The 56,912-nt window shown below is 63.5% G+C and carries 51 protein-coding genes; 18 read left to right on the top strand and 33 right to left on the bottom strand.

The window, feature by feature from the left end:
• Positions 1 to 29: 29 nt before the first annotated feature.
• The gene (locus QCE73_RS11225) at positions 30 to 482 is read right to left on the bottom strand and encodes a GDP-mannose mannosyl hydrolase (RefSeq protein WP_309881230.1); all 453 of its coding nucleotides are present in this window, start codon (positions 480 to 482) and stop codon (positions 30 to 32) included.
• 1,104 nt (positions 483 to 1,586) lie between these two features.
• Here QCE73_RS11225 and QCE73_RS11220 point away from each other — a divergent pair.
• The 5 genes from QCE73_RS11220 to QCE73_RS11200 all read left to right on the top strand — a co-directional run bounded on the left by QCE73_RS11220 (position 1,587) and on the right by QCE73_RS11200 (position 9,303).
• Positions 1,587 to 2,585, top strand: coding sequence for a GlxA family transcriptional regulator (locus QCE73_RS11220; protein ID WP_035500959.1), 999 nt, complete (start codon positions 1,587 to 1,589; stop codon positions 2,583 to 2,585).
• A 143-nt stretch (positions 2,586 to 2,728) separates the two neighbouring features.
• Positions 2,729 to 4,258, top strand: a complete 1,530-nt coding sequence (locus QCE73_RS11215; RefSeq protein WP_222946537.1) for a mannose-1-phosphate guanylyltransferase/mannose-6-phosphate isomerase — start codon at positions 2,729 to 2,731, stop codon at positions 4,256 to 4,258.
• A 137-nt stretch (positions 4,259 to 4,395) separates the two neighbouring features.
• Positions 4,396 to 5,775: an undecaprenyl-phosphate glucose phosphotransferase gene (locus QCE73_RS11210; RefSeq protein ID WP_035500924.1), complete on the top strand. Its 1,380-nt coding sequence runs from the start codon at positions 4,396 to 4,398 to the stop codon at positions 5,773 to 5,775.
• A 50-nt stretch (positions 5,776 to 5,825) separates the two neighbouring features.
• The gene (locus QCE73_RS11205; protein ID WP_035500925.1) at positions 5,826 to 6,980 is read left to right on the top strand and encodes a polysaccharide biosynthesis/export family protein; all 1,155 of its coding nucleotides are present in this window, start codon (positions 5,826 to 5,828) and stop codon (positions 6,978 to 6,980) included.
• 88 nt (positions 6,981 to 7,068) lie between these two features.
• Positions 7,069 to 9,303: a polysaccharide biosynthesis tyrosine autokinase gene (locus QCE73_RS11200; protein ID WP_309881226.1), complete on the top strand. Its 2,235-nt coding sequence runs from the start codon at positions 7,069 to 7,071 to the stop codon at positions 9,301 to 9,303.
• A gap of 15 nt (positions 9,304 to 9,318) precedes the next feature.
• Here QCE73_RS11200 and QCE73_RS11195 read toward each other — a convergent pair whose 3' ends face one another.
• Positions 9,319 to 9,612 (bottom strand): hypothetical protein, encoded by a 294-nt coding sequence (locus QCE73_RS11195; RefSeq protein WP_309881225.1) that lies wholly within the window; start codon positions 9,610 to 9,612, stop codon positions 9,319 to 9,321.
• A 196-nt stretch (positions 9,613 to 9,808) separates the two neighbouring features.
• On the opposite strand from QCE73_RS11195, the gene QCE73_RS11190 reads away from it, so the two are divergent.
• A complete protein-coding gene (locus QCE73_RS11190; RefSeq protein ID WP_309881223.1) occupies positions 9,809 to 10,279 on the top strand; it encodes a hypothetical protein in 471 nt (156 codons plus the stop codon).
• A gap of 10 nt (positions 10,280 to 10,289) precedes the next feature.
• On the opposite strand, the gene QCE73_RS11185 is transcribed toward QCE73_RS11190, so the two are convergent.
• Positions 10,290 to 11,711: a hypothetical protein gene (locus tag QCE73_RS11185; RefSeq protein WP_309881222.1), complete on the bottom strand. Its 1,422-nt coding sequence runs from the start codon at positions 11,709 to 11,711 to the stop codon at positions 10,290 to 10,292.
• 736 nt (positions 11,712 to 12,447) lie between these two features.
• On the opposite strand from QCE73_RS11185, the gene QCE73_RS11180 reads away from it, so the two are divergent.
• Positions 12,448 to 13,143 (top strand): dienelactone hydrolase family protein, encoded by a 696-nt coding sequence (locus QCE73_RS11180; RefSeq protein ID WP_035500928.1) that lies wholly within the window; start codon positions 12,448 to 12,450, stop codon positions 13,141 to 13,143.
• 61 nt (positions 13,144 to 13,204) lie between these two features.
• Here the strand turns inward: QCE73_RS11180 and QCE73_RS11175 are convergent, their stop codons facing one another.
• The 5 genes from QCE73_RS11175 to QCE73_RS11155 all read right to left on the bottom strand — a co-directional run bounded on the left by QCE73_RS11175 (position 13,205) and on the right by QCE73_RS11155 (position 18,703).
• Positions 13,205 to 14,314, bottom strand: coding sequence for a glycosyltransferase (locus tag QCE73_RS11175; protein WP_187605898.1), 1,110 nt, complete (start codon positions 14,312 to 14,314; stop codon positions 13,205 to 13,207).
• Positions 14,315 to 14,383: 69 nt separating this feature from the next.
• Complete coding sequence (galE, locus tag QCE73_RS11170; protein ID WP_035500965.1) at positions 14,384 to 15,430, bottom strand: UDP-glucose 4-epimerase GalE; 1,047 nt, start codon at positions 15,428 to 15,430, stop codon at positions 14,384 to 14,386.
• 24 nt (positions 15,431 to 15,454) lie between these two features.
• Positions 15,455 to 16,594: a glycosyltransferase family 4 protein gene (locus QCE73_RS11165; protein WP_309881219.1), complete on the bottom strand. Its 1,140-nt coding sequence runs from the start codon at positions 16,592 to 16,594 to the stop codon at positions 15,455 to 15,457.
• Positions 16,595 to 16,637: 43 nt separating this feature from the next.
• Positions 16,638 to 17,444, bottom strand: coding sequence for a glycosyltransferase (locus QCE73_RS11160; protein ID WP_309881218.1), 807 nt, complete (start codon positions 17,442 to 17,444; stop codon positions 16,638 to 16,640).
• Positions 17,441 to 18,703 carry an oligosaccharide flippase family protein gene (locus QCE73_RS11155; protein WP_309881217.1) on the bottom strand — a complete coding sequence of 421 codons (1,263 nt, stop codon included), beginning with the start codon at positions 18,701 to 18,703 and terminating at the stop codon, positions 17,441 to 17,443. Before QCE73_RS11155 ends, QCE73_RS11160 begins: the two co-directional genes overlap by 4 nt.
• A gap of 440 nt (positions 18,704 to 19,143) precedes the next feature.
• Between QCE73_RS11155 and QCE73_RS11150 the strand changes: the two genes are divergently transcribed.
• From QCE73_RS11150 to QCE73_RS11130, 5 genes are all read left to right on the top strand, one after another.
• On the top strand, positions 19,144 to 20,544 hold the full coding sequence (locus QCE73_RS11150; protein WP_309881216.1) for a phosphomannomutase/phosphoglucomutase: 1,401 nt from the start codon (positions 19,144 to 19,146) through the stop codon (positions 20,542 to 20,544).
• An 859-nt stretch (positions 20,545 to 21,403) separates the two neighbouring features.
• Complete coding sequence (waaC, locus tag QCE73_RS11145) at positions 21,404 to 22,345, top strand: lipopolysaccharide heptosyltransferase I (RefSeq protein ID WP_309881983.1); 942 nt, start codon at positions 21,404 to 21,406, stop codon at positions 22,343 to 22,345.
• A 51-nt stretch (positions 22,346 to 22,396) separates the two neighbouring features.
• The gene (locus tag QCE73_RS11140; RefSeq protein WP_035503130.1) at positions 22,397 to 23,281 is read left to right on the top strand and encodes a Kdo hydroxylase family protein; all 885 of its coding nucleotides are present in this window, start codon (positions 22,397 to 22,399) and stop codon (positions 23,279 to 23,281) included.
• Positions 23,282 to 23,313: 32 nt separating this feature from the next.
• Positions 23,314 to 24,636 (top strand): lipid IV(A) 3-deoxy-D-manno-octulosonic acid transferase, encoded by a 1,323-nt coding sequence (gene waaA / locus QCE73_RS11135; protein WP_309881981.1) that lies wholly within the window; start codon positions 23,314 to 23,316, stop codon positions 24,634 to 24,636.
• 169 nt (positions 24,637 to 24,805) lie between these two features.
• Positions 24,806 to 25,612 carry an FkbM family methyltransferase gene (locus QCE73_RS11130; protein ID WP_309881215.1) on the top strand — a complete coding sequence of 269 codons (807 nt, stop codon included), beginning with the start codon at positions 24,806 to 24,808 and terminating at the stop codon, positions 25,610 to 25,612.
• Between the two features lie 6 nt (positions 25,613 to 25,618).
• Here QCE73_RS11130 and ureG read toward each other — a convergent pair whose 3' ends face one another.
• The 21 genes from ureG to QCE73_RS11025 form a co-directional block, all read right to left on the bottom strand.
• Positions 25,619 to 26,269: an urease accessory protein UreG gene (gene ureG / locus QCE73_RS11125; protein WP_035503132.1), complete on the bottom strand. Its 651-nt coding sequence runs from the start codon at positions 26,267 to 26,269 to the stop codon at positions 25,619 to 25,621.
• An 11-nt stretch (positions 26,270 to 26,280) separates the two neighbouring features.
• Positions 26,281 to 26,961, bottom strand: coding sequence for an urease accessory UreF family protein (locus QCE73_RS11120; RefSeq protein ID WP_309881979.1), 681 nt, complete (start codon positions 26,959 to 26,961; stop codon positions 26,281 to 26,283).
• A complete protein-coding gene (ureE, locus tag QCE73_RS11115) occupies positions 26,948 to 27,553 on the bottom strand; it encodes an urease accessory protein UreE (protein ID WP_309881212.1) in 606 nt (201 codons plus the stop codon). The genes QCE73_RS11120 and ureE overlap by 14 nt, the downstream gene beginning before the upstream one ends.
• Before the next feature lie 6 nt (positions 27,554 to 27,559).
• On the bottom strand, positions 27,560 to 29,266 hold the full coding sequence (gene ureC, locus QCE73_RS11110) for an urease subunit alpha (protein WP_309881210.1): 1,707 nt from the start codon (positions 29,264 to 29,266) through the stop codon (positions 27,560 to 27,562).
• 16 nt (positions 29,267 to 29,282) lie between these two features.
• Positions 29,283 to 29,588 carry an urease subunit beta gene (locus QCE73_RS11105; protein WP_309881208.1) on the bottom strand — a complete coding sequence of 102 codons (306 nt, stop codon included), beginning with the start codon at positions 29,586 to 29,588 and terminating at the stop codon, positions 29,283 to 29,285.
• Positions 29,589 to 29,592: 4 nt separating this feature from the next.
• A complete protein-coding gene (locus QCE73_RS11100; protein WP_014192076.1) occupies positions 29,593 to 29,895 on the bottom strand; it encodes an urease subunit gamma in 303 nt (100 codons plus the stop codon).
• A gap of 76 nt (positions 29,896 to 29,971) precedes the next feature.
• A complete protein-coding gene (locus tag QCE73_RS11095) occupies positions 29,972 to 30,691 on the bottom strand; it encodes an amino acid ABC transporter ATP-binding protein (protein WP_035503137.1) in 720 nt (239 codons plus the stop codon).
• Positions 30,678 to 31,328: an amino acid ABC transporter permease gene (locus QCE73_RS11090; protein ID WP_035503138.1), complete on the bottom strand. Its 651-nt coding sequence runs from the start codon at positions 31,326 to 31,328 to the stop codon at positions 30,678 to 30,680. Before QCE73_RS11090 ends, QCE73_RS11095 begins: the two co-directional genes overlap by 14 nt.
• Positions 31,325 to 32,002, bottom strand: coding sequence for an amino acid ABC transporter permease (locus QCE73_RS11085; RefSeq protein WP_309881207.1), 678 nt, complete (start codon positions 32,000 to 32,002; stop codon positions 31,325 to 31,327). The genes QCE73_RS11090 and QCE73_RS11085 overlap by 4 nt, the downstream gene beginning before the upstream one ends.
• A 17-nt stretch (positions 32,003 to 32,019) precedes the next feature.
• On the bottom strand, positions 32,020 to 32,808 hold the full coding sequence (locus tag QCE73_RS11080; RefSeq protein WP_309881206.1) for a transporter substrate-binding domain-containing protein: 789 nt from the start codon (positions 32,806 to 32,808) through the stop codon (positions 32,020 to 32,022).
• Between the two features lie 172 nt (positions 32,809 to 32,980).
• Positions 32,981 to 33,841 (bottom strand): urease accessory protein UreD, encoded by an 861-nt coding sequence (locus QCE73_RS11075; RefSeq protein ID WP_309881204.1) that lies wholly within the window; start codon positions 33,839 to 33,841, stop codon positions 32,981 to 32,983.
• 29 nt (positions 33,842 to 33,870) lie between these two features.
• Entirely contained in the window at positions 33,871 to 34,563 is a 693-nt protein-coding gene (gene urtE, locus QCE73_RS11070; protein WP_035503144.1) for an urea ABC transporter ATP-binding subunit UrtE, read from the bottom strand.
• Positions 34,564 to 35,229: 666 nt separating this feature from the next.
• Positions 35,230 to 36,114: an urea ABC transporter ATP-binding protein UrtD gene (urtD, locus tag QCE73_RS11065; RefSeq protein ID WP_035503145.1), complete on the bottom strand. Its 885-nt coding sequence runs from the start codon at positions 36,112 to 36,114 to the stop codon at positions 35,230 to 35,232.
• Positions 36,111 to 37,304, bottom strand: a complete 1,194-nt coding sequence (gene urtC / locus QCE73_RS11060) for an urea ABC transporter permease subunit UrtC (protein WP_238212578.1) — start codon at positions 37,302 to 37,304, stop codon at positions 36,111 to 36,113. The genes urtD and urtC overlap by 4 nt, the downstream gene beginning before the upstream one ends.
• 3 nt (positions 37,305 to 37,307) lie before the next feature.
• Positions 37,308 to 38,912 carry an urea ABC transporter permease subunit UrtB gene (gene urtB / locus QCE73_RS11055; protein ID WP_309881201.1) on the bottom strand — a complete coding sequence of 535 codons (1,605 nt, stop codon included), beginning with the start codon at positions 38,910 to 38,912 and terminating at the stop codon, positions 37,308 to 37,310.
• Between the two features lie 81 nt (positions 38,913 to 38,993).
• Positions 38,994 to 40,301, bottom strand: a complete 1,308-nt coding sequence (gene urtA, locus QCE73_RS11050) for an urea ABC transporter substrate-binding protein (protein ID WP_309881200.1) — start codon at positions 40,299 to 40,301, stop codon at positions 38,994 to 38,996.
• A 317-nt stretch (positions 40,302 to 40,618) separates the two neighbouring features.
• Positions 40,619 to 40,927 (bottom strand): hypothetical protein, encoded by a 309-nt coding sequence (locus QCE73_RS11045; RefSeq protein ID WP_309881199.1) that lies wholly within the window; start codon positions 40,925 to 40,927, stop codon positions 40,619 to 40,621.
• A 1-nt stretch (position 40,928) separates the two neighbouring features.
• Positions 40,929 to 41,645 carry a hypothetical protein gene (locus QCE73_RS11040; RefSeq protein ID WP_309881197.1) on the bottom strand — a complete coding sequence of 239 codons (717 nt, stop codon included), beginning with the start codon at positions 41,643 to 41,645 and terminating at the stop codon, positions 40,929 to 40,931.
• Positions 41,646 to 42,087: 442 nt separating this feature from the next.
• Positions 42,088 to 43,404, bottom strand: coding sequence for an MFS transporter (locus tag QCE73_RS11035; RefSeq protein WP_035503152.1), 1,317 nt, complete (start codon positions 43,402 to 43,404; stop codon positions 42,088 to 42,090).
• A 178-nt stretch (positions 43,405 to 43,582) separates the two neighbouring features.
• Positions 43,583 to 44,359: an SDR family oxidoreductase gene (locus tag QCE73_RS11030; RefSeq protein WP_035503154.1), complete on the bottom strand. Its 777-nt coding sequence runs from the start codon at positions 44,357 to 44,359 to the stop codon at positions 43,583 to 43,585.
• Positions 44,360 to 44,370: 11 nt separating this feature from the next.
• Positions 44,371 to 45,810, bottom strand: coding sequence for an aldehyde dehydrogenase family protein (locus tag QCE73_RS11025; protein ID WP_309881195.1), 1,440 nt, complete (start codon positions 45,808 to 45,810; stop codon positions 44,371 to 44,373).
• Between the two features lie 218 nt (positions 45,811 to 46,028).
• On the opposite strand from QCE73_RS11025, the gene ppa reads away from it, so the two are divergent.
• Positions 46,029 to 46,556 carry an inorganic diphosphatase gene (gene ppa, locus QCE73_RS11020; protein ID WP_035503159.1) on the top strand — a complete coding sequence of 176 codons (528 nt, stop codon included), beginning with the start codon at positions 46,029 to 46,031 and terminating at the stop codon, positions 46,554 to 46,556.
• Positions 46,557 to 46,608: 52 nt separating this feature from the next.
• On the opposite strand, the gene QCE73_RS11015 is transcribed toward ppa, so the two are convergent.
• Positions 46,609 to 46,902 carry a GIY-YIG nuclease family protein gene (locus QCE73_RS11015; protein WP_035503311.1) on the bottom strand — a complete coding sequence of 98 codons (294 nt, stop codon included), beginning with the start codon at positions 46,900 to 46,902 and terminating at the stop codon, positions 46,609 to 46,611.
• 170 nt (positions 46,903 to 47,072) lie between these two features.
• Between QCE73_RS11015 and QCE73_RS11010 the strand changes: the two genes are divergently transcribed.
• The 5 genes from QCE73_RS11010 to QCE73_RS10990 all read left to right on the top strand — a co-directional run bounded on the left by QCE73_RS11010 (position 47,073) and on the right by QCE73_RS10990 (position 54,316).
• Positions 47,073 to 48,215, top strand: a complete 1,143-nt coding sequence (locus tag QCE73_RS11010) for a GNAT family N-acetyltransferase (protein ID WP_309881194.1) — start codon at positions 47,073 to 47,075, stop codon at positions 48,213 to 48,215.
• Positions 48,216 to 48,271: 56 nt separating this feature from the next.
• Positions 48,272 to 50,326 (top strand): NAD(+) synthase, encoded by a 2,055-nt coding sequence (locus tag QCE73_RS11005; protein ID WP_309881192.1) that lies wholly within the window; start codon positions 48,272 to 48,274, stop codon positions 50,324 to 50,326.
• Positions 50,327 to 50,464: 138 nt separating this feature from the next.
• A complete protein-coding gene (glnK, locus tag QCE73_RS11000) occupies positions 50,465 to 50,803 on the top strand; it encodes a P-II family nitrogen regulator (protein WP_008342452.1) in 339 nt (112 codons plus the stop codon).
• A gap of 187 nt (positions 50,804 to 50,990) precedes the next feature.
• Complete coding sequence (locus tag QCE73_RS10995) at positions 50,991 to 52,748, top strand: cation:proton antiporter (RefSeq protein ID WP_035503166.1); 1,758 nt, start codon at positions 50,991 to 50,993, stop codon at positions 52,746 to 52,748.
• A gap of 161 nt (positions 52,749 to 52,909) precedes the next feature.
• Positions 52,910 to 54,316: a type 1 glutamine amidotransferase gene (locus QCE73_RS10990; protein WP_309881191.1), complete on the top strand. Its 1,407-nt coding sequence runs from the start codon at positions 52,910 to 52,912 to the stop codon at positions 54,314 to 54,316.
• 65 nt (positions 54,317 to 54,381) lie between these two features.
• Here QCE73_RS10990 and QCE73_RS10985 read toward each other — a convergent pair whose 3' ends face one another.
• The 3 genes from QCE73_RS10985 to QCE73_RS10975 form a co-directional block, all read right to left on the bottom strand.
• Positions 54,382 to 55,116, bottom strand: coding sequence for a DUF2968 domain-containing protein (locus QCE73_RS10985; protein ID WP_309881190.1), 735 nt, complete (start codon positions 55,114 to 55,116; stop codon positions 54,382 to 54,384).
• Between the two features lie 53 nt (positions 55,117 to 55,169).
• Positions 55,170 to 56,126 carry a hypothetical protein gene (locus tag QCE73_RS10980; protein WP_309881189.1) on the bottom strand — a complete coding sequence of 319 codons (957 nt, stop codon included), beginning with the start codon at positions 56,124 to 56,126 and terminating at the stop codon, positions 55,170 to 55,172.
• Between the two features lie 211 nt (positions 56,127 to 56,337).
• Positions 56,338 to 56,850, bottom strand: a complete 513-nt coding sequence (locus QCE73_RS10975; RefSeq protein WP_309881188.1) for a GNAT family N-acetyltransferase — start codon at positions 56,848 to 56,850, stop codon at positions 56,338 to 56,340.
• Positions 56,851 to 56,912: the final 62 nt, after the last annotated feature.

Raw genomic sequence — 56,912 nt, 5'->3', positions numbered from 1 at the left:
TGTCTTTCAGTGCGCGCTTTCGATGCGGATCAGCGGAAGTAGGCTTTCGTGTACTCGTGCACGTCGTCGAGCGCGAGCAAGTCGTCGGGCAGAAGCCATCGATAGTCGCTGTGCTGATCGAAGCGGCCGATCGGCACCTTGCCGCTCAGCGTCATCGTGTAGGCGAGCACGATGTAATGTGTGCCGATATCGCCGGCGCCCGCGAAGTTGTCTTCATACAGATGCTCGTACACGCCGAACAAACGCGAGGCCGAACGCTGCGCGCTCGCGACGCCGAGCTCGTTATGGACGATGCGCCGAAAAGCGGCGTCGAGCGTCTCGTTCTTGGTGATGCGCCCGCCTGGCACGAACCACGTGCCTTGCGCCGGCCGGTTGCGCCGATGTCCCAGGAGAATGCGCCGGTTGCCGTCGGTGACGATCAGGTCGATCGCCACGAGCGGCGTAAGCCGCACCACCGTCAGGAAGTCCGCGTTGCTCAGCATCGTTTCTCCGTGTTAGCCGTCGTGCGCAACGCAGACGATGCTGCCTGCGTCATCGTATGACCGTGCGTATGCGCACGCGCCGATGTGCTTCGTCCGAAGACGGCGAAGTTCGATTCTCAAGAGTGAAACAAGCAAGGCTGACGAGTTCGGCCATCACATGTATTTCCATAAGCGGCAAACCTGACCGATCCGCAAGCTCGTTCGACGCGTCGAAATCGTCGCCGCGCGAATTGCGAACGTGCGCGCGAATTGGGCGGCATTCGACCGAAGAATGAAAAAGTTTGATTGGACGATTCAACAAATAGTGTCACAGCGTGCGCTGCCGCAAAAAGACTAGTCGATGGCGGACCGGGACAGTCCCCTGGTCCCGCGCGCACGCGGGTTCGGCGCCGCCATTCGCATATTGCGGCACAGCATCCGGCCTCTTTTGAAAACACCGCATTATGCTCTTGAATAAAAATCGAAAGGGTCGATTTAAAATGGCTCGATTACCTGATATCCGATTAATGGAAAATCAGCGCCATTCAAGCGTCAATCCAATCTGACTTTTAAATGGGCGGCTGAAATATCTATTACATCCGGTTCCCAAATGTAACGGCAAACCCAAAATTTTCCGATTCTCACGATACGAACGTCCGCTTTTTCGCTGGCTCGACGTTTCAAATTTGAATCAATTTCTTTGATCCGACATGGCCGCCGAACCGCCCGGCGACCCGCACAGGGCCGTCGCTCGGGGCGCTGCGGCCGCGCGAATGTCCGATCTGGCGGCACCGCAATCGAATTGCGCTAAGCCCGTCCGGCAAAGTTTGTATGACAAATTGATTTGCCGTAATACATGCTTTGAAATCGGCATTCCGGAATCTGGGGAGCGATATCAATGTGCGCTCACCCTCACAGCGGAACAGATTCTGTGGTTTAAGCGCGAAAATCTAGAGCACAAAAAAGATTGTCTGCTTATTATTCAAGCCAGCGGATCGATTCCGCCAACACTTCGTTCCAATCGGTCACGGCAACCCGGCGAAGTTCGGGAAAGTCAATTGGTGCGCCGCAATGGCCGAGAAACTCTTCCGCGCCTTCCAGGAAGCAAAGCTGCAGAGGATGACCATGCCTTACGCCACTCTAGAACCCGCCGTCATGGGTTGGACACCTCCCGCGACGAAAGCCTCGCCGACCGAGGTCCGCCAGATCGCGATCTTGCTGTTCGACGGTTTTTCCCTGCTCGGCGCGGGGATCGTCGCGGAGGTCTTCCACATGGCGAACGAGTTCGCGTCGGCGAAGTCGCGGCCGGACTGCAGCTACGACGTGCGCTTTCTGTCCGTCGAGGGCGGCAACGTGGCGTGCTCGTCGTCGGTGCGCGTGTGGACGGACGGACTGGACGCACGCCACTACGGCGGCTTCGACGCGCTCTTCGTCGCGGGCGGCCGCGGTGCCGACGACGCCGCGAAGGACGATCGCATCATCGAATGGCTGCGCCGCGTGCAGTCGAAGACGACGGTCGTGCGCGCGATTTCCGAGGGCCGCAAGGTGCTCGACGCCGCGGGCATCGGCCAGGCGCAGGACTCGCAGGCGCGCTTCAACAACGCGATGCATCTCGTGCGCGACGAGCAGCAGGGCGACGCGGGCGACCGCTACGAGTCCATGAAGGGCGCACTGCTGATCGTGAAGCGCGATCTGGGTATCGACGTGTCGCGCAGCGTGGCCGAGCGTCTGATGCCCGGTTCCGCCGCGAAGCTCGTGTCGATTCTCGGCGACAGCGGCGCGGCGTCCGCCGGCGACAAGATCCGCGCGGCGGCGCGCTGGTTGCAGGACAACTGTGAACGGCCGATTTCGGTCGTCGATGCGGCGCAGGTGGCCGCGATGAGCGAGCGCAACTTTTTGCGCCGCTTCAAGATCGAGATGGGCATCACGCCATCCGATTATTTGTTGCAGGCGCGCCTCGCCGTGACCTGTGCGCTTCTGACCGATTCGGAATTGCCGGTCGACAAGATCGCGCGCAGAAGCGGCATGGGTAACGGCGACAGGCTCGCGAAGATTTTCCGCAAGCGTCTTCTGATCTCTCCGACGGAGTACCGGATGCAGAGCAGACGCGAGGCGAACGGCTGACCCGCGTGGAGTGTGACGTGGGCCGCTCTGACGCCGACTATGGCGAAAAGCGTCGGACCTTTGGCCGGACCCGATCGGTTCGGCATTTGATCATTTCCCGGACGGCATTGTCGTTCGAATGAATTTGCAGGCAGGAGTCCTCTATGACGAATGAAGCACGCACGAAGGGTGGGGTGGAGCAGGGAGCAGCAGGTGTGGAGGCAGGCCCGGCCAAGGTGGCCGGGCCGTGCCGCCGCCTCGTCCCTGTGATCCTCGCCGGCGGCTCGGGCACCCGCCTGTGGCCGATGTCGCGTGAACAGTTCCCGAAGCAATTGATCGGTGTCATCGGGCATGACTCGTTGTTGCAGGCTACGGTTGCGCGGCTGAAAGGCTTCGCGGGCGACTTCAAGGTGGACGGCGAGCCGATCATCGTGTGCGGCGAGGAGCATCGTTTCACGACGGAAGAGCAGACGCGCGAGAGCGGCGTCGATGCACGCATCATCGTCGAACCGGCGCGCCGCGACACCGCGCCCGCGCTCACGCTGGCGGCGCTCGCCGCGGTGAAGGACGGCGAGGACGCGATCATGGTCGCGATGCCGGCCGATCACTCCATCGCGGACATTCCCGCGCTGCATCGCGCCATCGCGATCGCGGCGGAACATGCGGAGCGCGGCGTGATCGCGACGCTCGGCATTCCGCCGACGCGTCCCGACACCGGCTTCGGCTACATCCGCCTGGGCGACGCGCTCGACGACGGCGCGCACAAGATCGATCGCTTCGTCGAGAAGCCCGCGGCGGAACTCGCCGCGCAATACGTCGCGGCGGGCACGTACTGGTGGAACAGCGGCATCTTCATCGTGCGTGCGAGCGTGTGGCTCGCGTCGCTCAAGAAGCTCAACGCCGACATGCATGCGGCCTGCTCGGCCGCCGCGCAGGAAGGCGAGGACGACGGCAAGTTCTTCCGTCCGCACGCCGCGCAATTCGGCCGCGCGCCGTCCGACTCGATCGACTACGCCGTGATGGAACACATCGGCACGCCGAGCAAGCCGTGCGACGGCGTCGTCGTGCCGCTCGTCGCGGGCTGGTCGGATCTCGGCTCGTGGGACGCCGTGTGGGACGCGATGGACAAGGACGAGTCGGGCAACGTCGCGAGCGGCCGTGTCGTGTTCGAAGGCGCGACGTCGAGCTATGCGCGCTCCGAAGGCGGACGGCTCGTCGCGTGCGTGGGCACGACCAACGTGATCGTCGTCGAGACGGACGACGCCGTGCTCGTCGCGGACCGTTCGCGCGTGCAGGACATCAAGGGGCTCGTCGCGCGCATTCGCGAGCAGCACGCGCCCGAAGCGGACACGCATCGCAAGGTGCGCCGTCCGTGGGGCTTCTACGATTCGATCGAGCACGGCGAGCGCTTTCAGGTGAAGCGCATCGTGGTGTCGCCGGGCTCGAAGCTGTCGTTGCAGATGCATCACCATCGCGCGGAGCACTGGGTCGTCGTGTGCGGCACGGCGCTCGTCACGCGCGGCGAAGAGCAGTTTCTGCTCTCCGAGAACGAATCGACGTTCATTCCGCTCGGCGTGCGGCATCGTCTGGAGAACCCGGGCAAGGTGCCGCTCGAGATCATCGAAGTGCAGTCGGGGAGCTATCTCGGCGAAGACGACATCGTTCGTTTCGACGATACCTACGGACGCCATTGAGCGCTCGAAGGGCAAGGGCATCACGGTTTGAGGCAACTGACTTCTTTGCGACGGCTTTCATTCGAAAAAGACGGGCTAAGGCGAGGAGGAGACTGAGGCGTGCGGTAAAGGGCTGATTGCGTTCCGGGGAAAAAAACATGCGCGATTTACAGGGATTGCTCGCGCGCCTGTTCGACGTCGTGATGATCGTCGGCGGCGCGGCAGTGGCGTCGCAAATCAGGTTCGAGTACATCGAGGCTCACACCTATTCGATGGCGTTCGTCGCGTTCGCGGCGGCGTTTTCGCTCGCCCTTTTTCCTGGCTTCGGCGTCTACCAGTCATGGCGCGGCCGCAGCAAGCTCCAGCTCGCCTGTCAGGTCTCGCTCGGCTGGCTCGTCGTGCAGGGCTGCGCGCTCGCGCTGATGTTCTCGCTGCATCGCCTCGACTATGTGTCGCGCCTCTGGTTCGCTTACTGGACCGCGATGTCCGGCGGCCTCATGATCGCCGGGCGCCTCATCACGCACGCGATCCTCGCGCACATGCGCAACGCCGGCCTGAATCTGCAGCAGGTGGCGATCGTCGGCAGCGGCAGGCATTGCGATGCGATCCTGCGCAAGATCGAGCGCTCGCAGGACACGGGCTTTCGGATGCGTGCGGCATTCAACGCGACGCCGGGCAAGGCGCGGCTCAACACGCGCGTGCCGGTGTATGACGACTTCGACGAATTCGTGAGCTTCGTGCGCACGCAGAACGTGCACGAGGTCTGGCTCGCGCTGCCGCTTTCCGAAGAGCCCACGATCCTGCGCTTCGTGAACGAATTCCGCGACGATCTGCTCAACGTGCGCTTCATCCCCGACGTGCGCAGCCTCGCGCTCTTCGAAAGCGGCGTGACCGATCTGCTCGGCCAGCCCGCGATCAATCTCGTCGCGTCGCCGCTGTCGGCGTCCGCGCAGTTGCAGAAGGAACTCTTCGACCGCGTGTTCGCGCTTGGCGCGATCATCGCCGTCTCGCCCGCGCTGATCTGCATCGCGCTCGCGATCAAGCTGACTTCGCGCGGGCCTGTGCTCTTCCGGCAAAACCGCAAGGGCGCGGATGGCCGCGTCTTCACCATCTACAAGTTCCGTTCGATGCGCATGCACACGGAACAGGCCGGGGTGCTCCGCCAGGCCACGCGCGACGATCCGCGCGTGACCCGTGTCGGGGCGTTCCTGCGCCGCACCAGCCTCGATGAGCTACCGCAGTTCTTCAACGTTCTGCGTGGCGACATGTCGGTCGTGGGCCCGCGTCCACACGCGCTCGAACATGACGACCTGTATCAGAAGGTCGTATCGGGGTATATCCATCGTTACCGGATCAAGCCAGGCATTACCGGCTGGGCCCAGGTCAACGGTTTTCGTGGAGAAACGGATCGGATCGAAAAGATGGAAGGACGCGTCGCTCACGATTTGTACTACCTGGGTAACTGGTCGTTCGGACTCGATATGAGAATCATCGCCGCAACGATCTTCAAGGGACTACGCCACACCAACGCTTACTGAAGCAGGGGACGACCATTATGCACAACCAACAACAACCGGGCACCAACTCCATGGCCGCCAACACCAACGTGTCGCGTATCTTCCGCCTCACGAGCCTGGCTGCGGCAGCTTCCATTTCCGTGATCCTGACGGGTTGCGGGCTCTCGCCGGGCATGCACATGGAAAAGCCGGCGCAGCTCGTCGAGACGTCGAACGATCAGGGCGATCCGGCCACCACGACCAACATTCCGATCACCACGATCGATGCCGCGCTCGTGAAGAAGATGCGCACCGCGCAGCCTTCCGCGGCGACCGATCCGAACGCCTCGCTCTACGGCAAGCCTGCGCCGTACAAGCTGGGCGTCGGCGACGTGCTGCAGATCACGGTGTGGGATCACCCGGAACTCGTCGCGGCGCTCGGCCAGCCCGCGAACCAGACGCGTACGTCGGATGCCGCGCCTGGTTTCGTCGTCGATGCGGACGGCAATCTGCAGTTCCCGTATGTGCCGGGTTCGCTGCATGTCGCGGGCAAGACCGAGACGCAGGTTCAGCGCGAGCTGTACACGCAGCTTTCGAAGGTCTTCGTGAAGCCGCAGGTGACGGTGCGCGTCGCGTCGTTCCGTGCGTCGCAGGTGTATATCGACGGCGACGTGCGCACGCCGGGCTCGCAGCAGATCAACGACATTCCGATGACGCTCACTGAGGCGATCGGCCGCGCGGGCGGCTTCGCGACGACGGCGGACCAGAGCCGCGTCACGCTGATCCGCGACGGCGTCACGTACAACATCAACATGGCCGGCATGACGGCGAAGGGCCGCAGCCCGTCGGACATCATGCTTCGCCCGGGCGATGCGCTGCGTGTCGATTCGCGCGACGAGAACGGCGTCTACGTGATGGGCGAAGTGACCAAGCCCGCCACCGTGATCCCGATGCGCAACGGCAAGCTCACGCTGTCGGACGCGATCTCGCAGGCGGGCAGCTTCAACCCGGAAACGTCGAACCCGCGCGAGCTGTACGTGATCCGCAACGGCGCGACGGACCAGCCGGAGGTCTACAAGCTCGACGCGCTCTCGCCGGTGTCCATGCTGCTCGCGAACAACTTCGAGCTGCAGCCGCATGACGTCGTCTATGTGGACAACAGCGGGCTCGTCCGCTTCTCGCGCGTGTTGAACCTGCTCTTGCCGGCGATCAACGCGGGTCTGACGGCCGCCGTGCTGACGAAGTAAATGCTTTGATCGCAGGCGTTTGACCGGCGCGCGCGGGGGCGCGCCGGAGCATCATTGTTCGACTCAAAAAATACAAGCGAGCGAGATCATGGCCATGAACTTTGACACGCGGTATACGGACATATCGACAGCCGACGAATTGCGGCTGTCCGATTATCTGGCCGCGGTGATGCGCAACTGGAAGCTCGTGACGCTCGTCACGCTCGCCGTGGTCGCGCTCGGAACCGCCTACGCCTACCTTGCGCCGCCGACCTACAAGGCGGACGCGATGATCCAGGTGGACGAGGCCAGCGGCAACAACGCCAAAACGAACGCCAGCGCCGAAGCGGTGCAGGCGGTCGTTCCGCAACTCACCGATACGAAGTCCGTTACCGCCGCGCAGATCGAGCTTCTGCGTTCGCGCCTCGTCATCGACGATACGGTGCGGCGTCTGCATCTCGACATCGGCGCGTCGCCGCGTTCGTTTCCGGTCGTCGGCAAGCTCGTCGGCAACGTGTTCTCGATGCTGAACAGGCCAGTGCCGCCGGGCTATCTGTCGCGCTTCGCATGGGGCGGCGAAGAGATCGACGTGCCGCTCTTCGACACGCCGAAAGCGCTCTACGACAGGAAGTTCACGCTCGTCGCGGGCGAGCATGGCGCATACGTGCTTAAGGATCCGGACGGTCTCGGCATTCTCACCGGCCACGTCGGTCAGGAAGCGTCGGGCATGACGCCGCAAGGCCTCATCACGCTCAAGGTCGACAAACTTACGAGCAAGCCGGGCGTGCAGTTCGACCTGCAACGCTTCTCGACGCTCACGACCATCGACCGTTTGCAAAAGCGCCTCACCGTGGCGGAGACGGCATTGCAGTCGGGCATCATCGGCGTATCTCTGGAAGGTAGTAATCCGAAGGAAATCGCGGCGATCGTCAACAACATCGCGAACCGCTATGTGCAGCAGGACACGCAGAAGCGCTCGGCCGAAGCCGAACACACGCTCGCGTTTCTGGAGCAGCAACTGCCGGTCGTGAAGAAGCAGCTCGACGAAGCCGAGCAGCGCTACAGCGCGTTCCGCAACAAGCAGGGCTCGGTCGATCTCTCCGAGGAGAGCCGGCTTCTGCTGCAACAGGTCGTCGACAACAAGACGAAGCTCACGGATTTGCAGCAACAGCGCGCCGAACTCTCGCTGCGCTTCACGGCGAATCACCCGTCGGTGCAGGCGCTCGATGCGCAGATCGCCGCGCTCACCGTCGCGCAAACGCGCCTCGGCAAGAACGTGTCGACGCTGCCCGATACCGAGCAGACCGCGCATCGCTACATGCGCGACGTGCGTTCGAGAACCGAGCTCTACACGAACCTGCTGAACAGCACGCAGCAACTGCGCATCGCGAAGGCGGGGCAGGTGAGCAACGTGCGCATCGTCGATCTCGCGCAGGCCGCCGACGATCCCGTGCGTCCGAAACGCGCGCTCGTGATCCTGATCTCGGCGGCCATCGGGCTCGTGCTCGGCATCATCGTCGCGTTCATTCGCAAGGCGCTGTATGGCGGCGTCGAGCGTCCGGAAGATATCGAACGGCAACTGGGCACGCGCGTGTTCGCGATCGTGCCGCGCAGCACACAGCAGCTTCGTCTGCAGCGGCAGGTCGGGATGCGCCGCGAAGGGCTGCACGTGCTCGCCGCGCAGGCGCCGGAAGATGCGGCTGTCGAAGGCATTCGCGGCCTGCGCACCTCGCTGCAACTGCAGCTTTCCGATGCGCGCAATAACGTCGTGATGCTGACCGGCTCGCGTCCGGAAGCGGGCAAGTCGTTCCTCTCGGCGAATCTCGCGACGCTCGTCGCCTCGACGAGAAAGCGCGTGCTGCTCATCGACGCCGACATGCGTCGCGGCGATATCCACTCGCACTTCGGCGTGCGCCATTCGCCCGGTCTCTCCGACGTGCTGATGGGCGCCGACGTGATGAGCACGATCCTGCACGACGTGCTGCCCGGCGTCGATCTGATTCCGAAGGGCTCGCTGCCGTCTCATCCGGCAGAGCTTCTCGCGAGCGACCGTCTCGGAGAAATTCTCGCCGAGCTGAAGCAGCACTACGATCTCGTGGTCATCGATACGCCGCCGGTGCTCGCCGTGACCGACGCGACCGTGATCGGCAGGCACGCGGGCACGAGCCTGCTCGTCGTGCGGCACGGCAAGAACCAGGTGCAGGAGATCGGCGAAACGATGAAGCGCCTGTATCACGGCGGCGTGCACATGAAAGGCGTGCTGCTCACCGATGTTCCGCAATCGAAGGTGCTGATGGGCAGCACGTACGCCGGCTATTACGGCTACGAAAGCATCGCGGAGTAAAGCCTCCGGCGCGCTTCAATACGGCGACTTGTAGATGTCGCGCGAGCGCGCCGCGGTCGGCGCCGGCGGATTCAGGCCCGGCGGCGCCGGATAGAGCGCCGCCGCCGCGCTTTTCGGCGCCATCATCGCCTTGGCGTCGGCCTTGTGTCCGCTCGGACGCAGCCGCGCGCCGCCCGCGGGATTCCCCACGTAACCGTTCTGCTGCGCGAGCAGCTTGTCTGTCGGCGATGCATCGTCGGCATGGGCGGCCGAGGACGCGAGCGCGGTCATCGCCAGCGACAAGAGCACCGTGCCTAGCGCATGTTTCATGACGTCTCCTCCGGGTTTGTCGGACGCGATGACGGCGAGCCGCGCACGCATGAACACAGGATATTGCGCGCTGCCGCCCGCCGACGCCAAAAACCGTGCACGAGCGGCCATTCACCCGATGCACCCGAGTTTTACGCGCGACGAAAGCGGGCGTCGTTATAATCGCCGTCCGACCTGGTTTTTAGGCTGTCCGTCCGTGAAAAAGCTCATCGCTATTGCACTCGCTCTCGCACTCGCTTCGGTTGTCCTCACCGCCTGCTCGTCCGCCGAGAAGGAGCAGCAGAAGGAACGCACGTTCCTGCTCTCGCAGCAGACGCTCGACGACGCGCAACGCAACGCGACCGTCTCGTGCCGCGACGCCGCGCAATGCGATGCGGCCTGGAAGCTGACGAAAACCTATGTCGAGCAGAATTCGAAGGAACGCCTGACCCGCGCCGACGATGCCGCCATCGAAACGGAGATGCCTTCGGGTTCCGGCAAGCCGGTGTTCTCGGCGACGCGCATCGCGAACGGCAACGGCGCGACGATCTCGCTCTTCGCGCAATGTAAGGACATGTACGGCGATGAACGCGCGCGCGGCTCCGATTTCAACGACTGCGCGACGAAAATCATCTCCGTGCAGAACGGCTTCGCGCAGTATCTGAGGGCGCATCTGCCCGCGCAGTGAACCTGACGCGCTATTGTGCGGGCAGCGTGCCCGGCGCGCGCGGCGCATTCGCCGGCAGGATTTCCGGTAACGGTTCGTCCTGCGGGCGCATGTCGGGCGGCGTGCCGAACCACGGCGGTCTCTGCGGCGGCTGATACCCGGCCGCTTCGGCGGCGCGCATCTGCATGACGTGCGCGATGCGCGCATACGTCGCGACGACGAGTCCGAGCGCGACGCCGAACACGACGCCCGAGAAGCGGTCGCCGAGCGGATTGCCGCCGATCGACGTCGCGGGCAGCGCCGCGAGCACGAAGAGCGCGCGTCCGAGCACGGGCAGATGCGGCGCATCGGGCGCGCGATGCCGCCACGCACGGTAGGCCATCGAGCCGCGCCAGAGCGCCCACAGCACGGCGAGCGGCAGCGCGAGACCGAACAGCACGCCGCCCGCGAAGAACTGATAGACCCAGAAGTCGTGGCCGGCCGCCCAGATTCTGATCGCGTAGAAATCCTTCTCGCTGATCATGCCCGCGAGATCGGGCAAGTACAACGGCGAATAGCGATAGTCGTGTCCGTATCCCATGCCGACCATCGTCGAGAGCGTCGAGGATGTCGTCTGATCGACCTGATCCTTCATTTCCGCGAGACGCGCGATCGTGACCGGATCGCGTGCGACTGGCACGTCCTTCGCGAGCGACATGTGCTGCATGAACTGCTGGGCGACGGTCGGGAAGAACGTGGCCGTTGCGGCCGCCATCGCGCCGAGCAGCGTCAGAATCGCGATCGCGCGCAGGCCGGCGGTGAAGAAAGGCCGGATCGAAGGCGCGGCGAGCCACGTCGCGTAAGCAATGAGCAGCACCGTGCCGACGAGCAGGCCGGGCGTGGCGCAGACGATTTCCACGGCGATCGTCGCGAGAAAGAGCAGCGCGGCGAGCTTCGCGATGCGCTGCGCGAAGACGAACTCGTGCAGCAGCAGCCCTTGCAGACAGAGGAACGTGACCGGGACGACGTGCATGCTCATGTTCCCGGTTCCATCCGACATCGCCATGTCGAAGCCGACGCCGAACACGAGCGATGCGATCAGCGAGCCGATCATCGCGCGCTCGATCTGTTCGAGCCGCTGCGCATCCCACGGACGGCAGCCGACGAAATAGCCGAGCAGCATCAGCAGAAACGGCAGGATCACGCGCGCGTAGTTGCCCGCGTCGTTGCCTTGCAGCAATTGCGTGGCGACGCTGCCGAAGATCGTCAGCAGAAAGAGCGAGGTGACGAGCGTGCGCATGCGCGAACGGCGCGCGAAGCGCGGCGCGATCAGCAGAATCGCGCAGGCGGCGCCCATCGAGGTCACGGTGAGCAGAATGTCGACCGTCCTGCTGGCCGCCTCCACGCCCTTGAAGTCGAACGCAAGCGGAAGCAGGCAAAGCCATATCCAGACGACGGCGAACTTGTTCCGCATGACGACCCCGGGAACCCCATTTTTTGCGTCGAATATATCAGCGGCTTTTATCGCGCGCCGTTGCGGCGGCGTCAGGCGCCTAGTCTTCGGCGTGAAACGACGGACGCGCATGTGCGCCGCACCACGCATCGTTGGGCGCGTTTCTTCGTCGCGCGCCCCTGTCCGCAAAGCACGGGATTCTGGCGGATCGTCCCCGATTTGCGGACCGAAGATTGAATGGCCGGAAGCGACATGTTCCGGCGTGAGACCACTCAATACGTGCGATGTGCGTGCACGTGCCGATACGAGGTAACCCGGTTTCGGGGTAAGCAGGCCCACGAGGACGCGCGGTTCCGCCGCGCGAGCCACTCGACAACAAACGACCCTCGCAGAAGGGAAACGGCATGGGCTTGTTCGGCGCAACACGCATGCAGGAACCCAATCGATCGATACGATTCGATTTCATCCGGGGACTCGCGATCATCGCAGGGACGAGTGGCCCGATCTCCGCACGCCGAATCCGCGCGATTCAAAGCTGGCGCGCGCGCCGGTTTTCGCGTATCAAATAGATTCCTGCCGCAAGGCAGGCCGCGTTGCGCTTCGTGCATCGATCGCTTCGTCCCCAACGCGCGGGGCTTTCTCCGATAGCCCGTGTCTCATCGTCACACACGCGAATCACACTTCGATTACCGGCCAGGCGCGCGCTCGATCGGGCCTTTGCGCGCTTTCGATTCACGACATCACTCAGGAGACTCCCATGTCCGACAGGCTCAGCATCTCCACGCCCGACGGCAATTTCGACGCCTACGTCGCCTATCCCGCGCAAACGCCCGCGCCCGCCGTGGTCGTGATCCAGGAGATATTCGGCATCAACGCCGACATGCGCGAAACCTGCGACGAGTACGCGCGCCAGGGATACGTCGCGCTGTGCCCGGATCTGTTCTGGCGGCTCGAACCGAACGTCGAATTGACCGACAAATCCGAAGCCGAGTGGCAACAGGCGCTGAAGTACTACAACGCGTTCGACGTGAACACGGGCGTCGAGGACATCGCGGCGACCATCGGCTTTGCGCGCGGGCTTTCGCAGGTGCAGGGCAAGATCGGTTCGGTCGGATTCTGTCTCGGCGGCCTGCTGTCTTTCCTGACGGCCGCGCGCACCGATGTGGACGCATCGGTTTCCTATTACGGCGGCGGCACCGACCAATACCTTGCCGAGCTGCCGAAGATCAAGGTGCCGCTGATGCTGCATCTCGCGGAAGAAGACGAGTTCATTCCCGCCGACGCGCGCAGTCGCGTGCTCGCGGCGGTGCAAGGGCACGCGAACGTCGAGGCGTTCACGTATCCCGGCTGTCATCACGCGTTCGCGCGCAATCAGGGCGCGCACTACGACGCGGCGGCCGCGCAACTCGCGAACGGCCGCACCGCGGAGTTTTTCAAGAAGCATCTGACGTAATCGACGCCAGAAACGAAAACGCCGCCCGGAGCGGGGCGGCGTTCATCGTCGGGAAAAGAGCTTACTTCTTCACCGTGTGCGGCCGTCGAAACACGAGCCAGCGCGGCGACTTGAAGCGCACGATGCTCATGTAGAGCCACACATACGTCGCCGCGAACACGACGACGAAGCAGAACAGATGCACCGTGTGCCGCCAGAAGAGCGTCGCGGGAATCACCGCGATCAGGCACAGCAGCCACAGATACGGCGACGTGAGCGAGTTGCGGCGCGTCAGTTCGTGCGCGTTCTTCGCGCCGACGGCCCAGCGCATCAGCCGCTTGTAGACGAGCATATGCAGATGCACGCCATCCGGAATGCCGGGCGAGATGCCGCGAATGAACTTCTTGCGATAGATCGAGAAACACGTCTCGAAGATCGGATACATGAAGAGCAGCACCGGATACCACGCGGAGACGTCGCGGTTGCGCATCACGAGCATGATTGAGAGCTCGCCCAGCATGAAGCCGACGAAGTACGCGCCGCCGTCGCCGAGAAAGATCAGGCCGGCGGGGAAATTCCAGATGAAGAAGCCCATCACCGCGCCCATCATGATGAGCGATCCCGACAGCACGACGGGATCGTGCACCTGGAACGCCACGTAGGCGAGCGACGCGAACATCATGAAGCTGACCATCGATGCGAGGCCGTTGAAACCGTCGATGATATTCACCGCGTTCGCGAGCGCCGCGACGGCGAGCACCGTCACCGCGCAGGAGATGATGGCGTAGGACAGCAGGAAATCGAGCGGCGGCACGCTGATGCGCGTGACCGCGATATTCAGCAACGCATAGGCGAGGCCCGCGGCGGCCATCGTGCAGACGAGGCGGGCGAGCGGCGAGACGCGCTTGGTCAGGTCTTCGATCAGCCCGGAGAGAAACGCCGGCAGGCCGCACGCGACGATGCCGAGAATCCCGCCCGATACGGCCGGATAACTCCATCGCAACTGCACCGCCGATGCGGTCAGCCCGCAAATGATGCCCACGCCGCCGATGCGCGGCACCGGGCGCGCGTGAAACTTCTGCACGCCGGCGAGATCGGTGTCGCCGAGCACGCCTTCCTGCAGGTGTGCGAAGCGCACGATCAACAAGGTCACGAGCAGCGAGATCAGAAAAGCGAGCGCGAAACTAAGCATGAAAATAGAACCGGTTGGGAGAAGCAGCCCCGCATCGCTCGGAACGACGAGGCGGGGCGCAGCGAGACTTTACGCGAACCCGTTCGGGTTTTGCGACTGCCAGCGCCAGTGATCCACGCACATGCGTTCGATGCCGTGCTCCGCGCGCCAGCCGATCAGTTCCGCGGCGGCGGCAGGATCGGCGTAGCAGGCGGCGATGTCACCCGGGCGGCGCGGCACGAGCTCGTACGGCACGGGCTTGCCCGACGCCGCCTCGAACGCCTTCACGACATCGAGCACGCTATAGCCCTGGCCCGTGCCGAGATTCACGACGAAACTGCGGTCGAGCGTCTTCAGCGCGTCGATGGCCGCGATGTGCCCGCGCGCCAGATCGACGACGTGAATGTAATCGCGCACGCCGGTGCCGTCGTGGGTATCGTAATCGCTGCCGAACACGCGCAGGCGCTCCAGCTTGCCGACGGCCACCTGCGCGACATACGGCATCAGGTTGTTCGGAATGCCCGCCGGATCTTCGCCGATCAGCCCGCTCTCATGCGCGCCGACCGGATTGAAATAGCGCAGCGTCGCGATGCGCCACGACGGATCGGAGACTTCGAGATCGCGCAGAATCTGTTCGGCGATGAGCTTCGACTGGCCGTAAGGGTTGGTCGCCGAGAGCGGAAACGATTCGTCGATCGGCACGCTCTTCGGCACGCCATAGACCGTCGCGGACGAGCTGAACACGAAGTTGCGCACGTTGCGCTCTTTCATCACCTTCAGCACGGCGAGCAGGCTGCCGATGTTGTTGTTGTAGTACTCGACCGGCTTCGCGACCGATTCGCCCACGGCTTTCAGCGCGGCGAAGTGGATCGCGCCGGTGATCTCGTGCGTGTCGAAGATATGGTTGAGCGCGGCTTCATCGCGCGCGTCGGCGTGATGGAACGCGACGCGCTTGCCGGCAATGCTTTCGACGCGCTTCAGCGATTCGGCGCGACTGTTCACGAGATTGTCGATGACCACGACGCCATAGCCCGCGTCGAGCAATTCGACGCACGTATGCGAACCGATAAAGCCCGCGCCGCCCGTTACGAGAATCGTGCCCTTTGCACCCGTGTTCGGCGACTGATTGCCATTCATCATGCGTTCTCCAAAAGACTCGAATCAGAGTGAAATGCCTGTGATGGCATGTATTGTGCCCTTGTAGCGTTCGACGACATTCTTTTCGTCGAATTCGCTTGTGACTTTTTCGCGGCCGCGCAGCGCCATCGCCTCGCGCTCGCTGGAAGTGAGCGTCAGCATGCGTTCGAGCGCTTCGGTCAGGCTGTCGGCGTTCTTTACCTCGCAGAGAAGACCGTTCACGCCGTCCTCGACGACCTCGCGGCAGCCGGGCACATCGGTGGCGACGATCGGGCGGCCCATCGCCGAGGCTTCCATCAGCGTGCGCGGCACGCCTTCGCGATACGAAGGCAGCACGACGCAATCCGCCGCGGCGACGAGCGGGCGCACGTCGTTGGCTTCGCCCAGATATTCGACGATATTCTCCGCTTCCCACTTCTGCACATCCGTGCGGCTGATCGCGCTGGGGTTGTCGACGCCGACCGGCCCGAGCAATTGAAAACGCGCGTGCGGATATTTCGCGCGAATCCTGCGCGCGGCTTCGACATATTCCGCCACGCCCTTGTCCCACAGGAGCCGCCCGATGAGGATGAAAACGAAGTCCGCGCGCGCGGGCAGCGGCTGAAACGCGAATTCATCGAGATCGACGCCTTCGCCGTGCAGACGCCGCGCGCGATCCGGATGCGCGAGCAGATTCTCGTGCAGAAAGGCTTCGTGATCGTCGCGATTCAGAAACCACACTTCGCGCGGAAAGCGGAACGCGAAACGGTACAGCAGCTTCGCGACCTGCGCCGTGCGGCTCTTCTGGATGAACACGTAGCCGAGGCCCGTGGTCACTGCGATCGACGGCACGCGCGCGAGCATCGCGGCGAGCGTGCCGTAGATGTTCGGCTTGATGGTGTAGTGAAACACGATGTGCGGGCGCGTCGCGCGATATTCGCGATAGAGCGCGGCGAGCGTCCTGAAGTCCTGGCGCGGGTCCGTTCCCTTCGACGCGACCGGCAACTCGACGCAGCGGCAGCCCATTGCCGTGAGCGGCTCGAAGGTGCGATCGCGCGGCGCGATGATCGTCACTTGCGCACCGCGCGCGGTCAGCATGCGCAGCACGCCTTGCCGGTAGGTGTAGATCGCCCACGCCGTGTTGCAGACGAGGGCGATGCGAAGACTCGACTTTTCTTTCGTCATCCGGAAGAGCGCTCAACGTGGCGCGAACTGAACATTGAAATTTTCACGCGGAAGACGTGGCCTTCAGCAATCGCGCCTTCAGACCGCGCAACGCGCGATACGGCAGGACGAGATGCGCGATGCTTTTTGCGACGCCCGCCCAGTCGAGCGGATTCGTCAGGCGCAGATGGCGCAGTTGCAGGCGCAGTGTCGACATCACCTGCACGCGCCGCTTCGTCGCGCTGATGCCGCTTTCGTTCAGCTCGTAGAAGAGACCGAACTCGGGCAGGTTCGCGCCGTCGTGCCGTTGCAGGAGCCGCAGGATCAGATCGAGATCTTCGGCCGCGCGATACTGCGCGCGATAGTTGCCCGCTTCGATCACGGCATCGATGCGCAGCATCAACGACGGATGCGTGAAGCACGTGCGTGCGAGCATCATGCGGCGGATCGCGGCGGGCTCGCTCGGCGGCGTCAGGTCGAAAAGCGGCGCGCCTTGCGTCGATACGACATGCGTCCACATGCCCAGCACCGCGACGCGCGAATGGTCCTCCATGTACGCGCGCTGCTTCGCGAGACGGCCGGGCGTCGCCAGATCGCCGGCATCGATGCGCGCCGCGTAACGCGCGCCGCGTGCGGCGAGCGCCGCGATGCCCGCTTCGAGCGCGCGCTCGATGCCGCCGTTTCGCGGCATCCGCAGAATGTCGATGTGCATGCCGCCGATGACGGGCGCGACGATCGGCGGCGTGCTGCCGTCGTCGACGATCAGCACGTTCACCGTCGAGGCTTCCCTGAACGATGCGAGCGTGCGTTCGACCTCGGCCTGGCCGTTGAACGCGGGCATCAGCACGGCGACATCGGAGAGATCGTTCATGCGCGCAGCCGGAAACGGATGTAGTAAAAGTTCACCGACGCCGCCGCGACATAGCCCGCCGCGAGCCCGATCAGCGCGCCGTAGCCTTCGATGCGCGGAATCGTGAACCAGTTCACCGCGAACGCGACGGCCAGCGCGAACAGCCATTTCGACAGCAGCACGTACTTCGCCTGATATTTCAGCACGACGAGATTGCCGATCGCCTCGACGCCCGCCGGCACGGACAGCCACACGGCCCAGCGGAAAATATCGGCGGCGCCCGCGTAGTTCGGCCCGAACACGCGCGCGATGATGAAGCCCGCGAGCGCATCGAGGACGGCGGCGCCCGCGATCATCAGCACGGCGGTCATCGCGAAGAGGCGCACGAGATTGCGCCTGAGGCGCGCGGTTTCCTGCACGCGATACACGAACGCCGGCGCGATGGTCTGCGAGAGCATCAGCGCGAGCGCGATCCAGTTCTCGTTCAACTGCTGCGCGGCGGAGTAGAGCCCGAGTTCCGCGAACGACACGCGATGCGCGAGCATCAGCCGGTCGAGCTTGAGAAACAGATACATGCAGATGAGTCCGAGCCAGAACACCGTGCCCGCGCTCGCGAAATGTCTGAACAGTGCGCGATCGAAGCGCCAGCCGAGCGTGCCGCCGTGACGGCGCATGTAGTACGCGACGAGCGCGGCGCTTATCGCGGCCGCTTCGAGCGCCCAGAGCCAGCCGAATCTCGACGGCGCGGCCATCGCGCGCACCAGCGCGAACACGAGCGCCGCCTTGACGATGGCCGCCGCCATGCTCGCGATGAGCTGCGGCTTGCTGTAGGTGAGACTTTGCAGCCACGAATTGACGACGCCGATGAACGGCTCGCGAAAGAGCATCGTGACGGCGAGGCCGGCGAGCATCAGGCCGACCATCGGATCGGTGCCGCCTGCCGCGATCCACATCCACGTGACGACGAGCGCGATGATCGAGACGCCCATGCGCAGCACGAACGCGCTGCCGAGCACCGCGCCGGCTTCGGCGGGCGTGCGGTTGACGATCGTCGGCACGAGGATTTCCGCGCCGCAGACCCACGTGATCGGCGCGATCACGAGCAGGAGCGTGTTCGCGTATTGCCATTTGCCGAAAACGTCGGGGCCGAGATAGCGCGCGAGCAGTCCCGAAATGACGATCGCCACCGCAATCTGCGTGAGCCGTTCGAGCCCGAGCCAGACGATGTTGGCGAGCGCGCGGGCGACGTCCGGATTACCGGAGCGCGTCAGCGCCTTCATGCGGCCGATCCTGCGGCACAAGCGGGCACACGGCGTGCTACCTTAGCCTGACCGCCCTGCAAGTCTGCGTGTTCGGTCAAGTTTTGTGTGTTTGCACGCAGACGCGCCTCATTCGAAGGCATCGAGGCGAAAGAGCGTTTGAGCATTGGATTAGAATGAACGCGCAGGCTTTGACCGCCGCGCGCAACCACGAGAGCGCCGAAAGACAGCGATTATAAGTGCGATCCGCGGCTTGCCCGTTGCGCTGGTTTTGCATCCAGTTGCTTCCAATTGTTTCTTTCGTGTTGATTTAACAGACGCAAAGGCAGAATTCGTACGTCATCTGGCAGTCGTTCACGCGCCTCGCACGCTGCACTGGCGCGCCAACCGTCACGACCTGCATGCCCTCATGGCTGCATCGCCGAGAAACCATCAATTAATAGAGAAGAGGTAGCCATCTCATGAGCCAAGTATCCCAATCCATCTTCAAGGCCTACGACATTCGCGGCATCGTCGGCAAGACGGTCGACACGGATGTCGCGAAGAGCATCGGCCATGCATTCGGCAGCGAGATCAAAAAGCAGGGCGGCGACTCGGTCGTCGTCGCGCGCGACGGACGCCTCTCCGGCCCCGAACTCGTCGGCGCGCTCGCGGAAGGCTTGCGCGCGGCGGGCGTCGATGTCGTCGATGTCGGCATGGTGCCTACGCCGGTCGGCTACTTCGCGGCGAGCGTGCCGCTGCCGTTGCCTTCGGGCGAGCGTCGCGTGGATTCGTGCATCGTCGTGACGGGCAGCCACAATCCGCCCGACTACAACGGCTTCAAGATGGTGCTGCGCGGCGCGGCGATCTACGGCGACCAGATTCAGGGCTTGTACAAGCGCATCGTCGACAGCGACTTCACGAGCGGCGAAGGCACGTACACCGAGTTCGACGTATCGCAGATCTATCTCGATCGCATCGTGTCGGACGTGAAGCCGGTGCGCGGAATGAAGATCGTCGTCGATACCGGCAATGGCGTCGCGGGCGGCCTCGCGCCGAAGCTGTTCAAGGCGCTCGGCTGCGAGCTCGTGGAGCTGTTCACGGACATCGACGGCACTTTTCCGAACCATCACCCGGACCCTGCGCACCCGGAAAATTTGCAGGACGTGATCAAGGCGCTCAAGGAAACGGATGCCGAGGTCGGCTTCGCATTCGATGGCGACGGCGACCGGCTCGGCGTCGTGACGAAGGACGGGCAGGTCATCTATCCGGATCGCCAGTTGATGCTGTTCGCGCAGGAAGTGCTGTCGCGCAACAAGGGCGGCCAGATCATCTATGACGTGAAGTGCACGCGCAATCTCGCGAAGTGGGTGCGCGATCAGGGCGGCGAGCCGGTGATGTGGAAGACCGGTCACTCGCTCGTGAAGGCGAAGCTGCGCGAAACCGGCGCGCCGCTTGCGGGCGAGATGAGCGGACACGTGTTCTTCAAGGACCGCTGGTATGGCTTCGACGATGGCCTGTACACCGGCGCGCGCATGCTCGAAATCCTGTCGCGGGTGGCGGACCCGAGCAAGCTGCTCAACGATCTGCCGAATTCGCTATCGACGCCTGAGTTGCAGCTTAAGCTGGAAGAGGGCGAGAATTTCGAGTTGATCGCGCGTCTGCAGAAATCGGCGAAGTTCACCGGAGCGGATGATGTGCTGACGATCGACGGATTGCGGGTGGAGTATCCGGATGGGTTCGGACTGGCGCGTTCGTCGAATACGACGCCGGTGGTCGTGATGCGTTTCGAAGCGGATAACGACGCGGCGTTGAAGCGGATTCAGGAGGATTTTCGTCGGGTGATTCTGGCTGAGAAGCCGGATGCGAAGTTGCCGTTTTGAATGGTTTTAGCTGTAGATGACGCTACGGGCGCTTCGGCTAAATGCTGGTGGCCTGCGCTTCGTAGTGTCTGACGTGGTTTGGTTTTTTTGTTTGCCTGGGCTTCTGTGGATGGCCCGGTTTCGCAGTGGTCTATTAGCACTGCCCCTCCCCGGGGCGGGGGTCACTTTCTTTGCTGCTGCAAAGAAAGTAACCAAAGAAAGCAGCTTCTCACCGCCCGCAGTCACACGCAGTTTGGCCACGCTTGCCAGCCCGCGGTGGCACTCGCCTAAGTGTCGCCCTCGAAGGCCCAATCGGGCTTGGCTCGCGCACGGTCTGCCGCCCCAAATATTTTAGGGCGCTGGTTCAGCACCAAATAGCTTCGGCACAGCGCTACGCGCTGCCGTTGGGTATGCGAGGGAAACCGTCGAGGAAGAAGCGCACGCGCACCCGATTGACCCATCGGCCGCGAAGCGGGCCGGAGCTATTTGGTGCTGAACCAGTGTGTTATGCGGTGCGATGTGTCAGACCGTGCGCGGTCCAAGCCCTTGTCTGCTTGCGGGGGCACTCGCTACAGCCGGGCCATTAGGCCAATCGTCTGTGCCGCGGCCGGTGTGAAGTGCTTAGGCTGGGGAAAGCTGTTTCTTTGGTTACTTTCTTTGCAGCAGCAAAGAAAGTGACTGCCGCCCCGCACAGGGGCAGTGCTAATAGACCACTAAGAAAACGGGATCCGGCGAAAGCATTTCCCAGCGAAACTCCCATACACGCTCTAAAATCACCCCTTTCCCGCTCACCGCGCAGCGCCCTCCCGCGCCTCCCCACCCCAGCGTGCAAAAGATCCTGATCGTCCGCGTGTCGTCGCTCGGCGACGTCGTCCACAACATGCCGGCCATCGCCGACATCCGCCGCCGCTATCCCGATGCGCAGATCGACTGGCTCGTCGAGGAAAGTTTCGCGAGTCTCGTCGAACTCGTGCACGGCGTGCGCCGCGCGATTCCGTTCTCGTTGCGACGCTGGCGCCGTGCATTCGCATCGCCCGAAAACTGGCGCGAGATCGGCAAGTTCAAGCGCGAACTCGCCGCCGAAAAATACGATCTCGTGATCGACTGTCAGGGCCTCATCAAGACCGCGTGGGTCGCGAGCTGGGCGCGCGGGCCGCTCGTCGGTCTCGGCAACCGCACCGACGGCGCGGGCTACGAATGGCCCGTGCGCTTCTTTTACGACCGGCGCGTGCCGATCGAACCGCGCACCCACGTCGTCGAACGCACGCGGCAACTCGTGGCGGCGGCGCTCGATCTGCCGAAGCCGCAGATGACCGACGACATCGACTTCGGCATCGACACGCGCCGCGCAACGCTCGCCGTCTCCGAGCTCGGGTTGAATCTGCCGGTGCCGTATGTCGTGTTCGTGCACGCCACCTCGCGCGCCGACAAGCAATGGCCCGAAGCCGCGTGGATCGAACTCGGGCAGGCGCTCGTCACGCGCGGCGCGTCGATCGTGCTGCCGTGGGGCAGCGACGCCGAACGCGCGACCAGCGAAAAGCTCGCGAAGGAATTCGGCGCGGCCGCGATCGTGCCGCCGAAGCTGTCGCTGCCCGCCGTAGTCGGTCTGATCGACGGCGCAGCCGCGACCGTCGGCGTCGATACGGGCTTGGTGCATATTGCCGCGGCGCTGAAGCGCCCGACCGTCGAGTTGTACAATTTCTCGACCGCATGGCGCACCGGCGGCTACTGGTCGCCGCAGGTGGTCAATCTCGGCGACGCGAGCCGGCATCCGACGCTTTCCGAAGTCAAGGCCGCGCTCGCGGGCTTCGGCCTGCTGTAGCGTGTCCTTCGCGCGCCGCGCCGTGCTCGGGCAACTCAAGGTCGTAGACACATGACGGAATCTCAAATCATCGAAGTCGCGTCGGGCGATTGGCAGGGAAAGAATCTTTCCGTGCCGCGCGAGACGCTCCTTGCCGGCGTCGAAAACGGCAAGGTGCTGTATTTCCCCAATCTGCGTTTTCCGATCGAAGGCGGCGAACTCGCGCTGCTCGATCCGAAGATCGCGGACCCCAAACGCAAGAACATCAGCCTCGCACCCAACGGCGGCGCGCTGAACGGCGTGCTCGGCGAGAACGTGACGCAGTCGGCGGTGCGCTCGCTCATCAAGCGCTATCAGGATCATGCGCGCTCGCTCGTCGATGGCCTTTTCCCCGAATACGACGGCAAACTGCGCGTCGCGCCCACGAGCCTCAGGCTGCATCAGGTCGAAACGCGCGAGACATCCTGGCGCAAGGACGACAGCCGCCTGCACGTCGATGCGTTCCCGTCGCGCCCGAATTACGGCGAGCGCATCCTGCGCGTGTTCACGAACATCAATCCGAAAGGCGCGCCGCGCGTATGGCGCGTCGGGGAACCGTTCGAGGACATGGCGAAGCGCTTCCTGCCCGGCATCAAGACGCAGATGCCCGGCTCGGCGTGGCTCATGAATCTGCTGCACATCACGAAGTCGCCGCGCAGCGAGTACGACCATCTGATGCTGCATCTGCATGACGCGATGAAGGCCGATCTCGACTATCAGAAGACCGCGCCGCAAGAGGCGATGCCGTTTCCGCCGGGCTCGGTGTGGGTCTGCTTCTCCGATCACACGTCGCACGCCGTGATGTCCGGCCAGTTCATGATGGAACAGACCTTCTTTTTGCCCGTCAAGGCGATGGCGCGCCCCGATTGCGCGCCGCTCGGCATTCTCGAGCGCCTGAAGGGCAGGGCGCTCGTTTGAGCGGCGCCGCTTCCCCGGGCGCATCGGCCGCGGTGCTGAGGCTCGTCTACCGGGCGCTCTGGTGGATCGTCGCGCCGCTCGCCGTGCTGCGGCTCTACATCCGTTCGCGCAAGGAGCGTGGATACCGCGAGCATATCGGCGAGCGTTTCGGATGCATCCCGCCCCGGCGCGCCGACGATCTCGCGCCGCTCATCTGGGTGCATGCGGTATCGGTCGGCGAGACGCGCGCGGCGCAACCGCTCATCGATGCGTTGCTGAAAACGCATCCCGAAGCGCGTGTGCTGCTGACGCACATGACGCCGAGCGGCCGCGCGACGGGCCTCGAATTGTTCGGCGATCGCGTGTGGCGCGGCTATCTTCCCTACGATCTGCCGGTGCTCGTGCGGCGCTTTCTGCGCGCGTGGCGTCCGTCGCTCGGCATCGTGATGGAAACGGAAGTCTGGCCGACGCTCATCGACGAATGCAAGCGCGGCGACGTGCCGCTCGTGCTGACGAACGCGCGCATGTCGGAGCGTTCGTACCGGCGCGCGGCGAAGTTCGGGCGCGCGGTGCGCGAAGTGTTCGGCGGCTTTTCGCGCGTGCTCGCGCAGACGCCGTCCGACGCCGAACGGCTCACCGCGCTCGGCGCGCGCAACGTCGCGGTGCTCGGCAATCTGAAGTTCGATATGACCGCGCCGCCCGAACTGGTCGCGCGCGGTCACGCGTGGCGCACGGCGATCGGCGACCGGCCGGTGTGGGTCGCGGCGAGCACGCGCGAAGGCGAGGAGACGCTGGTCCTGCGCGCCTTCGCGGCGCTCAATGTCCCCGATGCGCTGCTGATTCTCGTGCCGCGTCATCCGCAACGTTTCGATGAAGTGTCGGCGCTGATCGCGAGCCTCGGGCTGACGAGCGCGCGCCGTTCGGTGTGGGCGCCGAAGCCGGCCGCGGCGGGATCGGGCGCGGATGTGCCGGAACCGTTGCCGGCGAACGTGCAGGTGCTCCTCGGCGATTCGATGGGCGAACTCGGCGCGTATTACGCGGCGGCGGATCTCGCGTTCATCGGCGGAAGCCTGTTGCCGCTCGGCGGGCAGAATCTGATCGAAGCGTGCGCGGCGGGCGTGCCGGTGCTGATCGGACCGCACACGTTCAACTTCACGCAGGCGACCAACGATGCGATCGCGGCAGGCGCCGCGTTGCGTGTGCAGGACCCGCAGGAGCTTGCGCGCGGTCTGCGCGAAATCTTCAGCGACAAGGCGAGGCGGCTCGCGATGAGCGCGGCGGCGTCGGCGTTCGCGGCGCGGCATCGCGGCGCGACGGAGCGAACGGTGAGCGTGCTGAGCGCATTGCTCGAAGAGGAAAACGACGCGGCGAAGTGATCGTCATCGCGTCCGTTTCATCTGACAAAAGACCTTTATCCGTCAGAAAAATCGAGGTTGAACGTCAAAAAAGTTAGAGGGATACTGAATTCCCTACCGGCCCCTTCGTACGGACAACAATAGGCCGGATGCCTGCGAACGTGCTTCCAATCTCATTTCGAGGACGCGCATGCAAGATCTCATCAAGTCCGTCGTCAAAGACATGATGCCGCCCGGGCTCCTGCGCCTGCTGCGGCCATCCCCCGGACCAACCGATTCATGGGGCGCCGTGCGGTACGGCACGCACGGTCTCGTGCTCCCCGGCAACCGGCGCTTCGAATATCGGCCTTGCCCGGCGGATCGCTCGGTTTGCCGGCAAATCTTTTTTCTTCGCGAATACGCGACGGATCATCTGCTGCGCGGGAAGGAAATCGCGGCGTTCTACGCGGCCTGCGAGAATCCGCTGATCGTCGATGCCGGCGCCAATATCGGCGCTGCGGCGGTGTGGTATGCGCTCACGTATCCGAAGGCGAAGATCGTCGCCATCGAGCCGGATGTATCGAATTTCGCGCTGCTCAAAAAGAACGCGGAGACCTTTCCGCTGATCACGCCGCTGAATGCCGCGATCGCGGCGAAGCGCGGCACGCTCTATCCCAACGATCCGGGCGGCGGCGAATGGGCCTTCCGCACGGCCGACAAGCCCGTCGAGAAAGGCTATGCCGTCGACGCGCTCACGCTCGAAGACGTGATGCCGGCATCCGGCGTGACGCCGTTCATTCTCAAGATCGATATCGAAGGCGCGGAGTCGGACCTGTTCTCGCGCCATTGCGAAGCCCTGAACCAGTTCCCGGTCATCATGATCGAGTTGCACGACTGGATGCTTCCCGGCGAATCGAACAGCCGCAACTTCCTGCAATGGCACGTCGAGATGAAGCGCGATTTCATTCAGGTGGGCGAGAACGCGGTCTCGATATCGAATTCGATTGCGCTGACATAGCGCGTCTTACGCGAGCAGCAGTCCCTTCTTCTCGATGAAGCGAATGACGTCATCGAGCCCGTCGAGCGCCTTCAGATTGCACATCACGAAAGGCCGCTCGCCGCGCATCTTTTTCGCGTCGCTCGCCATGATGTCGAGATTCGCGCCGACATGCGGCGCGAGGTCGGTCTTGTTGATCACGAGCAGATCCGACTTCGTGATGCCCGGCCCGCCCTTGCGCGGAATCTTCTCGCCGCCCGCGACATCGATCACGTAGATGGTCAGATCGGAGAGTTCCGGACTGAAGGTCGCCGCGAGATTATCGCCACCGGATTCGATGAACACGATATCGGCATCGGGAAACTTCGTCACCATGCGATCGACGGCTTCGAGGTTGATCGACGCATCCTCGCGGATCGCCGTATGCGGGCAGCCGCCCGTCTCGACGCCCATGATGCGCTCGGCCGGCAGCGCGCCCGCGACGGTCAGCAGGCGCTGATCTTCCTTCGTGTAGATATCGTTGGTGATGGCGACGAGGTCGTACTTCTCGCGCATCGCCTTGCAGAGCATTTCGAGCAGCGTGGTCTTGCCGGAGCCGACCGGCCCGCCCACGCCCACGCGCAACGGCGGCAGTTTCTTGGTTCGGCGAGCGGCGGAAGAGTAAGCGGGAGTGTTCATGGAATATCGGTTCAGGAGCGGAAAAGCCGCGAGTATTGCGATTCGTGCCGCGCGGACAAAACGCCGAGTTGCGGCGCGAAAGTGTTGACCCGTTCGGGCGATGTATCGAGCGCGCGGCGCACGGCGGCATCGATCGGTTCGCGCAACGCGACGATGATGCGCTGCCCTGCAAGCTGGCCGAGCGGCACGGCTTTTAGCGCGGCCGCCGCCTGATTCTCGACCCAACTGAACGCGTAGGCCGCGAGCGCGGCTTCCGTCGATGCATCGTGCGCGAATGCGGCGAAGGCGAACGCGCTCGGCTGCGCGATCGGCTTGATCGCGGCGAGCGTCGCGCGGCGCGCTGCGTCGCCCCATTCGAGCGATGCGCACAGTTGCGCGAGCGACCAGCCCATCTGCTCGGTTTCGCGTTTTAACTCCGCCGATTCGCGGCTCGCGATGTATTCATCGTTCGCGACTCGCAGCGCGGCTTCGTCGTGCGCACGCCAGTGTTCGATCTGATGCGCGAGCAACGGCAATTCGCCGCGCGCGAGCACGGTGCTCAGGCCGCTCGCGATCCAGTCGCGGGCGCTGTCGCCGTCGTGGATCAGGCCGTGCTCGATCGCCGCTTCGAGTCCCTGCGAATAGCTGAACGCGCCGATCGGCAGCGCCGGCGACGCGAGATGCAAAAGCGCAGTGAGTTCAGCGATGCGCATGACCGTGATGATGATGTTCGTGACCATGATCATGACCGCACGACGAGTGATCGTGATCGTGGTCGTGCGAATGATCGTGCCCGTGATGCTCGTCGAAGACCTTTTGCGCGAGCGCGTAGTCCTCGCTGAAGCTTTCGTCGTGGCCGTGCTTGTGACCGCCGCCATATGCGCCGGTTTCGGGCTGGAACGGCTGCGATTCATGCGCGACGAGCACGCCGAGACGCTTCAGCATGTCTTCGAGCACGGGATCGGCTTCGAGCTTCAGATAATCCGCGCCGACTTCCACGGGCGTATGCCGGTTGCCGAGGTGATACGCGGCACGCGTCAATAGCCGCACGCTCGGCGCGCGCACGACGAGCACGTCCTCCGCCGCCGCGATCACACGCACGAAGCCGCCGTCATCCGCGACGAGCATGTCGCCGTCCGCGAGCACGGTGCCGCGCGGCATCACGAGGGCGACTTCCTCGCCGTTGTCGAGCGTGGCGGCGAGACGGCTCTTGCCGCGCGCATCGAAAGGCAGGGTCAGGGTGGGCGCGCGCTTCACGAGCACGGGCGCGAGCTTGGCGGTCAGACGTTTGTCGATGGTACGCATGGCGACTCAGAACAGGAAATAGCGCTGCGCCATCGGCAGAACGGTGGCGGGATCGCAGGTGAGCAATTGCCCATCGGCGATCACCTGATAGGTCTGCGGATCGACGCTGATGGACGGCTGCCATGCATTGTGAATCATGTCGGCCTTCGTCACATTGCGGCAGTTCTTCACCGCGACCACTTGCTTGCTGAGACCGTAACGATCCGCGACGCGCGCTTCCATCGCCATTTGCGACACGAAGGTCAGCGACGTCTTGCCGAGCGCGCCGCCGCGCGTCGCGAACATCTCGCGATAATGCACCGGCTGCGGCGTCGGAATCGATGCGTTCGGGTCGCCCATCTGCGCGACCGCGATCATGCCGCCCTTGACGATCATCGCGGGTTTCACGCCGAAGAACGCCGGCTCCCAGAACACGAGATCGGCCCACTTGCCCGGCTCGATGGAACCGACTTCATGCGCGATGCCATGCGTGATCGCCGGATTGATCGTGTACTTCGCCACATATCGCTTCGCGCGGAAATTGTCGTTGCGCGCGTTGTCTTCGGCGAGCGCGCCGCGCTGCACCTTCATCTTGTGCGCCGTCTGCCAGGTGCGGATGATGACTTCGCCGACGCGGCCCATCGCCTGCGAATCGGAGGACAGCATCGACAATGCGCCGAGATCGTGAAGGATGTCTTCGGCCGCGATGGTCTCGCGGCGAATGCGCGATTCCGCGAACGCGATATCTTCCGCGATCGACGGATCGAGGTGATGGCACACCATCAGCATGTCGAGATGCTCGTCGAGCGTGTTGATGGTATAGGGGCGCGTCGGATTGGTGGAAGAGGGCAGCACGTTCGATTCGCCCGCCACCTTGATGATGTCCGGCGCATGGCCGCCGCCCGCGCCTTCCGTGTGATACGTGTGGATCGTGCGGCCCTTGAATGCGGCGATGGTCGTCTCGACAAAGCCCGCTTCGTTGAGCGTGTCGGTGTGGATGGCGACCTGCGTGTCGGTGTCGTCGGCGACCGAGAGGCAGTTGTCGATCGCGGCGGGCGTCGTGCCCCAGTCCTCGTGCAGCTTCAGACCGATTGCGCCCGCTTTCACCTGTTCGATCAGCGGCGCGGGCAGGCTCGCGTTGCCCTTGCCGAGAAAGCCGAGATTGACCGGCCAGCCGTCGGCGGCTTGCAGCATCCGCTCCATGTGCCAGGGGCCCGGCGTGCAGGTCGTCGCGTTGGTGCCGGTCGCGGGGCCGGTGCCGCCGCCGAGCATCGTCGTGACGCCGCTTGCGATCGCTTCGTCGATCTGCTGCGGGCTGATGAAGTGGATGTGCGTATCGACGCCGCCCGCCGTGACGATCATGCCTTCGCCCGCGATCACTTCGGTCGCCGCGCCGATCGCGATGTTCACGTTCGGCTGGATATCCGGATTGCCCGCCTTGCCGATTGCGAAGATGCGTCCGCCCTTGATGCCGATATCGGCTTTCACGATGCCCCAATGATCGAGGATCAGCGCGTTGGTCACGACCGTATCGACGACCTCGGCCGATGGACGTTGCGACTGGCCCATGCCGTCGCGAATCACCTTGCCGCCGCCGAATTTCACTTCTTCGCCGTAGGTGGTGAAGTCGCGCTCGACTTCGATGATGAGATCGGTGTCGGCGAGGCGCACGCGGTCGCCGGTCGTCGGGCCGAACATTTCAGCATAAGCGCGGCGGCCGATGCGTAGCGTCATGTTATTGATGTCCTGTTCAGAGTGGGCCCATCACGAGGCCGTTGAAGCCATAGACGTGCCGGTCGCCCGCGAGCGCGACGAGTTCGACGGTGCGTTCCTGTCCCGTCTCGAAGCGCACGGCGGTGCCTGCCGCGATATTCAGGCGAAAGCCGCGCGCCTTCTCGCGTTCGAACTTGAGCGCCGCGTTGACTTCATAGAAATGAAAATGCGAGCCGACCTGCACGGGCCGGTCGCCATGATTCGCGACGAGGACCGTCACGGTCTCGCGTCCCGCGTTGAGTTCGTGCTCGCCATCGTCGATGAAATATTCGCCGGGGATCATGGTCTTAAGGGATCGGATGATGAACCGTCACGAGCTTCGTGCCATCGGGGAAGGTCGCTTCGATCTGGATGTCGGGAATCATCTCGGGCACGCCTTCCATCACGTCGTCGCGCGTGAGCAGCGTCGTGCCGTAGTGCATGACTTCGGCGACGGTCCTGCCGTCGCGCGCCGCTTCCATCAATGCGGCCGAAATGAACGCGACGGCTTCGGGATGGTTGAGTTTCAGGCCGCGCGCGCGGCGGCGTTCGGCGAGCAATGCCGCGGTGAAGATCAGCAGCTTGTCCTTTTCTCGGGGCGTGAGTTTCATGGCTCTTTCGTTTTATGGCGCAAGGCTTTGGGCCTTGCAATGCTAGCATCGGATGGGCTTTCGGCGAGCTTGCAGTTCACTGGATAAAGCGCTGCAACTCGACCGTCGAAGGCCGCTCGAATATCGCTTCCGGCGCACCCGATTCCCACACGCGCCCCTGATGCATGAACACGACCTTGTCGCTCACCTTGCGGGCGAAGCGCATCTCGTGCGTGACCATGATGAGCGTCATGCCGTCGCGCGCGAGGTCTTCGACGACCGCGAGCACTTCACCGACGAGTTCGGGATCGAGCGCCGACGTGATCTCGTCGCAGAGCAAAACGGTCGGCTTCATTGCGAGCGCGCGCGCGATGGCCACGCGCTGCTGCTGGCCGCCGGAGAGTTGATCGGGGTACGCATCGAACTTGTCGCCGAGACCGACGCGTTCGAGCACCGTGTGCGCGGTCGCGCGCGCCTTCGCCTTGTGGATCTTCCTGACGACGGTTTGCGCGAGCATCACGTTTTCTCCCGCGGTGAGATGCGGAAAGAGGTTGTACTGCTGAAACACCATGCCGACCTTCAGACGCAGCGCGCGCAAGTCGGCGTGACGCGCATCGAAATGCTCGCCATCGATTTCGATCGAACCTTCGTCGATGCTTTCCAGCCCGTTCAACGTGCGCAACAGCGTGCTCTTTCCCGAGCCGCTGCGTCCGATGATCGATACGACCTGTCCGCGCTCGACGGCAAAGTCGATACCCTTCAGCACCTGATTCGCGCCGAACTGCTTTTGAAGATTGCGGGTTTCAACGAGCGGCATTCCATTTCCTTTCGAGCGTGCGCGCATAGCGCGTCAACGGATAGCAAAGCACGAAGTAGATGATGGCGACGAGCCCATACACGAGGAACGGCCGGAAAGTCGCATTCGAAATCATCGTGCCGGCCTTCGTGAGTTCCGTGAAGCCGATGATCGATACGAGCGCTGTGTCCTTGACCGCCTGCACCGCGAAGCCGACTGTCGGACCGACGGCGATGCGCGTCGCCTGCGGCAGGATCACGTGACGAAGCTGCTCGAAATAGCTCATCGCGAGACTAGACGATGCTTCCCATTGTCCCTTCGGCACCGCTTCGACCGCGCCGCGCCAGATCTCCGCGAGATAGGCGCTGGTGAAGAGCGTGAGACCGACCGTCGCGGCGAGCCAGGGCGAAACGTCGATGCCGATCAGCGGCAGGCCGAAGAACACGAGGAACAGTTGCATCAGGAGCGGCGTGCCCTGAAAAATCTGGATATAGGCTTTGACGAACGCGCGCAGCACCTGCGATTTCGACACGCGCATCACGAGCAGCGCAAACCCGGCGATGCCGCCCAGCACGAACGACACGATCGACAGCACGACGGTCCAGCGCGCCGCGAGCAACAGGTTCTCGAAGATCTGCGCGAGGGTGAATTCGATCATCGCGCGGCGCTCCGATGGTTCATCAGAAAGCGTTTGCCCGCCGCGTTCAGCGCGGTGCGCAACGCGAGCGCCATCATGAGATAGGCCGCCGTGATGAAGAAGCACGTCTCGAATGCGCGGAAGTTGCGCGACTGGATATAGCTCGCTGCATAGGTGAGGTCGGGCACCGAGATCTGCGATACGACGGCCGAGCCGAGCATCGTGATGACGATCTGGCTGGTCAGCGCGGGAAACACCTTCGCGAGCGCCTGCGGCAGCACGACGTGGCGGAACGTCTCGCCACGCGACATCGCGAGCGAGGCCGCGGCTTCGTGATGCCCCTTCGGCACGGCCGCGACGCCCGCGCGGATGATCTCGACCGAATACGCGCCGAGATTGAGCGTCATCGCGAGAATGGCCGCGACGTATTCGCTCAGGTGAATGCCGAGCGCGGGCAGGCCGAAGAACACGAAGAACAGTTGCACGATGAACGGCGTGTTGCGGACCGCTTCGACATAGCCGCCGACGATCGCACTCAGCCACGCACGCCGGCTGTCGCGCGCGGCGGCGCCGAGCACGCCGACCGACACCCCGAGCGCCGTCGAGACCGCGGTCAAGGCGAGCGTCGTCGCCGCGCCGCTCGCGAACATGCCCGCGTATTGCGCGAGATCGGCGAATTGAAGTTCATAGGCCATCGTTGCCGTGCGCTCTGTCAAAGGCTCGCGGGCAGCGGCTGGCTGAACCACTTCTTCGACATCGTGTTGAGCGTGCCGTCCTTTTTCGCCTGCGCGATGGTGTCGTCGACCTTGGTCATCAGGCGCGGCTCGTTCTTGTTCATGCCGACGAAGCAGGGCGAATCCTTGATGATGAACTTCGCTTCCGGGCGGCGCGGCGGATTCTTCGCGAGGATCGCGGCCGCGACGATGTTGCCCGCCGCGATCAGTTGCACCTGTCCCGAGAGAAACGCGGAGATGGTCGCGTTGTTGTCCTCGAAGCGCTTGATGGTCGCGTTCGGCGCCATCTGCGACAGCGCGATTTCTTCGAGCGCGCCGCGCGTTGCGCCGACGGTCTTGCCGGTGAGATCTGCGGGGCTGGTCACCTTGATGTCGGCGGGGCCGAACACGCCCTGGAAGTAGGGCGCATAAGGGGGCGAGAAATCGAGCACCTTCTCGCGTTCCGGCGTCTTGCCGAGCGATGAAATCACGAGATCGACCTTGTTGGTCGTGAGATACGGAATGCGGTTCGCGCTGTTCACGGGCACGAGTTCGAGCTTCACGTTCATCGACTTGGCGAGCAGCGCGGCCATATCGACGTCATAGCCTTGCGGCTTCATGTCGGCGCCGACCGAGCCGAAGGGCGGATAGTCCTCGGGCACGGCCACGCGCAGCGTGCCGTTCTTCGCGATGGTGTCGAGGGCGTCGGCGTGTGCGGCGAAGGGAGCGAGGGAAAGCAGCAGCGCGACGAGCGCGGTGCGCCGCGCGCGAGAAAACGTGATGAGCATCGATGATCCTTCGGTCTTGAGCGGCCGCGTTGGAAGGCGCGGCTCTTGAGCCGAGGGTTAAAGCGAGAGTCGTGCCATCGATGTCTCTTCGTTGTATCGTCTGCCTTCGCGGCTTGCGCGTCCATGAGCGCGCACAACGGCTGTGCAAACGGATGCGCTTCCCTGGTGCGTACTAGGTAGTCCACAAACGCAGAGGCCGCGCATCGACGCCATGCACGATGGGACGAAGACGCGTCCAGCATTCGATGAGCGCGTTTTGCAGCGGCTCCATCGAGCGGCTGATCGCGCGCACGATCATCACGCCCGGTCCGACGCACGATGCGCCAGCGCGCAGTTGATCGTCGAAGGGCAGTTGCGCGGTGAGCGTTTCGGCGAGCGCATCGTCGCAAGCGGGGCCGATCGCCCACAGCGTGCCGTAGGCGGGGAAGCCGGCGAGACCTTGCGCGGCATCGCGCAGCGGATCGTTCGCGTCGAGCAGCGTGCGCTCGAACCAGAGCGTCGTGCCGTCGCGCCGCGCGATGCGAGATATCGCCTTGATGTGCCCTTGCGTCCACGTCTCGCCGGCGGCGGCGCGGCCGAGCAGCATTGCATCCCAGCCGATGGCGCTCGCGCTTTCATCGAGCGTGAGATTGAATTCGAGCTCGACGTTCGACGATTCGAACACGATGTTGTTTTGCGGTAGCCAGTCGAGCTTCGCATGCGCCGCGAGAGCGATGTCGATGCGCTGCGTCGCGAGCTTGCCGTTGGCCTTGTACCACTTGGTCGCGCCGGGCGTCGTGATGACGGCGTGCGTGTGCTCCTCAAGGCGAACGTCGATGGACAGGCGATCGCCGCCCGCCACGCCGCCCGGCGGATGCACGATCACCGAGTGACAGATATCGCCTTCGGGATAGAGCGGGCGTTGCAGCCTCAACGGCCCTTCGTGCTTGCGATGAACGCAAACGGTGCGGCCATGCTGATGCGCGTAGCCGAGTTCGAGCGAGCCGCGCCAGATGTTTGGATCGACCAGCGTTGCGTGGGATTCGTGGTGCATGAGCGGTGCGTTTCAGAGCTGAGCATGAATCATACGGCGATCAGCTCGCGCACTCCATGCGCATCCATTTCCGAGCCTGCGCCGCCCGCGACGATTTCGCCGCGGCTCATCACCCAGTAGCGGTCGGCGAGCTCGCGGGCGAAGTCGTAATACTGCTCGACGAGCAGCACTGTCATGCCCATTTCATCGACGAGCTGCCGCAGTGTGCGGCCTATGTCGCGGATGATCGATGGCTGGATGCCTTCGGTCGGTTCATCGAGGATGAGCAGTTGCGGCTCGCTCATCAGTGCGCGGCCGATTGCCAGTTGCTGTTGCTGACCGCCGGAGAGATCGCCGCCGCGGCGGTTTTTCATGTCTCGCAGGACGGGGAAGAGATCGTAGATGCGGTCGGGAATTTTCGATGGCGCCTTGCGGCTTGCTGCGCCTACCAGCAGGTTTTCTTCTACTGTTAGACGGCCGAAGATGTCGCGTCCCTGCGGAACGTAGGCGAGGCCGTTTGCGACGCGCGCGTGCGTTGGCATCGAAGATATCTTGTTGCCACGCCAGTTGATGGTGCCGCTTTTTGTTGGGACGACGCCCATCAGGCAGCGCAGGAGCGTCGTCTTGCCTACGCCGTTGCGGCCCAGCAGGACCGTTAGCTCGCCGTCGGGGACGGTCATCTTCACATCGCGGAGGATGTGGCTGCCGCCGTAGTATTGATTCAGATTGTCGACTTGTAGCATTTTCGGTGTTCGGGTTTTCGGTTGGCTTGCTTTCGTGGAATCCTGAATTCGCGGTGGTCTATTAGCACTGCCCCTCCCCGGGGCGGGGGTCACTTTCTTTGCTGCTGCAAAGAAAGTGACCAAAGAAAGCAGCTTGTTTAAGCCCGCGGTCACACGCACGTTGGCCACGCTTGCCAGCCGCCGGTGGCCCTCGCCTAAGTGTCGCCCTCAAAGGCCCAACCGGGCTTGGCTCGCGCACGGTCTGTCGTCTCGCACTGCTTCACTGACTGGTTCAGCACCAAATGGCTCCAGCCCGCTTCGCGGCCGATGGGTCAATCGGGTGCGCGCGCGCTCCCTCTTCGGCTTCCCTCGCATACCCAACGGCAGCGCGTAGCGCTGTGCCGAAGCTCTTTCGTGCTGAACCAGCGCCCTAGAACAACTAGCTTGTCAGACCGTGCGCGAGCCAAGCCCGACTGGGCCTTTGAGGGCGACACTTAGGCGAGTGCCGCTTCCTGCTGGCAAGCATGGCCAAACTGCGTGTGACCGCGGGCGGTGAGAAGCTGTTTCTTTGGTTACTTTCTTTGCAGCAGCAAAGAAAGTGACTGCCGCCCCGCACAGGGGCAGTGCCAATAGACCACCGCGAATTCAGGATTCCACGAAAAGAAAGCCAACGACATAAAAAGCAAATCACCGCCCGAGATAAGACTCAATAACGGCCTCGTCCCGTTTGACGTCATCCAGCGTCCCTTCAGCAAGAACACGCCCCTCGGCCATCACAGTAACCTTCCCCCGATCCCCCGCAAGCGCGGCAACAAACTCCATATCATGCTCGACGACCATCATCGAACACGATCCACGCAGCTTGTTGAGCAATTCGGCAAGTTCCATCGTCTCATGATCGGTCATGCCAGCCGCAGGCTCGTCGAGCAGCAAAAGTGCCGGTTGCTGCATCAGCAACATGCCGATTTCGAGCCGTTGCTTCTGTCCATGCGACAACTCGCCCGCGAGCCGCGTCGCCTGATGCTGCAATCGAATCAACTCCAGCGTTTCCTCGATGCGCGCCTGCGCCTGCCCGTCGAGCCGCGCCCGCAACGACGCAAACCAGCGCTTGTCGGTCTTCATCGCGAGTTCGAGGTTTTCCCACACGGGATGATTCTCGAACACAGTCGGCTTCTGAAACTTGCGGCCGATGCCCGTGCGCGCGATCACCGGCTCCGACATGCGCGTGAGGTCGAGCGTCTGCCCGAGAAACACCTTGCCGTCGTCGGGACGCGTCTTGCCGGTGATGACATCCATCATCGTCGTCTTGCCCGCGCCGTTCGGTCCGATCACGCAGCGCAGCTCGCCGACATCGATGGACAGCGTCAGCTTGTTCAACGCGCGAAAGCCGTCGAAGCTCACGGTCACGTCTTCGAGATAGAGAATCGTGCCGTGCGATACGTCGATCTCGCCGGGCGCGAGCACATGGCCCAGGCCGGAGATGACGTTGATGTTCTTGTGGTTCGATTCGAGCGAGTCCGGCGCGGGCGGAATCGGCGGAAGATCGACGATCAATGCATTGTGTGCGGTCATTCTGCGGAGTCTCCTGCGCTCTTTCTGCGGCGCGCGAGATCGACGAGACCCATGATGCCGTTCGGCAGAAGCAAGGGTACGAGCGTGAAGATGAGGCCGAGGAAGAACAGCCAGTATTCCGCGAAGTACGCCGTGAAAAAGCTCTTCGCGCCATTCACCGCGAATGCGCCGACGATCGGACCGATCAACGTGCCGCGTCCGCCGACCGCGACCCAGATCGCCATTTCGATCGAGTTCGCAGGCGACATCTCGCTCGGATTGATGATCCCGACCTGCGGCACATACAACGCGCCCGCGATGCCGCACAGCACGGCCGACACCGTCCAGATGAAAAGCTTGTACGCGAGCGGGCTGTAGCCGAGAAACATCAGACGCGCTTCGCCGTCGCGCACGCCGGTCACGACACGCCCGAGCTTCGACGTGACGATCCAGCGCGCCGCGAGAAACGCGAGCACGAGAATCGCGAACGTGATGAGGAAGAGCGCAGTGCGCGTACCCGGATGCGTGATCGGAAAGCCTGCGATGCGCTTGAAGTCCGTGAAGCCGTTATTGCCGCCGAAGCCCGTTTCATTGCGATAGAAGAGCAGCATCGCGGCGAAGGTCATCGCCTGCGTGATGATCGACAGATACACGCCCTTCACGCGCGAGCGGAACGTGAAGAAACCGAACACCCACGCGAGCACGCCGGGCACCAGCACGACGAGCAGCAGCGCATACCAGAGATGCTCCGTGCCTTCCCAGTACCACGGCAGCTTGTGCCAGTCGAGGAACACCATGAAATCGGGCAGGTCGCTCTGATACGTGCCCTCGCGGCCGATCGAGCGCATCAGGTACATGCCCATCGCGTAGCCGCCGAGCGCGAAGAAGAGCGCGTGGCCCAGGCTCAGGATGCCGCAATAGCCCCACACGAGATCGAGCGCGAGCGCGCCGATCGCATAGCACATGAGCTTGGCCGTAAGCGTCATCGCATAGGCGGACAAATGGAACGTGCTCGTCTCCGGCAGCACGAGCGCGCTTACCGGCACGAAGATGCCCATCGCGATGATGAGCGCGATCAGCGCGAGCCAGCCCTTGCGCGGCAGGAGCGAGGCGCGCGGCGGCAGGCCGAGCGCGAAGCCCGCGCGCGCGGCGCTCGGATCGGGTTGCGGCGCGACGTCGAGATTCGCGCCGATATTGGTCGAGGCGGTCATGGCTCAGGCCTCCGCGCTGCGGCCCTTCAGGGCGAACATGCCCTGCGGACGCTTCTGGATGAACAACACGATGAGCACGAGCACCGCGATCTTCGCGAGCACCGCACCCCAGAACGGCTCGACGGTCTTGCTCACGAGCCCGAGCCCGAAGCCGCCGATCACCGTGCCCGCAAGCTGGCCCACCCCGCCGAGCACCACCGCCATGAACGAATCGATGATGTAGCTCTGGCCGAGATCCGGCCCGACGTTGCCGATCTGCGAGAGCGCGCAGCCGCCGAGTCCCGCGATGCCCGCGCCGAACGCGAACGCATACGAATCGACGCGCGCGGTCTTCACGCCGACGCACGCGGCCATGCGGCGGTTCTGCGTCACCGCGCGCACGAAGAGGCCGAGACGCGTTTTGGTGAGCACGCCCCAGGCGATCGCCACGACTGCGAGCGAGAACGCGAGGATCGTCAGACGGTTGTACGGCAGGATCAGGTTCTGCATCACGGAGACGCCGCCGCTCATCCACGAGGGATTCGTCACCTGCACGTTCTGCGCGCCGAAGAGGGTGCGCGTCGCCTGAATCAGGATCAGGCTGACGCCGAAGGTCGTCAGCAGCGTTTCGAGCGGACGTCCGTAGAGATGTTTCAGCACGAGCCTTTCCAGCACGATGCCGACCAGCGCCGCCGCGACGAACGACGCGGGCACCGCGAACAGCGGATACCAGTTGAACGCGGCGGGCGCGTAATGCTGCACGAGGTTCTGCACGACATAAGTCGCATAGGCGCCGATCATCAGGAACTCGCCGTGCGCCATGTTGATGACGCCGATCAGGCCATAGGTGATCGCGAGGCCGAGCGCCGCGAGCAGCAGCACGCTGCCGAGCGAGAGGCCCGCGAAGATCGTGCCGAAGATCTCGCTGCGGCGCTGGATCGAATCGAGCGCGTACAGACCTTCTTGCGCGGCGTTGCGCACGCTCTCGTCGGGCTCGTTAAACGAGCCGTCCGCTTTCTTCGCGACGATCGGGCGCAGCAGCTCGTACATGTCGAGGTCGTGCCGCGCCGCGACGAGTTGCGCCGCTTCGAGACGCTTGCCGGCGTCGGGATCGTGAAGGGCGGTCATCGCCCAGAGCGTGTCGAGACGCTTCTTGAGTTCGGGATCTTTCTCGATGGCGCGGGCGCGGTCGATCAGCGGCTTCATCGAGGCGTCGGGGTTCTTCAGAAGCGCTGCGATCGCGTCGCGGCGTTTCGCGGTATCGGCGGAGGCGAGCTGAAGGCCCGACAACGCGCCGGCGACTTTCGTGCGCAGCGTGTTGGAGAGCGTGATCTGCTGCGCGTCGGGCGCTTCGACGGTCTTGCCGGTGAGCGGGTCCTTGTTGCCGTCGTCGGACTGGATATAGACGTGGCCGTTATCGGCCGCGACGAGCGAGCCATCGGACAGCGCGGTGAGCACGGCGACCGAAGGCGCATCCGCATTGGCGATGAGCTTGTCGATGGCGGCGGATTTGGCTTCGAAGTCGTCGCCGGCGAGCGGGGCGAGATCGTCGTTCGAGAGTGCATGGGCGCTGAACGGCGCGATCGCGATGAAGAGCGCGAGCAACACCCGCATGATTGAACCGGTCATGATGGCCTTTCTGATGAGACATGGACGGCCGCGCGAATCACGAACGAACGCGCGGCCTCACTGCTTCAAACCATCACTGCATCACGCGACCTGCACGCGCTGACGGCGCAGGAACGCGGGAATGGAGCTGACGATATCCGGCTTGCCCTGATTGCCCGCGATATACGGACTCCACGGCTGCGCGCGCACCGCGGTCTTCGTCTTCCACACGACGTTGAACTGCCCGTCGCCGCGAATTTCGCCGATCATCACGGGCTTGTGCAGATGGTGATTGCCGTCCATCGACAGCGTGAAACCCGAGGGCGCGGCGAAGGTCTGGCCGATCATCGCGGTGCGCACCTTGTCGACATCGGCGCTCTTCGCTTTTTCGACGGCCTGCTTCCACATGTGGATGCCGACGAAGGTGGCTTCCATCGGATCGTTCGTCACGCGCTTGTCGCCGCCCGGCAGGTTTTGCGCCTTCACGTACTCGAAGAATTCCTTTTCGAACTTCGAGTTGTTGGTGTTCTTCACCGACATGAAGTAGTTCCATGCGGCGAGATGGCCGACGAGCGGCTTGGTGTCGATGCCGCGCAACTCTTCTTCGCCGACCGAGAATGCGACGACGGGCACGTCGGTCGCTTTCAGGCCCTGGTTGCCGAGTTCCTTGTAGAACGGTACGTTCGAATCGCCGTTGATCGTAGAGATGACAGTTGTCTTTCCCCCTTGGGCAAATGTCTTGATGTTCGCGACGATGGTTTGATAGTCGCTATGTCCGAATGGTGTGTAGACCTCTTGAATGTCCGCATCCTTGACGCCCTTGGAATGTAGGAACGCGCGCAGGATCTTGTTGGTCGTGCGCGGATACACGTAGTCGGTGCCGAGCAGGAAGAAGCGCTTGGCGCTGCCGCCTTCCGGACCCATCAGATATTCGACGGCGGGGATCGCCTGCTGATTCGGCGCCGCGCCGGTATAGAACACGTTGCGCGACATCTCTTCGCCTTCGTACTGAACGGGATAGAAGAGCAGGCCGTTGAGTTCCTCGAAGACCGGCAGCACGGACTTGCGCGACACCGACGTCCAGCAGCCGAACACGACCGCGCACTTGTCTTGCGTGAGAAGCTGACGCGCTTTTTCGGCGAAGAGCGGCCAGTTCGAAGCCGGATCGACGACGACGGGTTGAAGCTGCCGGCCCATCACGCCGCCGTTCTTGTTGATATCGGCGATGGTCATGAGCGCCGTGTCTTTCAGCGACGTCTCGGAGATCGCCATCGTGCCCGACAGCGAATGCAGGATGCCGACCTTGATCGGACCCGTATCGGCGGCCTGAGCTTTCGTGATTGGAAGCTGACCCGCGAGGGCGAGCGCGCCCGACATGGAGCCGAACTTCAGCAGACTGCGTCGTTTCATGATGAGTGTTCCCCTTGCCGATGTGTTTGTTTGAGCAATGACGATTGCTCGGATCGTTCTGCAAGGGTTATGCCAATTGGGGCGGAATGCTTTTGGGGTAAGGGTTTGGTGCTTGTACGGCGGAGTTTTTACTGAGCGGGATACTCTGCTGGCGGCGGGGTTTTGGTGCACGTCGGGGCGTGCGTGCATCGTTGCGGTGCGGGTTCGCTTTGTTTTTGTTTGTTTGTTGCTGGGGTCCGTTGGCGTGTTGGTATGTTGGCACTGCCTCCCTGGGGCGGCAGCCCGTTTTTATTCACAGTGCCAACCATGTCTCCCTGCTATTGATCGGGACGTTCGATCGGTTCCCAATTCATCGGGTTTGCGGTCGTGATTTGTAAGCGAGGGCGAAGTTCTGGATGCGCTTGCGCCTGACTAAGAATTGCCATGCATCCGATAAGTCGCGCGTGCTCGTCCGTCACGGGTTCGCTGCATCGATCGGCGCGATCAGCAGGCAGGTTGAAAACGAATCCTGCGGCCGTTCGCTCTGCAATGGCTGATTGCACGGCGTCTCGACGAACCGTGCAGACTTGGAGTTGCTGCGAATCTTCATCGTAAAAAACAATCGTGGCTCGGCGGCGGTCTTTCATCTCAATATCCTCGGCATCGCTGGAAGTTTTCAAAAGCTCGTTGCTTACATAGTAGGTAAGTGCGTGAATCCTGAAACGTTGCTCGCGCGACTTGGCATTCTTCCATTTCGAAGTCGTATTGTGCGTAGCACTCGGCCTCTTCTGCCTCACCGACTCCACGCGCGGCCAATTCGGTCGCATTGTCACCCAATGAAGCCGGCTGATACTCGAATGGATGGGCGTCACCTATCCGTGATGACGTCGCGCGACTCTGCGGCACGCTGAATGTGCGGGGCTTCTGCCGGTCCTCTTGAATTGCCTTGACGCAGGCTCGCAAGTCCTCGTAGGTCGGCACAAAAGTCAACCTGCCGCGCTCCACCTCTTTACGGACGCTTTGAGCCATCCGCCGTTTCTCTCTCCATACCCAGTCTGGAAAAGACTCCGTGGACCGGCGAAGGGCGGAGCGTAGCTCATGATCTGAGCAGGTCAACAAGATCGTGTCAAAACTCTGAAGGAACGCCTCTCGAGCGGCGTGCATTGCCGAGGCGATGTCCGCAATCTCGTCGTGCGTGACTTCGAGCTCGTTCCGTGTGGTTCCAAAACAGTAATGACGGGAAGGGTCAAACATGTCTGGATGCTGCACGCTTAGATAAATCGGGTAGGTCAGGCTGTCGAAGAACTTGGGCGCGTACTTGCAGTGTTCGCTGTCGCTGCCGTAATACGGGCCAAGAAAAAACATGGGTCGTATTCCCTCTCCGCTGCCGTTAGATGGAGAGCATAAATACGCCAAACGAACGGGAATTCGCTAGTGAGTTATTCCGAAACTGGGATGTGCACAATGGAAGGGTCCGCGGCCGACCTGATTGACCGGTCGGCCGCGAAGCGGGACGGAGCCATTTGGTGCTGAACCAGTCAGTAAAGCGACGCGATGTGTCAGACCGTGCGCGAGCCAAGCCCGGTTGGTCCTTTGGGGGCGACACTTAGGCGAGGGCCACCGCGGGCTGGCAAGCATGGTCAACGTGCGTGTGACTGCGGGCGGTGAGAAGCTGCTTTCTTTGGTCACTTTCTTTGCAGCAGCAAAGAAAGTGACCCCCGCCCCGGGGAGGGGCAGTGCAAATAGACCACCGCGAAATCAGGATTCCACGAAAGCCCAGTAACACGAAGCCCCAACAAAAAACCCCTTAACGATTCACCATCCGCGCCGGCACGCTCAACGCGAGCAGGGCACCGAGCACGAGAAACCCTGCAAGCATATACATCCCGCTCGCGGTAGAAGCGGTCACCTGCTTGAGCCACCCGACGAGATAAGGACTCAGAAACCCGGCCAAGTTACCCAAAGAATTGATCATCGCAATCCCCGCCGCCGCGCCCGTACCGGCGAGAAACGCCGTCGGCAGACTCCAGAACAGCGGCAGCGTCGTGAGAATACCCATCGTCGCAAGCGTGAGGCCGATCATCGCGAGCGTCGTGTTCGACGACCACACCACCGACAGCACCAGCCCGATCGCACCGATAAACGCCGGAATCGCGATATGCCAGCGACGCTCGCCGGTCCGGTCCGCGCTGCGCGCCGCGTACAGCATGCCGATCACCGCCGCGCCATACGGAATCGCGGACAGCAGGCCGACCTGCAACGCATCGGAGACACCCATCGACTTGATGATCGTCGGCAGCCAGAAGCTCACGCCATAAAGACCCATCACGAACGAGAAGTAGATGAGGCTCATCAACCAGACCTTCGGGCTCGACAGAATCTTGCCAAGCGAATGATCTTCCTTCGCGACGTTATCCGCCACGATATTGCGCTCGAGCAGCTCGCGCTCTTCCTGCGTGAGCCACTTCGCTTTCGCGATGCGATCGTCGAGCAGCGCGAACACGAAGAAACCCACGATGATCGACGGAATGCCTTCGAGCAACAGCAGCCATTGCCAGCCGTGCCAGCCGTGCACGCCGTCGAAGGTCTTCATGATCCAGCCGCTGATCGGGCCGCCGATCAGACCCGACAACGCGATGGCCGTCATGAAGAGCGTCGTCATGCGCCCGCGCCTGCGCGCCGGAAACCAGTACGTCAGATAAAGAATGATGCCGGGGAAGAAGCCCGCTTCGGCCGCGCCGAGCAGAAAGCGCATCACGTAGAACATCGTCGGCGTGGTGATGAACATCGTGAGCGCCGAGATGATGCCCCACGAAATCATGATCCGCGCAATCCACACGCGCGCCCCCACGCGATGCAGGATCACGTTGCTCGGTATCTCGAAGATGAAGTAGCCGAAAAAGAAAATGCCCGCGCCGAAGCCGTACACGGCGTCCGAAAGTTGCAGGTCGGCGGCCATCTGCAGTTTCGCGAAGCCGACGTTCACGCGGTCCAGATACGCGACCACATAGCAGATCAGCAGAAGCGGCGAAAGCCGCCACGCGACCTTGCGATACGTCGCCTCCTCGAAGGCCGACGGCACGCCCGCGCCGGGGCGGGGCATGGGATTGGCGGTGCTGGCCATGATGCTTGTCTCCTCTAGTTTTTAGCGGTCCGCGTCGAGCGGATGGGCCCGCTCGCGATTACAGACGCGTAAGGATTCTAGCCCGTCGGCATTCACGCCAAGCGCTTGTTCTTGCTAGGGAAAGCACGGATGTTTGAGCGCACGCCGCACTCGTCGCGCGGCGTGCGCCCGGCATCGCTCAGACGCAGCGCCCGCCGTCCACTTCGAGCGCGACGCCGGTGATGAACTCGGCGTCGTCGGAGGCGAGGTAGAGCGCCGCGTTGGCGATGTCCTGCGGCGTCGAGAGTCGGCCGAGCGGAATCGTCGCGAGAAACTTGCGGCGATTCTCGGGCGTGTCTTCCATGCCCATGAACTCGGAGAGCAGGGCGGTTTCGCCCATCACCGGATTGATGCAGTTCACGCGGATGCGGTCCGGGCCCAGCTCGACCGCGAGCGCCTTGCTCGCAATGATGACCGCCGCCTTGCTGCCGTTGTACCAGACGAGTCCGGGACGCGGCCGCACGCCCGCCGTCGATGCGATATTGATGAACGCGCCGCCGCCCTGCTCGCGGAAGTACGGCACGAACTGCTCGACGCTCCAGTAGATGCTCTTCACGTTCACCGCGTACACGCGATCGAATTCGGCTTCGGTCACGTCGAGCACGGGTTTGTTGCGATGAGTCGTGCCCGCATTGTTGACGACGACCTGCACGCTGCCGAAGTCCTGAATGGCCGCATCGAAGAGCGTTTGCCAGTCGGCGCGTTTGGTGACGTCGCCCGCCACGGCGATCGCGCGCCCGTGCTTCACTTCCGCCGACGAAGCGAGCGCGATCTCGCTCGCCACGCGTTCGGCGGCCGGGCCGTTGAGATCGTTGACGACGACGTTCGCGCCCTCGCGCGCAAAGGTCTTCGCGATGCCTTCGCCGAATCCCGAACCGCCGCCCGTCACGATCACCGTCTTGCCTTGCAGTCGCATATCGTCTCCCGTTATCCGTGTTTGATGGCAATGGTCTTCAAAGTCGTGAAGCCGTACAGCGCCTCGAATCCTTTCTCGCGTCCGTGTCCGGAATGCTTCACGCCGCCGAACGGCAATTCGATGCCGCCGCCCGCGCCGTAGTTGTTGATGAACACCTGCCCCGAGCGCACCCGGCGCGCGAGGCGCATCTGCCGCGCGCCGTCGCGTGTCCAGATGCCGGCCACGAGGCCGTAGTCGGTGCCATTGGCGAGTTTCAGCGCTTCGGCTTCGTCGTCGAAGGGCATCGCGGCGAGCACCGGGCCGAACACTTCCTCGCGCGCGAGACGGTGCGTCGGCGGGACATCGCGCAGCAACGTGGGCGCCTGATAGAAGCCCGCTTCGGGCGCATCGCCGACGACTTCGCCGTGCGCGGCCATCGGGATGCCGTCGTGCTGGGCATCGGACAGGAAATCCCACACGCGCTGCTGCTGCTTCGCGCTGATGAGCGGGCCGCAGTCGAGATCGAGCTTGCTCGGGCCGACCTTCAGCGCCCCGAACGCCTGCGACAGCCTCTCGATAAGCGGCTCGTACGCCGCGCGCTCGATCAGCACGCGGCTGCCCGCCGAGCATGTCTGCCCCGCGTTCTGCACGATCGCGGCGACGAGCACGGGCAGCGCGGCGTCGAAGTCGGCATCGGCGAACACGATCTGCGGCGACTTGCCGCCCAGCTCCAGCGTCACGGGGACGTGGTTATCGGCGGCCATCTTGGTGACGGCCGCGCCCGTCGCGGGGGAGCCCGTGAACGAGATGTGATCGATGCCCGGATGCCGCGCGAGCGCCGCGCCCGCTTCGTGGCCGTAGCCGGTGACGATATTGAGCGCGCCGTCGGGCAGGCCCGCTTCCGCCGCCAGTTCCGCGATGCGCAACAGCGACAGGCACGCGTCCTCGGCAGGCTTCGCGACGCACGCATTGCCGGTCGCGAGCGCCGCGCCGACGCTGCGCCCGAAAATCTGCAGCGGATAGTTCCACGGCACGATATGGCCCGTCACGCCATGCGGCTCGCGGATCGTGAGCACGGTGTAGCCGGATTGATAGGGCAGCGTTTCGCCGTGCAGCTTGTCGGCGGCGCCCGCGTAGAACTCGAAGTAGCGCGCGATGCCGGCGGCGTCGGCGCGTGCCTGCTTCAGCGGCTTGCCGGTGTCGCGCGCCTCGATCTGCGCGATGTCCTCGTGGCACGCGGCGATCAGCATCGACAGGCGCGCGAGAATGCGTCCGCGCTCGACGGCGCTCATCGCGCCCCATTCGCCTTCGAACGCGGCGCGGGCGGCGGCGACCGCGCGGTCGATATCGGCCGACGTGCCGCGCGCGATCTGCGCGAAAATCTGCCCGTCCGATGGATCGACGACGGGAATCGTCTCGTTGCCCGATGGCGCGACCCATCGGTTATTGATGAAATGCTTCGCGTCTTCCATGCATGTCTCCTGAATACGGGTTTTTGTTGCCGGAATTCGATGCCGCTTCCGATTATCGCGCCAACGCCCGCCCCGCGCCGTGCGTGCAAAGGACGCGCAAACCGATTGGCTATAATGACGCAATCACGCATCTACACGCGCGAGGGCCGCGGCGGTTCGCGAATGACCGTCCGCCCGTGCGATTCCATCTCCGACCTCAACTTCTCCAGAGAGTGCTCATGAGCTTCAATAACGTACCTCCCGGCAAGGATCTCCCGCAGGATTTCAACGTCATCATCGAGATTCCCGCGCAGAGCGATCCGGTCAAATACGAAGCGGACAAGGACATGGGCCTGCTGGTCGTCGACCGCTTCATCGGCACCGGCATGCGCTATCCCGCCAACTACGGCTTCATTCCGCAGACGCTCTCCGGCGACGGCGACCCGGTCGACGTGCTCGTCATCACGCCGTTCCCGCTGCTGGCAGGCTCGGTCGTGCGCGCGCGTGCGCTCGGCATGCTGCAGATGACCGATGAATCCGGCGTGGACGCGAAGCTCGTCGCCGTGCCGCACGACAAGATCTGCCCGATGACGGCGAACATCAAGTCGATCGACGACGTGCCCGAATATCTGAAAGACCAGATCAAGCACTTCTTCGAGAACTACAAGTCGCTCGAAAAGGGCAAGTGGGTGAAGGTCGAGGGCTGGGCGGGCATCGATGCCGCGCACAAGGAAATCTCGGAAGGCGTCGCGAACTTCAAGAAGTAAGCGCGCTTTTTTGATGAAACGCCGCCGCGTTGCCGAAACGCGGCGGCGTTTTTTATTCTTCTTCGCTTGCCTCGATCCGGGGCAACAACGATTCGAGCGTCCGCTCTCCCGCGATCAACGCGCGCTTCTGCTGCGCGGTCAGTCGCTTCACGCGATATTCGGCGCGCAACGCCTCCGATCTCCCCGCCAGTTCGAACGACGCGAGCACGCGCAAAGGCTTTCTTGCGCGCGTATAGCGCGCGCCCTTGCCGCTCGCATGCGCGCAGAAGCGCGCTTCGACGTCCGTCGCGATGCCCGTGTAGAGGCTGCCGTCGGCGCATTCGATCAGATAGAGGAACCACGGCATCGCGTTTCGTCGGCGCTCGATGAAAGATTTGCCGCGCATTATCGCCGAAAGCACCGCGTCGGGGCGCTTTTGTCCGCTTCGGCGTGCCGCTGCGACTTGCGCGAGAATAGCCGCTTTCGGGCGCGGCTTTGCACGGCTTGCGCTCATCGATATTTCAGCGAGGTAGCCTGTTGAATCGCGAGGTCGAAATTCATGTGGTCGATGCGCTGGACGAAATCTCGGCCGACGACTGGAACCGGCTCGCCGGCGATAACCCGTTCGTGCGTCACGCGTTTCTCTCCGCGTTGCAGGAAACCGGTTGCGCCGTGAAGCGCACCGGCTGGCGCGCGCATCATCTGGTATTGAAGCGCGGCGGCGAGTTTGCCGGCGCGATGCCGCTCTATCTGAAGTCGCATTCGCGCGGCGAGTACGTGTTCGACCACGCATGGGCCGACGCCTTCGAGCGCCACGGTCTGCGCTACTACCCGAAGGCGCTGTCCGCCGTGCCGTTCTCGCCGGTGACGGGCCCGCGCCTCATCGCCGCGCATCACGAGGATCGCGTGTTGCTCGCGCGTGGGGCCATCGAACTGACGCGGCGTCTCGAACTCTCGTCGCTTCATGTGCTGTTTCCGCACGCGCAGGATGTCGCGGCGCTGACGGATGCAGGCTACATGCTGCGCGAAGGCGTGCAGTTCCACTGGGAAAACCTGCCCGGCGACGGCTACGAAAACTTCGACGCCTTTCTCGCGACGATGAGTCACGACAAGCGCAAGAAGGTGAAGCAGGACCGCCGGCGCGTGAAGGACGCGGGCGTGACGTACACGTGGATGCGCGGCAAGGAGATCGACGAAAGCGCGCTCGATTTCTTCTACGATTGCTACGACAACACGTATCGCGAGCACTGGAATGCGCCGTATCTTTCGCGCGAGTTCTTTGGCCGGATTCATGCGGATGCGCCCGACAGCATGCTGCTCGTGATCGCCGAAGCAGACGGCTCGCGGCTCGCGTGCGCGCTCAACATGATCGGCGGCGACACGATGTACGGCCGTTACTGGGGCACGCGCGAGTTCATCTCCGGGCTGCACTTCGAGACGTGCTACATGCAGGGCATCGCGTACTGCATCGAACACGGGCTCGCGCGTTTCGAGGGCGGCGCGCAGGGCGTGCACAAGATGTCGCGCGGTCTTTTGCCGACGCCGACATGGTCCGCGCACTGGATCGCCGATCAGCGCTTCGCGCACGCGATCGCCGAGTTTCTCGACGCCGAGACGCAGGCGATGGATCAGCATATCGAGGAACTCGAAGCGCATACGCCGTTCAGGAAGAAAACCTGATGCGATAATCGACGAGACCTTTCGTTGCAACACGCGCACGCACATCCATCCCGACCATGAGCAGAAACTTCTTCAACCTGTACAGCCACGACTTCGCGCGCGTCGCGGTCGGCGTTCCGTCCTGCAAAGTGGCCGATCCCGCGTTCAACGCGGCGCAGACGATCGAACTGGCGAAAGAAGCCGCCGCGCGCGGCGCGGTCCTCGTCGCGTTTCCCGAGTTGGGCATTTCCGCCTACACCTGCGACGATCTCTTCCATCAGCGCGCCTTGCTCGATGCCTGCGAAGACGCGCTGCAAAGCATTCTGGATGCGTCGAAGGGATTGAATATCGCGATGATCGTCGGCGCGCCGGTCAAGACGGAGCACAAGCTCTTCAACTGCGCGATCGTCATCGCCGACGGCTTCATTCGCGGCGTCGTGCCGAAGAGCTATCTGCCGAACTACGGCGAGTTTTACGAGGCGCGTCAGTTCAGCCCCGCCGATGCCGCCGCGACCAACACGCTCACGCTCTGCGGTCAGGATGTGCCGTTCGGCGCGTCGCTGCTGTTTCAGATCAGGGACCTGCCGCTCTTCAGATTCCACGTCGAGATTTGCGAGGACGTGTGGGTGCCGATTCCGCCGTCGTCGTTCGCGGCGCTCGCCGGCGCCACGGTGCTCGTGAATCTGTCGGCGTCGAATATCGTCGTGGGCAAGTCGGCGTATCGGCATCAGCTCGTCGGGCAGCAGTCCGCGCGATGCGTCGCGGCGTATCTGTACACGTCGGCGGGCAATGGCGAATCGTCCACCGATCTCGCCTGGGACGGGCAGGGCCTCATCTACGAAAACGGCGAGATGCTCGCGGAGTCCGAGCGTTTCTCGGACCGGTCGCATCTGATCTTCGCCGATGTCGATCTCGAACGGCTCTCGCGCGAGCGCATGCGGCAAACCACCTTCGGACGATCGACGCACCGGCACGCGAGCGAAGTGGAACAGTTCGATGTCGTCGAATTTCCGCTGACGGTTCCCATCGACGGGAAGCTGCCGCTCGAACGCCGCGTCGCGCGCTTTCCCTACGTGCCCGCCGACGCCGCGCGCCGCGACGAACGATGCAACGAGGTCTACAACATTCAGGTGCAGGCGCTGTTGCAGCGGCTGCAATCGTCGGGGATGTCGAAGGTCGTCATCGGCATTTCGGGCGGGCTCGACTCGACCCATGCGCTGCTCGTGTGCGCGAAAGCGATGGACCGTCTCGGACTGCCGCGCTCGAACATCCTCGCCTACACGATGCCGGGTTTCGCGACCAGCGATCGCACGCTGCGCCAGGCGCGCGAGCTGATGGAAGTCGTCGGCTGCACGGCAAGCGAGATCGACATCCGGCCGAGCTGCATGCAGATGCTGACGGACATCGGCCATCCGCACGGTTCGGGTGCCGAGCAGTACGACATCACATACGAGAACGTTCAGGCCGGCGAGCGCACGAGCCACCTGTTCCGGCTTGCGAACCTCAACAACGCGATCGTCATCGGCACGGGCGATCTGAGCGAGCTCGCACTTGGTTGGTGCACCTACGGAGTGGGCGATCACATGTCCCACTACAACGTCAACGCGAGCGTGCCGAAGACGCTGATCACGCATCTGGTGCGCTGGGTCGCGGAGTCGGGGCAGATCGGCGGCACCGGAACCGATGTGCTCGAAAACGTGCTGAGCACCGACATCAGTCCGGAACTCATTCCCGGCAAGACGAGCGGCGTGGTCGAGCAGAAGACGGAGAGTGTCATCGGTCCGTACGAACTGCAGGACTTCAATCTCTACTACACGCTGCGCTTCGGCTTTGCACCAACGAAGGTCGCGTTTCTCGCGCTGCATGCATGGCGCGATCGCGATGCGGGTGCGTGGCCCGAAGGCCCGACAGTCGCGCGCAATCAATACGACCTCGGCGAGATCCGCAAGAATCTGCGGATCTTTCTGGATCGATTCTTCCGCACGAGCCAGTTCAAGCGCTCATGCATACCGAACGCGCCGAAGGTCGGCTCGGGCGGCTCGCTTTCGCCGCGCGGCGACTGGCGCGCGCCGAGCGACGGGCAGGCGACGGTGTGGCTCAAGGACCTCGAACGCGTCCCCGAGAAAGAGTGATATCGCGCGTTACCGGACACCTCGCGATTTTCCGGACCGCTCGCGCGATGAAACGCGGCTAGAATCGAAAACATCTGCCCCACGCGGGGCACGACGTTTTTTCGAACCCCTTGAATCGATCTTTACGCGAGGCACGCCATGAAACGTATCACCGCCATCATCAAACCGTTCAAGCTCGACGAAGTCCGCGAAGCGCTCGCCGAAGTGGGCCTCACGGGTCTCACGGTCACGGAAGTGAAGGGCTTTGGCCGCCAGAAGGGGCATACCGAGCTTTATCGTGGTGCAGAGTATGTCGTCGACTTCCTGCCGAAGGTGAAGATCGAAGTCGTCGTCGCGAACGATCAAACCGATCAGGTCATCGATGCGATCATCGGCGCCGCGCGCACCGGCAAGATCGGCGACGGCAAGATCTTCGTCGCCGATGTCGAGCGCGTGATCCGTATCCGCACCGGCGAGGAAAACGAAGCGGCGGTCTGAGCGCCGCGTTTTTCGTTTTCGCCGATCCGGCCCGCCGTTCGCGCGGGCCTTTTTCCTTCGTCCTTCGATTCGCGCATGCACCAGCGCGATGCCCGTTTTTTTCGCGCGCATTCATCGGCCGACCTCGGATTGCCCCGTCCGTGCGGTAACATCGAATTCCGGTTATTTCTTTGTAAGGAATCGTTTGATGCATCACGCGATCGGCTTCATTCAGGATCTTGCGGTAATCATGGCCATCGCGGGCGTCGTGACGGTGCTGTTCCATCGTCTGCGGCAGCCGGTCGTGCTGGGCTATATCGCCGCGGGCGTGATCATCGGGCCGTACACGCCGCCGTTCAATCTCATTCACGACGAAGCGACGATCCAGACGCTCGGCGAACTGGGCGTCGTATTCCTGATGTTCTCGCTCGGGCTCGAATTCAGCCTGCGCAAACTCTTCAAGGTCGGCGCGACGGCTATCGTCGCGGCGTTGTCGGAAATCGTGCTGATGATCTGGGTCGGCTACGAGATCGGGCGATGGTTCGGCTGGAACGCGATGGATTCGCTCTTTCTCGGCGCGATGCTCGCGATCTCGTCGACGACGATCATCGTGAAGGCGCTCTCCGAGCTCGGCATGAAGGGCGAGAACTTCGCGCAGATCGTGTTCGGCATTCTGATCGTCGAGGATATTCTCGCGATCGCGATGCTCGTGCTGCTCTCCGGCATCGCGCAGACGGGTTCGGTGAGCGCGGGCGTCGCGGCCGTCACGCTCGGCAAGCTGCTGCTCTTCATGACGGTTTCGCTCGTCGTCGGCATTCTGACGGTGCCGCGCGCGCTCAATTACGTGGCGCGCGCAAAGAGCGACGAGATGCTGCTCGTCACCGTGCTCGGCTTCTGCTTCGGCTTCTGTCTGCTCGTCGTGAAGCTTGATTATTCGATCGCGCTCGGCGCGTTCCTGATCGGCGCGATCATGGCGGAGTCGAAGCATCTCGCTCGCATCGAGCATCTGATCGCGCCCGTGCGCGACATGTTCTCCGCGATCTTCTTCGTGACCATCGGGCTCTTGCTGAATCCGGCCGTGCTCGTCGATTACGCGTGGCCGATCGCCGTCATCACCTTTGCCGTCGTGCTCGGCAAGATCGTCTCGTGCGGGCTCGGCACGTTCCTCGCGGGCAAGGACGGGCGCACGTCGATGCGCGTCGGCATGAGCGTCTCGCAGATCGGCGAGTTCTCGTTCATCATCGCGTCGCTCGGGCTGTCGCTCAAGGTCACGAGCAGCTTTCTCTATCCGATCGCGGTGGCCGTGTCCGCGCTCACGACGCTCTTCACGCCGTATCTGATCCGCGCCGCCGATCCGCTCACGATGCGCCTCGCCCGCGCTATGCCCGCGCCGCTCGCGCATACCTTCGGCCTCTACTCGCAATGGCTCGCGAGCCTCACGCCCGTCTCCGGCGGTCCGACGCTCTTCTCGATGACCCGGCGCATCGTCGTGCAGATCGCGGTGAATCTCGCGCTCGTCGCGGCGATCTTCCTCGGCGCGTCGTATTCGGCGCCGTTCGCGTCGAGTTATCTGGCGCGCTGGCTCGACACCGACAACGCGCAGCGCGTCGTGCTGTGGAGCGCGGCGCTCGTGGTCGCGCTGCCGTTTCTGGTCGCGGTGTATCGCAAGCTCGAATCGCTCGCGCTGCTGCTCGCCGAAGTGAGCGTGCAGCCCGCGAAAGCGGGGCGCTTCACGCGCGCGATCCGCTCGGCGATCTCCGGGCTGATTCCGATCGTCGCGATGTTCGGCGTCTTTCTGCTCGTCGCGGCGCTCTCGGGCGCCATCCTGCCGCCGTTCGGCCTGATGGTTGGCGTGCTGCTGTGCGCGGCGCTCCTGCTGACCGTGCTGTGGCGCTGGTGCGTGAAAATCCACGCGACGATGCAGATCGCCTTGCGCGAGACGTTCGAGGAACCGCGCGATCATTAAGGCTTGCTTCACGGGATAGCCCTGACAGCGGCTCATCGCGGGTTCCCGCGATAATGTGAGCCTATGTGACCAAATGTGTGCTTGTTTGCCCCGTGCTGGTCTGAGGCGGATAATTGGAATTTGTGCATTCTCCTAACGGCGTTCAAGCGCCTGAATCCGGAATGAGCGATAACAAAACGTCCAACGACGCAAGCAGCACCGACGCGCGCCGCACTGGCGCCGACTCTCAAGCCGCGCCGCGAAGCGCGAATCCCACGGCGCCGCCCGAAGCGGCGGCAGCGGCCGCCGCGCCCGGCCCGCACGCGAGCGCGACCGAGCGGGCATCGACGGATGCGCCTTCGAGCGCATCGAACGTCGAACCGGTGGATCCAGCGCAGGCCCGGCGCGACGAAGCCCAGCAGGAGTCCCGTGAAGGGCGTGCAGCGGCGGCGAGCGCGACCGCGGCGCAGGAAGCCGCGGTGCGCGAACAGCAGCGCGCATCCGGCAAACCCAGAGCGAGTCTCGCCGAGAATCTCGAAGCCGCGACCGAAGCGGAAGCCGCGAGCACGGCCAGCGCGCAATCCGCCTCATCCGATTCCCCGAGTGGCCGCGCGAACGTCCTGCCGCCCGAATTTACGCAGGCGCCGGACTTCGGCAAGCTCAATCCGCCGCCGCTGCCCTTGCCCGAACAGGCGGCAGCGCCGGCACAGCCCGCTTATCTCAAGCACTCGGACTCTGCGTGGTCGGTGTTCGGCCGGATCGTCGCGGCGCGTGCGCGGCAGATTTTCGATCGCGCGGGTCAGCGCATCACGCAGCGCACGTTGCGCATCGGCGTGTCGGCGCGCATCTTTCATCCCGAGCCGGGCGCGAAAGGACTGCGCGGCAAGACGCTGCAATATCTCGAAGAATCGATCGCGCATTGGGTCATGTCGCGCGATGTGCTCGTGTTCATGATCCCGACGGTCGGCCACCAGGGCATGCTGCATCCGAGCAACATCCGTTTGCGCGACTATGCGAAGCATCTCGACGGCCTCTTGCTGCAAGGCGGCGCCGACGTCTCTCCGCAGTCCTACGAGGAAGCGACGACGCGTCCCGAATGGCCGGGCGACCGCGTGCGCGACATGTACGAACTGGAACTGCTGCACGAGTTCGTCGAGTCGGGCAAGCCCGTGCTCGGCGTGTGCCGCGGCTGTCAGCTCATTAACGTGGCGTTCGGCGGCACGCTGTACGGCGATATCGCGACCGATGTGCCGACGGCCGGCCTTCACGTCAGCGAGCATTACGACCAGCATCGCCATTCGATCCGCTTCCCCGATGGTTCGACGCTCGTCAACATGTTCCCGAACCAGCGTGAGGCGATCGTCAACTCGATCCACCATCAGGCGGTGAAATCGATCGGGCGCGATCTGAACATCGAAGCGGTGTCGGCTTCGGACGGGATCATCGAGGCGGTGCGCTACCGGAAGGCGCCGTTCGTCGTCGGCGTGCAGTGGCACCCGGAGTTTCACCGGGCGGGCGGCGCGGAATTGCTCGATTGCACGCCCTTGCTCGATACGTTCCTGCGCGTCGCGCGAGAAACGCGCTTCTGAGTCGAAGCGCTTTCGCACCTCGCAAAGCAAAAGGCCCGCTCGATTCGAGCGGGCCTTTTTCGTTTTCAGCGCGATGGCGTCACGCTCACCGGCGCGAGTCCCGCTTCCGTCTGCTTCTGAAGCTGTTCGACCTGCAACTGCAGCGCGCGCAGCTTGCGTTCGGCGTCCAGCTTATCCGTTTGCAGTACGGCGGATTCGGCCTGCAATTGCTGCTGACGCTGCGACACTTGCGAATCCTGCTGCTGCGCGAGCTGGAGGTCGGCGGTGAGACGGTTGGCCCGATCGGCCGATTTCGCGATCACGCGATCGAGCAGCGCCTTCTGCGCCTGCAATTGCGTGCGGCGGATTTCGCCATCAGCGAGTTCGAAGCTCTTGCGCGAGAACTGCGCGTAGATCGATTCGGCGCGGACCGTGTCCTGCGTCTTGACGACGCGCCACCAGCGCGCGTCCTGCGAGAGCGCGACGTAGTACACCATCTCTTGCGCGAGGAAGAAGAGCTTGGCGCCGTAGCTGCCGTTGCGCGTGGCGCGCAATTCTGTGAGGCTTCCGGCCTGCACGAGGTTCTGCAACTCGGCGATATTGCCTTCGACGCGCGGCGCGTTCGAATCGGCGTTCAGATCGGACAGGTCCACGAGCGCGGGCTGTGCGGGTTCGTTTGCCGCGGCCATAGGCTGAACCGCTTTCGCGGCGACTTTCGGGGTCGCGGGCGCGGCGAACGTGCTCGTGAACGGCGCGAGCAGGCCGCAGAGTGACAGGGCGAGCGTGAGCGTCGCGTAACGGAGAGAGCTGAGTTGCGTCATGTTGGCCTCGTGGCCGGAATGGTTGATCGGGCTGGCGGTGTGTATTGCGCGGGTCAGCGCGCGCCATTGACAGCGCCTCGGCCGGACGAGGCCGCGTTGCTGTCGAGGGTCGGTGAATGCTGGAGCATCGAGGAGAGCGTGGCCGGGTCCATCGACAAGGACGCCTTCGATGAGGGTCTGCTTTCGATTTTTTCAGCCGATGCCTCGCGCACGCGCCGCGGCGGCGCCGGCTTCACGACGCGCTCGCTGGTTGCTTGAGCGACATGTACGGCGCGCTTCGTGTGGGGCGTCAGCACGGCTTTTACCCGGGCGATGTGCTTGCGGTCTTCCGCTGGCGCGACGACATGCACAGGTGCCTCTTCCGGCGCAGGCGCGGTATACGCAGCTTCGGTTTTGGTCGCGGCCGAATCGACGGTCTCAAAGGTGTGGCTGTCCGCGCTCGGCGGCGCGGCGACTGCCGACGGCATCGGCGTTTCCGATTCCTGCCCGACACGCGCTGCCTGCTCCGGCTGCGCGCGAGTCACGGTTTCTTCGGCCGGCGTGGGGGGCGTGACGCTGCGCGAGACCGGTGGATGAGCGAACAGCATCCATATGATGAGCACGCCGCAAGCAGCCGCGATGGCGCCGACGACCAGCTTGCCGAAGCCATGTCCGCGAGCGTGCGCCGGTGCGTTGACTGTCAGATGAACGGGTTCGGCGCGGGTTTCGTCGGCATCGTCCTGAGCGTTCGAGCCTTGCGTCAGGCGCAGCATCGCGCGCGGTATCTCTTCCTTCGCGAAGATGCCCCACAGGCTCGTCGCGCGATAAGGCGAGTGGATGTCGGACAGGCTGAGAGCCGGCACATAGGCCGTGACGAAGCGCGCCGCGAAAAGCGCGAATTCCGACGGCGATTGAACGGGGCGCGGGCGCGCAGGCGACCACTCGAATCCGAAGTTCAAGGACGGCTCCGTCAGCGCGCGCAGCGTCGGCAGACGCAGATTGCCTTCCACTAAGATCAAGGGTTCGGACATGAAGATTCCACATGCATGCGCCCGGGTGCGGGCAAACGAGACGGCCCGCACGGACCATCGTGGCGCATTGAGATTGCGCCGCGGGTTCGGCGCGAGATAGCCAGAATTTCGACCCGCGATCATACGAAACCGTTATGTGCCCGACGACCAGAAGATTCCTATTGTCTATTTTTGACAGGAATGCTTATTGACCGACTTGATCTTCTTGTGCTCAGTCGAGCGGAAACACGTAGCGCAATGAGAAGACGTCGATGCCGCCCACGTGGTCCGCTTCGCGTTCGGCGCACGTCCAGCCACGCGATTCGTAGAAGCCGATTGCCGCGGCGTTCTGTTCGAGCACGGAGAGATACAGTTGCCGCGCGCCGCGCGAGCGGGCCCAGCGCGCGGCTTCGTCGAGCATCACGGTGCCCGTGCCGAGACCGCGATGACCCGGCATCGCGTGCAGATTGTCGACGAGCACGCTGCCGGTCTCGTCCGGTTCGACGAGACAAATGAAGCCGACCGGTTTCCCTTCGTGTTCCGCGATGAACACGCTCGCCGCGCCCGCCGCGACATCCTTCATGCGCGCATTCCAGTGAGCGACGCGCTCGCCTTGCAGATCGCGATCGAGATACGCGTCCGGCAGGATGCCGCGATACGCCGACGCCCAGTTTCGCGTATGCATCGATGCGATGAGCGCGGTGTCGTCCACGGTCGCCGCGCGCAACGTGATTTTCGAATTCATGTTTGCTCGTATGTCAGCTTGAAGTTAGGTGAATGTAACCGTATTTTAATGTTGTTTGGCGT

It is taken from the genome of Caballeronia sp. LZ029 (assembly GCF_031451275.1).
Lineage (GTDB): Bacteria > Pseudomonadota > Gammaproteobacteria > Burkholderiales > Burkholderiaceae > Caballeronia > Caballeronia jiangsuensis.
This window is presented reverse-complemented; position numbering and strand designations above follow the sequence as displayed.

What these genes read in the sequence shown, in the direction of transcription:
- QCE73_RS11225 (WP_309881230.1), bottom strand. Translation starts at nt 482, where the DNA reads ATGCTGAGCAACGCGGACTTCCTGACGGTGGTGCGGCTTACGCCGCTC.
- QCE73_RS11220 (WP_035500959.1), top strand. Translation starts at nt 1,587, where the DNA reads ATGCCTTACGCCACTCTAGAACCCGCCGTCATGGGTTGGACACCTCCC.
- QCE73_RS11215 (WP_222946537.1), top strand. Translation starts at nt 2,729, where the DNA reads ATGACGAATGAAGCACGCACGAAGGGTGGGGTGGAGCAGGGAGCAGCA.
- QCE73_RS11210 (WP_035500924.1), top strand. Translation starts at nt 4,396, where the DNA reads ATGCGCGATTTACAGGGATTGCTCGCGCGCCTGTTCGACGTCGTGATG.
- QCE73_RS11205 (WP_035500925.1), top strand. Translation starts at nt 5,826, where the DNA reads ATGGCCGCCAACACCAACGTGTCGCGTATCTTCCGCCTCACGAGCCTG.
- QCE73_RS11200 (WP_309881226.1), top strand. Translation starts at nt 7,069, where the DNA reads ATGGCCATGAACTTTGACACGCGGTATACGGACATATCGACAGCCGAC.
- QCE73_RS11195 (WP_309881225.1), bottom strand. Translation starts at nt 9,612, where the DNA reads ATGAAACATGCGCTAGGCACGGTGCTCTTGTCGCTGGCGATGACCGCG.
- QCE73_RS11185 (WP_309881222.1), bottom strand. Translation starts at nt 11,711, where the DNA reads ATGCGGAACAAGTTCGCCGTCGTCTGGATATGGCTTTGCCTGCTTCCG.
- QCE73_RS11180 (WP_035500928.1), top strand. Translation starts at nt 12,448, where the DNA reads ATGTCCGACAGGCTCAGCATCTCCACGCCCGACGGCAATTTCGACGCC.
- QCE73_RS11175 (WP_187605898.1), bottom strand. Translation starts at nt 14,314, where the DNA reads ATGCTTAGTTTCGCGCTCGCTTTTCTGATCTCGCTGCTCGTGACCTTG.
- galE (WP_035500965.1), bottom strand. Translation starts at nt 15,430, where the DNA reads ATGAATGGCAATCAGTCGCCGAACACGGGTGCAAAGGGCACGATTCTC.
- QCE73_RS11165 (WP_309881219.1), bottom strand. Translation starts at nt 16,594, where the DNA reads ATGACGAAAGAAAAGTCGAGTCTTCGCATCGCCCTCGTCTGCAACACG.
- QCE73_RS11160 (WP_309881218.1), bottom strand. Translation starts at nt 17,444, where the DNA reads ATGAACGATCTCTCCGATGTCGCCGTGCTGATGCCCGCGTTCAACGGC.
- QCE73_RS11155 (WP_309881217.1), bottom strand. Translation starts at nt 18,703, where the DNA reads ATGAAGGCGCTGACGCGCTCCGGTAATCCGGACGTCGCCCGCGCGCTC.
- QCE73_RS11150 (WP_309881216.1), top strand. Translation starts at nt 19,144, where the DNA reads ATGAGCCAAGTATCCCAATCCATCTTCAAGGCCTACGACATTCGCGGC.
- waaC (WP_309881983.1), top strand. Translation starts at nt 21,404, where the DNA reads ATGCCGGCCATCGCCGACATCCGCCGCCGCTATCCCGATGCGCAGATC.
- QCE73_RS11140 (WP_035503130.1), top strand. Translation starts at nt 22,397, where the DNA reads ATGACGGAATCTCAAATCATCGAAGTCGCGTCGGGCGATTGGCAGGGA.
- QCE73_RS11130 (WP_309881215.1), top strand. Translation starts at nt 24,806, where the DNA reads ATGCAAGATCTCATCAAGTCCGTCGTCAAAGACATGATGCCGCCCGGG.
- ureG (WP_035503132.1), bottom strand. Translation starts at nt 26,269, where the DNA reads ATGAACACTCCCGCTTACTCTTCCGCCGCTCGCCGAACCAAGAAACTG.
- QCE73_RS11120 (WP_309881979.1), bottom strand. Translation starts at nt 26,961, where the DNA reads ATGCGCATCGCTGAACTCACTGCGCTTTTGCATCTCGCGTCGCCGGCG.
- ureE (WP_309881212.1), bottom strand. Translation starts at nt 27,553, where the DNA reads ATGCGTACCATCGACAAACGTCTGACCGCCAAGCTCGCGCCCGTGCTC.
- ureC (WP_309881210.1), bottom strand. Translation starts at nt 29,266, where the DNA reads ATGACGCTACGCATCGGCCGCCGCGCTTATGCTGAAATGTTCGGCCCG.
- QCE73_RS11105 (WP_309881208.1), bottom strand. Translation starts at nt 29,588, where the DNA reads ATGATCCCCGGCGAATATTTCATCGACGATGGCGAGCACGAACTCAAC.
- QCE73_RS11100 (WP_014192076.1), bottom strand. Translation starts at nt 29,895, where the DNA reads ATGAAACTCACGCCCCGAGAAAAGGACAAGCTGCTGATCTTCACCGCG.
- QCE73_RS11095 (WP_035503137.1), bottom strand. Translation starts at nt 30,691, where the DNA reads ATGCCGCTCGTTGAAACCCGCAATCTTCAAAAGCAGTTCGGCGCGAAT.
- QCE73_RS11090 (WP_035503138.1), bottom strand. Translation starts at nt 31,328, where the DNA reads ATGATCGAATTCACCCTCGCGCAGATCTTCGAGAACCTGTTGCTCGCG.
- QCE73_RS11085 (WP_309881207.1), bottom strand. Translation starts at nt 32,002, where the DNA reads ATGGCCTATGAACTTCAATTCGCCGATCTCGCGCAATACGCGGGCATG.
- QCE73_RS11080 (WP_309881206.1), bottom strand. Translation starts at nt 32,808, where the DNA reads ATGCTCATCACGTTTTCTCGCGCGCGGCGCACCGCGCTCGTCGCGCTG.
- QCE73_RS11075 (WP_309881204.1), bottom strand. Translation starts at nt 33,841, where the DNA reads ATGCACCACGAATCCCACGCAACGCTGGTCGATCCAAACATCTGGCGC.
- urtE (WP_035503144.1), bottom strand. Translation starts at nt 34,563, where the DNA reads ATGCTACAAGTCGACAATCTGAATCAATACTACGGCGGCAGCCACATC.
- urtD (WP_035503145.1), bottom strand. Translation starts at nt 36,114, where the DNA reads ATGACCGCACACAATGCATTGATCGTCGATCTTCCGCCGATTCCGCCC.
- urtC (WP_238212578.1), bottom strand. Translation starts at nt 37,304, where the DNA reads ATGACCGCCTCGACCAATATCGGCGCGAATCTCGACGTCGCGCCGCAA.
- urtB (WP_309881201.1), bottom strand. Translation starts at nt 38,912, where the DNA reads ATGACCGGTTCAATCATGCGGGTGTTGCTCGCGCTCTTCATCGCGATC.
- urtA (WP_309881200.1), bottom strand. Translation starts at nt 40,301, where the DNA reads ATGAAACGACGCAGTCTGCTGAAGTTCGGCTCCATGTCGGGCGCGCTC.
- QCE73_RS11045 (WP_309881199.1), bottom strand. Translation starts at nt 40,927, where the DNA reads ATGAAAGACCGCCGCCGAGCCACGATTGTTTTTTACGATGAAGATTCG.
- QCE73_RS11040 (WP_309881197.1), bottom strand. Translation starts at nt 41,645, where the DNA reads ATGTTTTTTCTTGGCCCGTATTACGGCAGCGACAGCGAACACTGCAAG.
- QCE73_RS11035 (WP_035503152.1), bottom strand. Translation starts at nt 43,404, where the DNA reads ATGGCCAGCACCGCCAATCCCATGCCCCGCCCCGGCGCGGGCGTGCCG.
- QCE73_RS11030 (WP_035503154.1), bottom strand. Translation starts at nt 44,359, where the DNA reads ATGCGACTGCAAGGCAAGACGGTGATCGTGACGGGCGGCGGTTCGGGA.
- QCE73_RS11025 (WP_309881195.1), bottom strand. Translation starts at nt 45,810, where the DNA reads ATGGAAGACGCGAAGCATTTCATCAATAACCGATGGGTCGCGCCATCG.
- ppa (WP_035503159.1), top strand. Translation starts at nt 46,029, where the DNA reads ATGAGCTTCAATAACGTACCTCCCGGCAAGGATCTCCCGCAGGATTTC.
- QCE73_RS11015 (WP_035503311.1), bottom strand. Translation starts at nt 46,902, where the DNA reads ATGCCGTGGTTCCTCTATCTGATCGAATGCGCCGACGGCAGCCTCTAC.
- QCE73_RS11005 (WP_309881192.1), top strand. Translation starts at nt 48,272, where the DNA reads ATGAGCAGAAACTTCTTCAACCTGTACAGCCACGACTTCGCGCGCGTC.
- glnK (WP_008342452.1), top strand. Translation starts at nt 50,465, where the DNA reads ATGAAACGTATCACCGCCATCATCAAACCGTTCAAGCTCGACGAAGTC.
- QCE73_RS10995 (WP_035503166.1), top strand. Translation starts at nt 50,991, where the DNA reads ATGCATCACGCGATCGGCTTCATTCAGGATCTTGCGGTAATCATGGCC.
- QCE73_RS10990 (WP_309881191.1), top strand. Translation starts at nt 52,910, where the DNA reads ATGAGCGATAACAAAACGTCCAACGACGCAAGCAGCACCGACGCGCGC.
- QCE73_RS10985 (WP_309881190.1), bottom strand. Translation starts at nt 55,116, where the DNA reads ATGACGCAACTCAGCTCTCTCCGTTACGCGACGCTCACGCTCGCCCTG.
- QCE73_RS10980 (WP_309881189.1), bottom strand. Translation starts at nt 56,126, where the DNA reads ATGTCCGAACCCTTGATCTTAGTGGAAGGCAATCTGCGTCTGCCGACG.
- QCE73_RS10975 (WP_309881188.1), bottom strand. Translation starts at nt 56,850, where the DNA reads ATGAATTCGAAAATCACGTTGCGCGCGGCGACCGTGGACGACACCGCG.